Below are 57,671 nucleotides of genomic sequence, written 5' to 3'. Positions count from 1 at the left end.
AATTTGACATAACCGCTTCAGAAGAACAAAAAAGTGAGCGGATTGATAAATTTCTGGCATCGACTGAAAATGGTTGGTCGAGAACCCAGGTGCAGCTATGGGTGAAGGACGGACAAGTTGTCGTGAACGGAAGCCCTGTAAAATCGAATTATAAAATTCAGCCGGGCGATCAGGTGACCGTCACTGTGCCTGAGCCTGAAGCGCTCGACGTGCTGGCAGAACCTATGGATCTGGATATTTACTATGAAGATCAGGATGTGCTGGTCGTCAATAAACCTCGCGGAATGGTTGTGCACCCAGCTCCCGGGCATCTTACGGGTACACTTGTAAACGGCCTTATGGCTCATTGTACGGACCTTTCCGGAATAAATGGCGTGATGCGCCCGGGGATCGTCCACAGAATCGATAAGGACACGTCTGGCTTATTAATGGTGGCGAAGAATGATATGGCGCACGAGTCACTTGTAAACCAATTGGTCAACAAAACGGTTACGCGGAAATATACGGCAGTTGTCCATGGGCTTATTTCTCACGATGACGGTACAATTGATGCGCCGATCGGGCGGGATAAGAAAGATCGGCAAAGCATGACTGTAACACGTGATGGAAAAAACGCCGTCACTCATTTTCATGTTCTTGACCGCTTTCAGGAGTTTACGCTTGTGGAATGCCAGCTTGAAACAGGAAGAACGCACCAAATCCGTGTGCATATGAAGTATATCGGATTTCCGTTAGCGGGAGATCCGAAATACGGGCCGAGAAAAACGATCGATTTTAACGGACAGGCGCTTCATGCCGGAATTTTAGGTTTTCAGCATCCGCGCACTGACGAATATATCGAATTTGAAGCACCGCTTCCTGATGATATGTCTGCTTTAATCGAAAATCTGAGAAAAACCCGTTGACAGGGCATCTCTTTTCTGAAATAATAAACGAAGCTGAATAGATTCTTTAAAACAGTCCAGAGAGGCTGAGAAGGATAACGGATTGACGGGATACGTGTATATGCACGCACCTTGTCCTAAAACCCCTCTCTGCCAATGGCAAGAGGGGTTTTTTCTTCTAAATGAACTGTGAGGTGTCACATAATGAATCAAAAAGCTGTCATTCTCGACGAACAGGCAATCAGACGTGCGCTTACCAGAATTGCTCACGAAATGATTGAACGCAATAAAGGGATGAACAACTGCATCCTTGTCGGTATCAAGACAAGAGGCATTTACTTGGCAAAACGCCTCGCCGAACGGATAGAACAGATTGAAGGGAATCCTGTAACGGTTGGAGAAATTGATATCACCCTTTACAGAGACGATCTATCCAAAAAAACGAGCAATGAAGAACCGCTTGTGAAAGGTGCAGATATACCGGTAGACATCACAGATCAAAAAGTAATTGTCGTAGATGATGTTCTTTACACAGGAAGAACGGTCAGAGCCGCAATGGACGCCCTTGTCGATGTAGGCAGACCTTCCTCAATTCAACTGGCTGTGCTTGTTGACAGAGGACACAGAGAACTGCCGATCCGAGCAGATTACATCGGGAAAAATATCCCGACTTCAAAAGCTGAAAAGGTTATGGTTCAGCTTGATGAGGTTGACAAAAACGATCTCGTCGCCATTTATGAAAATGAATAATGTATCACCTTTTTAAACGCAATCCAGAGAGGTTGCAAAGAGGTGCACAGCGAAGCCCTGAAAGTATGCGGCCGGTCTTTGTATGCCTCTTTGCGTAAAAACAGCAAAGAGGTTTTTTTATACAGTTATTAAGTCATCCTAATATGAAAAGTCATCAATCAGGGGGAAAATCATCATGAGTAAGAAAAAAGTTAATTTAGGAGTCAGGGAAATCCCGAAACCTTTCTCTTGGGTTTCGTTCAGCCTGCAGCATTTATTTGCGATGTTTGGCTCAACGATTTTGGTTCCGAAGCTGGTCGGAATGAGTCCTGCTGTTGCATTGGTGACGAGCGGTATCGGAACACTTGCTTACCTTCTGATCACGAAAGGACAAATACCAGCGTATCTCGGTTCATCCTTTGCCTTTATTTCTCCGATCATCTTGGTAAAAGCGACCGGCGGACCCGGAGCGGCAATGGTTGGTGCGTTTCTGGCAGGGCTTGTGTACGGGCTGATTGCCTTGCTGATCAGACAGCTCGGAACAGGCTGGCTGATGAAGCTTCTCCCGCCTGTCGTCGTAGGTCCGGTTATTATCGTCATTGGACTGGGTCTGGCCGGCACAGCGGTAAATATGGCCATGTATGCTGATCCGAATGCCAGTGAGCTGGTTTACAGCTTAAAACATTTCAGTGTTGCAGGTGTCACTTTAGCGATCACGATCATTTGCGCGATTTTCTTGCGGGGCTTCTTAAGCTTAATCCCGGTCTTGATCGGAATCATCGGCGGATACTTGTTTGCCCTGACTCAAGGAATTGTCAACTTTCAGCCGGTGCTTGACGCGAAATGGTTTGCAGTCCCTGAATTTATCATCCCGTTTAAAGATTATACGCCGTCAGTGACACTTGGCATCGCCGCAGCAATGGTCCCTGTGGCATTTGTTACCATGTCAGAGCATATCGGCCACCAGATGGTGCTGAGCAAAGTTGTTGGACAAGACTTCATTAAAAAACCGGGTCTCCATCGCTCAATAATGGGCGACAGCGCGGCCACAATCCTTGCTTCCTTGATTGGCGGCCCGCCTACAACAACTTATGGAGAAAACATTGGCGTACTGGCCATTACGAGAGTGTTCAGCGTCTTTGTTATCGGAGGCGCGGCAGTGATTGCCCTTTGCTTCGGCTTCATCGGCAAAATATCTGCGCTTATCAGTTCAGTTCCGTCAGCGGTTATGGGAGGCGTTTCCTTCCTGCTGTTCGGCATCATCGCTTCAAGCGGTTTGAGAATGCTGATTGACAACAAAATTGATTATGAAAATAACAGAAACCTCATCATCACATCAGTCATCCTTGTAATCGGCGTAGGCGGCGCATTTATTCAGGTGTCTGAAGGAGGATTCCAAGTGTCAGGCATGGCGCTTGCGGCAATTGTAGGTGTCATCTTAAACCTGATTCTTCCGCAAGCGAAGGAAGAGCAGGCAGACACATCCGAACAACATCATATTTAAACCTTTTAATGAAAGTCCAGAGAGGCTTGGAAGGGTTATAAAGAGAAGAAAGCTTCACGCTGCTCCTCTATTTAACCGTACCCCGAGTCTATCCAAGACCGGGGTTTTTTTCAGCCTTAAACAAGTTGAAATGAGAGGGGAAAGAAAATGAAGCATTTAACGACGATGAGTGAACTCAGCACTGGGGAAATCAAAGATTTGCTTCAAACTGCGCAAGACCTCAAAAACGGAAAAACAGACCATCAGCTGACAGGTAAATTTGCAGCGAATCTGTTTTTTGAACCAAGCACCAGAACACGATTCAGCTTTGAGGTAGCTGAAAAGAAACTGGGCATGAATGTCCTGAATCTCGACGGAACAAGCACTAGCGTACAAAAAGGCGAAACCTTATATGACACAATTCGAACGCTCGAATCAATCGGTGTTGACGCGTGTGTCATCAGACACAGTGAGGATGAGTACTACAAAGAGCTTGTCGGACATGTAAATATCCCGATTCTGAATGCGGGAGACGGGTGCGGCCAGCATCCGACACAATCATTGCTTGATTTAATGACAATCAATGAAGAATTCAGTACGTTCAAAGGCCTTACCGTCTCCATTTACGGCGACATTAAGCACAGCAGAGTCGCGAGGTCTAATGCTGAAGTGTTGACAAGACTCGGTGCCCGCGTTCTGTTTTCCGGTCCGCCGGAATGGCAGGATGAAGAAAATACGTTTGGCGCGTATGTCTCAATGGATGAAGCAGTAGAGACTTCGGATGTTGTCATGCTGCTGCGTATTCAAAATGAAAGACATCAGTCAGCTGTCAGACAGGAAGGCTATTTAAATGAATTCGGCTTGACTGTAGAACGGGCTGAACGTATGAAGCAGCATGCGATTATTATGCACCCCGCGCCTGTGAACAGAGGAGTGGAGATTGATCACAGCTTAGTAGAAAGCGAAAAATCAAGAATCTTCAAACAAATGCAAAATGGCGTATTTATCAGAATGGCAGTGTTACAGCGAGCCTTACAAACCAATGCGAAAAGAGGAGAAGCAGCGTATGTCATATCTCATTAAAAACGGCTGGATACTTAACGAAAATGGTGAAAAAACAGAACAGGATATTCGGGTGACAGGAGAGGTCATCTCAGAAATCGGCAAGCTTGATGCAGCAGATGGAGAAACGGTTATTGACGCGAAAGGATTGCTCGTTTCACCGGGGTTTGTTGACCTCCATGTACACTTTAGAGAGCCTGGCGGAGAGAAAAAAGAAACCATTGAAACCGGCGCAAAAGCAGCGGCGCGCGGCGGTTATACAACAGTAGCAGCCATGCCGAATACACGGCCGGTTCCTGATACGAAGGAGCAGATGGAATGGGTGCAAAACCGCATTAAAGAAACATCATGCGTCAGAGTCCTTCCTTATGCATCTATTACGATCAGACAAATTGGCGATGAGATGACAAACTTTGAAGCATTAAAAGAAGCTGGGGCATTTGCATTTACAGATGACGGCGTCGGTATACAGACAGCAGGAATGATGTATGAAGCAATGAAACGCGCAGCCGCGATTGACAAAGCGATTGTCGCACATTGCGAGGACAACTCCTTAATTTACGGAGGCAGCGTCCATGAGGGGACGTTTTCAAAAGCGAACGGGCTTAACGGCATTCCTTCTGTGTGTGAATCGGTTCATATTGCCCGTGACGTGTTACTGGCTGAGGCGGCAAACTGCCATTACCATGTATGCCATATCAGCACGAAAGAATCTGTGAGAGTCGTGCGTGATGCGAAAAAAGCGGGAATTCGGGTCACAGCAGAAGTTTCACCTCACCATTTACTGCTTTGTGATGAAGACATTCCCGGGCTGGATACAAACTATAAAATGAACCCGCCGCTGCGCGGTGCGGAAGATAGAGAAGCGCTGATTGAAGGACTTTTAGACGGAACGATCGACTTTATAGCAACCGACCACGCGCCGCATACAGAAGAAGAGAAAAACACAGAAATGAAGCTGGCGCCGTTCGGAATTGTCGGTTTGGAAACAGCGTTCCCGCTTCTTTACACACATTTTGTTAAAAACGGCAGCTGGACGCTGAAACAGCTGATTGATTATATGACAATCAAGCCTTGCGAAGCGTTTGGTCTCCCATATGGAACACTGAAAACGGGACAAGCAGCTGACATCACATTAATCGATTTGGAAAGAGAAGCAGTTATAGATAAAGAAACATTCTTATCTAAAGGTAAAAACACACCATTTAACGGCCTTAACTGCAGCGGCTGGCCAGTCGCTACAATTGCAGCAGGAACGCTTGCTTATGAAGAAGGGAGACTTGTGAAATGAAAAGACGATTAGTACTGGAAAACGGAGCGATATTTGAGGGGAAAGCCTTCGGGAGCTTGGAGCACAGCATGGGAGAAGTCGTTTTCAATACCGGTATGACTGGTTATCAGGAAATTTTGTCAGACCCTTCTTATTGCGGGCAGATCGTTACGTTAACATATCCGCTTATCGGAAATTACGGCATTAACCGTGATGACTTTGAATCCATTACGCCTTTTGTTAAAGGATTGATTGTAAAAGAATTATGTGAACTGCCTTCCAATTGGCGTTCAGCTTACACATTGGATGAGTATTTAAAAATGAAAAACATTCCGGGACTGCAAGGAATTGATACAAGAAAGCTGACGAGAATGATCCGCACGGCAGGCGCGCTAAAAGGAACGTTTGCCTCACCTGATGAAGATATCGAAGCAGTACTGAAAAGACTGAACGAAACTGAACTGCCGAGAAATCAAGTATCCCAAGTGTCAGCCAAAACAGCATATCCTAGTCCGGGAAGAGGCAAACGCATTGTCTTGGTGGACTTTGGCATGAAGCACGGCATTTTAAGAGAGCTGAACAAACGGAAATGTGACGTCATCGTTGTGCCTTACAATGTAACAGCAGAAGAAGTCCTTCAGCTGAAGCCAGACGGCATCATGCTTTCTAACGGACCTGGTGACCCGAAAGATGTACCTGAAGCAATTGAAATGATAAAAGGTGTTCTTGGAAAAGTGCCATTATTCGGAATTTGTCTCGGCCACCAGTTATTTGCACTGGCGTGCGGAGCCGATACTGAAAAAATGAAATTCGGTCACAGGGGCTCTAACCATCCGGTAAAAGAGCTTGCAACCGGAAAAGTTGCCTTAACATCCCAAAACCATGGCTATACAGTTTCATCTATCAATGAAACAGAGCTTGAAGTCACACACATCGCGATAAACGACGATACGATTGAAGGGCTGAAACACAAAACACTGCCTGCATTTACGGTTCAATATCATCCGGAAGCATCACCCGGTCCTGAGGACGCTAATCATCTATTTGACAGATTTATCGAAATGATCGAAACAACAGAGAAAGAAGGGGAAGCGGTATGCCAAAACGCGTAGACATTAACAAAATTTTAGTAATTGGGTCAGGACCAATTATCATCGGTCAGGCAGCTGAATTTGATTATGCGGGAACTCAAGCCTGCCTTGCATTAAAAGAAGAAGGCTATGAGGTTATTCTTGTCAACTCAAACCCGGCGACGATCATGACCGATACAGAAATGGCTGACCGGGTTTACATCGAACCGCTGACATCTGAATTTCTGACACGGATCATCAGAAAAGAGCGTCCTGACGCCATTCTTCCTACACTCGGCGGGCAAACAGGCTTGAATCTTGCGGTTGAGCTTTCTGAGCAAGGCGTGCTGGAGGAGTGCGGCGTTGAGGTGCTCGGCACAAAGCTGACTGCAATCCAGCAAGCTGAGGACCGTGACTTGTTCAGAACATTAATGAATGAGCTGAATGAACCCGTCCCTGAAAGTGAGATCATTCACTCGCTAGAAGAAGCCGAGAATTTCGTCAGCCAAATCGGATTTCCTGTCATTGTCCGCCCTGCATATACATTAGGCGGCACAGGCGGAGGGATTTGCTCCACTGAAGCCGAGCTGAAAGAAATTGTTGAAAACGGCTTAAAATTAAGCCCGGTTCACCAATGTTTGCTTGAAAAAAGCATTGCCGGCTACAAAGAAATCGAATACGAAGTCATGAGAGACAGCCAAGATCATGCGATTGTCGTTTGTAATATGGAGAATATTGATCCGGTCGGAATCCATACAGGAGACAGTATTGTCGTCGCACCGAGCCAAACGCTCAGCGACCGGGAATATCAGCTCCTGCGGAATGTATCTTTAAAACTGATCCGTGCGCTTGGAATTGAAGGCGGATGTAACGTACAGCTCGCTTTAGATCCAGACAGCTTCCAATACTACATCATTGAAGTGAACCCGCGTGTCAGCCGTTCATCTGCCCTTGCATCAAAAGCGACAGGCTATCCGATCGCAAAGCTCGCAGCTAAAATCGCCGTCGGCCTTTCATTAGACGAGATGATGAATCCGGTGACAGGTAAGACATACGCAGCGTTTGAACCAGCGCTGGACTATGTCGTATCTAAAATACCGCGCTGGCCATTTGATAAGTTTGAATCAGCAAACAGAAGGCTCGGCACTCAGATGAAAGCGACGGGAGAGGTAATGGCGATTGGCCGCACGCTTGAAGAATCGCTGCTGAAAGCTGTGCGTTCACTGGAAGCTGATGTGTATCATCTTGAATTAAAAGATGCCGCTGATATTTCAGATGAGCTTCTCGAGAAGCGGATTAAAAAAGCCGGAGACGAGCGGTTATTCTACCTGGCTGAAGCGTACAGAAGGGGCTACACAGTTGAGCAGCTTCATGAATTCTCTGCCATCGACCTCTTTTTCCTGCATAAGCTGTTCGGAATCGTTCAGTTTGAAAAAGAGCTGAAAGCAAATGCGGGCGATGCAGATGTGCTGAGACAGGCAAAAGAACTCGGATTTTCTGATAAGTACATCAGCCGCGAGTGGAAAATGAAAGAATCTGAGCTTTACAGCATGAGAAAACAAGCGGGAATCGCACCGGTATTTAAAATGGTGGATACGTGCGCGGCGGAATTCGAATCAGAAACGCCATACTTCTACAGCACATATGAAGAAGAAAATGAATCTGTTGTTACAGATAAGAAAAGCGTGATCGTACTTGGCTCCGGCCCGATTCGAATCGGCCAGGGGGTTGAATTTGACTACGCTACAGTTCACTCCGTATGGGCAATTAAACAAGCAGGCTATGAGGCAATTATCGTCAATAATAACCCGGAAACCGTGTCTACCGATTTCAGTATCTCAGACAAGCTGTACTTTGAACCGCTTACGATCGAAGATGTCATGCATATCATTGACCTCGAACAGCCGATGGGCGTTGTCGTGCAATTTGGCGGACAAACTGCAATCAACCTTGCTGACGAACTTTCTGCACGCGGAGTCAAAATCCTTGGAACGTCACTAGAAGATTTAGACCGTGCGGAAGACCGGGATAAGTTTGAACAGGCGCTGGAAGAACTTCAAGTGCCGCAGCCGCTTGGCAAAACTGCGACATCGGTTGATCAGGCGGTAAACATCGCAAGCAACATCGGCTATCCGGTACTGGTGCGCCCTTCATATGTGCTTGGCGGACGGGCGATGGAAATTGTCTATCATGAGGAAGAGCTGCTCCATTACATGAAAAACGCAGTCAAAATCAATCCGCAGCATCCAGTCTTAATTGACAGATATCTGACTGGGAAAGAAATCGAAGTGGATGCGGTGTCTGACGGCCAAACCGTTGTCATTCCGGGAATCATGGAGCACATTGAGCGTGCGGGCGTGCACTCCGGAGACTCCATCGCGGTCTATCCGCCGCAGTCTCTGACGGAAGACATTAAGAAAAAAATTGAACAATATACGATCGCACTTGCGAAAGGGCTGAACATTGTCGGCTTGCTAAACATTCAATTCGTCCTGTCAAAAGGTGAAGTATACGTGCTTGAAGTCAATCCGAGATCAAGCAGAACGGTGCCGTTCTTAAGCAAGATCACGGGCATCCCGATGGCGAACCTCGCGACAAAAGTCATTCTGGGGCAAAAGCTGGCTGAGTTTGGCTACAATGAAGGCCTGCAGCCTGAACAGCAGGGCGTATTTGTAAAAGCGCCGGTCTTCTCCTTCGCGAAGCTGAGAAGAGTGGACATTACGTTAGGGCCTGAAATGAAATCAACAGGAGAGGTCATGGGCAAAGATTCCACTCTTGAAAAGGCCCTCTATAAAGCGCTGATAGCTTCAGGCATTCAAATTCCTAACTACGGTTCCGTGCTTTTAACAGTGGCTGATAAGGACAAAGAAGAAGGGCTTGCCATCGCTAAACGATTCCATGCAATCGGGTATAACATTTTAGCGACCGAAGGAACGGCGGGGTATCTCAAGGAAGCGTCAATTCCAGCGAAGGTCGTCGGAAAAATCGGCCAGGACGGCCCGAACTTGCTTGATGTGATCAGAAACGGAGAAGCCCAGTTTGTCATCAATACGCTGACAAAAGGAAAGCAGCCGGCAAGAGACGGATTTAGAATCAGACGTGAATCAGTAGAAAACGGTGTTGCCTGCTTAACATCTTTAGATACGGCAGAAGCCATTTTGCGGGTGCTGGAAAGCATGACGTTTCGTGCCGATCAAATGCCGGCAATCAACACAAATCAGGAGGCGGCAATCACTATATGAAAAAAGCGTATTTGACGGTGTGTGCTAACCAGCAAATTGCAGACCGGGTGTATCAAATGGTTCTAAAAGGGGAGCTTGTCCAAGGGTTTGCTGTCCCGGGACAGTTCCTTCACCTGAAAGTGAGCGAAGCGGTTACGCCTCTTTTGCGAAGACCAATCAGCATTGCTGATGTTAACTTTGAAAAAAATGAAGTCACCATGATTTATCGAGTAGATGGGGAAGGAACAAGACTCTTGTCGCTGAAGCAGAAGGGAGATCTCGTGGATGTCCTCGGGCCTTTGGGCAATGGCTTTCCAGTAGATGAAGTCCAACCCGGAAAGACGGCTTTGCTGGTGGGAGGCGGTGTAGGAGTGCCGCCTCTCCAAGAACTGTCGAAACGTTTAAAGGAAAAAGGCGTAAAGGTCATACACGTATTAGGATTCCAATCGGCAAAGGATGTTTTCTACGAAAAAGAATGCCGACAGTACGGCGACACATATGTAGCAACAGCTGACGGAAGCTACGGGGAAACCGGGTTTGTCACAGATGTCATCAAACAGAAAAATCTTGAATTTGACATTCTCCTCAGCTGCGGGCCGACACCGATGCTAAAGGCGCTCAAACAAGAATACGCCCACAAAGAGGTTTACATTTCCATGGAAGAACGAATGGGCTGCGGTATTGGTGCATGCTTCGCCTGTGTGTGCCATACAAACGAAAGTGAGACATCCTATGTAAAGGTATGTCTTGACGGACCTGTATTTAAAGCTCAGGAGGTGGCGCTGTAATGCTAGAGGTGAAATTGCCGGGTCTGGATTTGAAAAATCCGATCATTCCCGCATCAGGCTGCTTCGGTTTTGGAAAAGAGTTTGCGCGTTTTTATGATTTGTCTTGTCTCGGAGCAATCATGATCAAAGCTACGACAAAGGAGCCCCGCTTCGGGAATCCGACGCCTAGGGTAGCTGAGACTGGCGCTGGAATGCTCAATGCGATCGGTCTGCAAAATCCAGGGCTGGAAAGCGTCTTAGAAAATGAGCTGCCATGGCTTGAGCAATTTGATACGCCTATTATTGCCAATGTCGCCGGCTCACAAGTCGAGGATTATGTTGAAGTCGCAAAACTTATCAGCAAAGCGCCTAATGTCCATGCGCTTGAATTGAACATTTCCTGTCCGAACGTCAAAACAGGCGGAATTGCTTTTGGAACAAATCCTGCCATGGCTGCTGATTTGACGAAGGCTGTTAAAAAAGTGTCAGATGTGCCTGTATATGTGAAGCTTTCTCCGAATGTGGCAAACATCACAGAAATTGCGGTAGCGATCGAAGAGGCGGGTGCGGATGGTCTAACGATGATCAACACATTAATCGGCATGAGGCTCGATTTAAAATCAGGCAAGCCAATATTAGCCAATAAAACTGGAGGGCTTTCGGGTCCTGCTGTAAAGCCTGTTGCCATCCGCATGGTGTATGAGGTCAGCCAGGCTGTCAGCATCCCGGTTATCGGGATGGGAGGCGTTCAGACGGCCGAAGACGCATTGGAATTTCTTCTGGCTGGAGCAAGTGCGGTCGCTGTCGGAACAGCAAACTTCGTGAATCCTTTCGCATGCCCTGACATCATTGAGCAGCTCCCAGCTGTTTTACGCCAATACGGCTATGAATCTGTTGAAGAATGCATCGGAAGGAGCTGGAATCATGAAAAACAACCTGCCCATCATCGCGCTTGATTTTGCATCAGCTGAAGAAACACTGTCATTTTTAGCGCCTTTTCACAAGGAACCGTTATTTGTGAAGGTTGGAATGGAGCTTTTTTATCAAGAAGGCCCGGCTATCATTGCACAATTAAAAGAAAGAAACTGTGAGATCTTTTTAGATTTAAAGCTCCATGACATTCCGACCACGGTGAATAAAGCAATGAAGCGTCTTGCCTGCCTTGGAGTCGATCTCGTCAATGTTCACGCAGCCGGAGGCAAAAAAATGATGGAAGCAGCCCTGGAAGGCTTAGAGGAAGGCACGCCGGCAGGAAAACAACGTCCGTCACTTATTGCGGTAACCCAGCTGACAAGCACTTCTGAACAAATGGTGAAGGATGAGCTGCTGATCAGAAAGCCTCTCATCGACACGGTTGTGCACTACAGCAAACTGGCGGAGAATAGCGGACTTGATGGAGTGGTGTGCTCTGTTCATGAAGCAAAAGCCATTTACGAAGCAGTGTCGTCGTCGTTTTTGACGGTGACCCCGGGTATCCGTATGTCTGCAGACACTGCGAATGATCAAGTCCGCGTCGCAACGCCTTCTATAGCAAGAGAAAAAGGGTCATCAGCAATTGTTGTGGGACGATCTATTACAAAAGCTGCAAATCCGCTAAAAGCCTATGAAGCTGTCAAACTCGAATGGGAGGGAATCAAACAATGAAACAAATCATCGCAAAACATCTATTAGACATTCAAGCTGTATTTTTACGCCCGAATGAGCCGTTTACATGGGCGAGCGGCATCTTATCCCCAATTTACTGTGACAATCGCCTTACCCTTTCTTTCCCAGAGGTAAGAAATGATGTTGCTGCAGGCATCAGCAAGCTTATCCAAGAGCATTTCCCGAAAGCTGAAATGATCGCAGGAACAGCGACAGCAGGTATCCCTCATTCGGCATTGGCGGCTGACCGTTTGAACCTGCCGATGTGTTATGTGAGAAGCAAACCGAAAGCACATGGAAAAGGCAATCAAATTGAGGGTGCAGTTCAAAAAGGCCAAAAAACAGTGGTCATAGAAGATTTAATTTCCACAGGGGGCAGCGTACTCGAAGCTGCAGCAGCTCTGAATGCCGCTGGCTGTGAAGTGCTTGGTGTGGTATCAATCTTTACGTATGGACTTCCTAAAGCACAAGAAGCGTTTGCTGAGGCTGATCTTCCATACTACTCGTTAACTGATTATGACACACTGACAGAGGTTGCACTTGAGAATGGAAATATTCATTCAGATGACCTGAAAAAGCTGCAAACATGGAAAACTAATCCCGAGTCAAAAGATTGGTTTAAAAATTAAAAAATAAATTTCAGTATTGTGAAGGGCTTTAATGCCTTGCCACGATTGAAAACAGGCCCTTGGGTCTGTTTTTTTATTAATCCTATAAAAAAACTCGGGTTGACTTATGTTAGAATTGTGCTAAAATTTACTACAAATCTGAAAAACTTATCAAGAGCGGCTGAGGGACTGGTCCTATGAAGCCCGGCAACCTGCACAATGTGTAAGGTGCTACTTCCAGCAAAATGTATTCCATTTTGAAAGATAAGGGCTACATGCAGTTCCTGTCTTTCTTTCCGCCGGATTGAAAGTTTTTTATTTTAAGAGGGGCTGTTTACGGAGATAACAGCAGCCGCATCACATTACAATTGGGAAAGACAACCGGCAGAAAGCTACTGTTTGTTTGTCTCCGAAAGGAGGAAAGAAGAAATGTTAACGTACGATAATTGGGAAGAACCAACGATTACATTTCCGGAGGACGATCCTTATAAAGGGGCGCTGTCAGTTTTAAAATGGGCTTACGGCCATTACGGCAATCAGCTTGTTTATGCCTGCAGTTTCGGAATTGAAGGAATCGTTCTGATTGACTTAATCTATAAAGTGAAAAAAGACGCAGAGATTGTATTTCTCGATACAGGGCTTCATTTTAAAGAAACCTATGAAACGATAGAACGTGTGAAAGAGCGCTATCCCGGCCTTAATATCATCCTGAAGAAACCGAACCTTACTCTTGAGGAACAGGCGGAAGAACATGGTGATAAACTGTGGGAAAGAGAGCCGAACCAATGCTGCTATCTCAGAAAGATCGTTCCTTTAAGAGAGGCGCTTTCCGGCCACCCGGCATGGCTTTCCGGCCTGCGCCGCGATCAAGGGCCAAGCCGTGCCAATACGAATTTCTTAAACAAAGATGAGAAATTCAAATCAGTAAAAGTTTGCCCGCTTATCCATTGGACTTGGAAAGACATCTGGAGATACACCTCTCGGAATGAGCTGGACTACAATCCGCTCCACGATCAAGGGTATCCAAGTATCGGCTGCGCGCCTTGTACGTCACCTGCATTTACCGCAGAGGACCTGCGCTCAGGCAGATGGAACGGTATGGCGAAAACAGAATGTGGACTGCATGAATAAGGAGCTGCAAAATGGAATTAGCCGCTATTTTATTTAGCTTGTTTTTCGCAGTGAATATTGGCGCAAGCGGCGCTGCAGCTTCAATGGGAGTTGCTTACGGCTCTGGGGCTATCAAAAAGAAAACCTACGCTTTGATCATATGTGCTGTTGGTGTTCTGGCCGGGGCTGTCATTGGCGGGGGCGAAGTTGTGAAAACCATCAGCTCTGGGATTATCCCGGAACAGACGATCACGCTGACGATTGTTTGCATCATTATCGGGGCTGCTGCACTGTCGCTTTTTACAGCTAATCTGCTCGGCATTCCTTTATCGACAAGTGAAGTCACGGTCGGGGCGGTTGTAGGTGTGGGCGTTGCGTACAAAGTATTGTTTGTAAACAATCTTCTGATTATTGTTTCATTTTGGATTTTCGTTCCGCTGTTCGCTTTTGGTTTTACATTTTTTGTAGCAAAGCTGTTTCGTTATTTTAAAATCGAAATTACGTCTTCCCGTAAACAAAACATCCTTGGCATCCTTTTGCTATGCGCTGGTTTTTTTGAAGCATTCTCTGCGGGCATGAACAATGTAGCGAATGCTGTTGGCCCGTTAGTGGCTGCCGGCGTACTAAATGTAGCGAAAGGAACCCTGTATGGGGGAGTTTTTGTAGCCCTGGGCGCACTGATCTTAGGCCGCAGGGTGTTAGAAACAAACGGGAAGAAAATCACGCGGTTTTCAAAAGGGGAAGGCATTCTCCTATCCGGAACAGGAGCAGGGCTGGTGATCATCAGTTCTATATTTGGAATGCCGGTGCCCTTGGCCCAAGTAACGTCATCGTCTATTATCGGAATAGGCATGGCGAAAAACGGCCCAAACGTATTTCATAAACAGGTCGTTCAAACGATGCTGAAAGTATGGATCGTGTCGCCGTTTTTATCTTTATCCATCTCCTATCTGCTTGTATCTATGTTTTTAAAGGCGGATTATTATTCAATCTTTATCATGGTAAGTGTGCTTTTAGCGGCAGGCGGTGCCGTCAGCCTGACAAAAGCCATTCGTAAAGAGAGACGCTCTGTCCACGATCAAGGCGGGGGAATTTAACTATTAATCTGAGTTATTTTATCTGTTAACTAGGAGGAAATGAATATTATGAGCTTAGCACCACATGGAGGAAAACTGGTAAACCGAGTAAATGAGTCATATGAGGTAAGCGGCATTCAGAAAGAAATTGAACTTGATTTGATTTCTTTTGCCGACCTGGAATTGATCGGAATCGGCGGATACAGCCCGATCGAAGGCTTCTTAAATGAGAAAGATTACGTATCTGTTGTTGAAAACATGCGTCTTGCTTCCGGTGTTGTATGGTCTATTCCGATCACGCTGCCGGTAGATGCACAAAAAGCAGCCGAACTGTCAGTCGGCGAAACAGTAAAATTAACGTATGACGGAGAAACATACGGCGTTATCCAAATCGAAGACTTATACGTGCCTGACAAACAAAAAGAAGCTGTTAACGTGTATAAAACGGATGATCAGGCTCATCCGGGTGTAAAAAAACTGTTCAGCCGCGGTGATACATATGTCGGCGGTCCGATCACACTGATTAAAAAAGCTTCCAAACAATTCCCTGAGTTTACATTTGAACCGACGGAAACAAGACGCCAGTTTGCAGAAAAAGGCTGGGAAACAATTGTCGGTTTCCAAACGAGAAATCCTGTTCACAGAGCGCATGAATATATTCAAAAAACGGCTCTTGAGACAGTGGACGGTTTGTTTTTAAACCCGCTTGTCGGCGAAACAAAATCTGATGACATCCCCGCTGATGTCCGGATGGAAAGCTATCAAGTGCTTCTTGACAACTATTACCCGAAAGACCGTGTCTTCCTTGGCGTTTTCTTGGCTGCAATGCGTTATGCCGGTCCGAGAGAAGCGATTTTCCATGCGCTTGTCAGAAAAAACTACGGCTGCACGCATTTCATTGTCGGCCGCGATCACGCCGGTGTCGGTGATTATTACGGCACGTACGAAGCCCAGGAGCTGTTTGACACATTTAAACCTGAAGAACTCGGCATTACACCGCTGAAATTCGAGCACAGCTTCTTCTGCGAAAAATGCGGAAATATGGGAACGGCAAAAACATGCCCGCACGGCCGAGAGCACCACGTGATTTTATCAGGCACCAAGGTGAGAGGGATGCTGAGAGACGGTGTACTGCCGCCTGCAGAATTCAGCCGCGCAGAAGTTGTAGAGGTGTTAATCAAAGGCATGAAGAAAAAAGAAGAAGCAGGCGTTTCTTAAGGGGGACTGGCAGTGACAAATCGCGATATCGTATGGCATGAAGCCTCTATTACAAAAGAAGAGTATCAGCAAAAAAACAAGCATAAAAGCTCCATTCTCTGGCTGACGGGCCTAAGCGGCTCAGGCAAATCAACCATTGCCAATGCGGCTGCGAGAGAACTTTTTGAGCAAGGCTTCCAAGTTATTGTGCTGGATGGTGACAACATTCGCCACGGTTTAAATAAAGATCTCGGCTTTTCTGATGAAGACCGAAAAGAAAACATCCGCCGAATCGGAGAGGTAGCGAAACTTTTTGTGCAGCAGGGCACCATTGTCATGACTGCTTTTATCTCTCCTTTCCGTGAGGACAGAGACCAGGTCCGCCAGCTTGTGGAAGCAGGCGAATTTAACGAAGTTTATATTAAATGCGACCTCGATATTTGTGAACAAAGAGATCCAAAAGGGCTCTACAAAAAAGCAAGAAACGGGGAAATTCCGTTCTTCACAGGCATTGATTCTCCTTATGAAGAGCCGGAAGCTCCTGAGCTCGTCCTTGACTCAGGACAATATGATCGTGAAGAGTGCAAAAATCAGCTGATCGAGTTTGTAAAGCAGCAAATGAGCTAAACGCCGCTCAGCTGTATTCTTCTCAGATGCCGAAAATGCAAACAAGAACAACATCACAGCGAACGTTCTGGAAGAACTCGAATAGATCGGGGGAAAGACGATGGGGAAAGTATATATTGTAGGAGCGGGTCCCGGAGATCCTGATCTGCTGACAATTAAAGCGCTGAAAGCCATTGAAAAAGCTGATGTAATCCTATATGACAGATTAGTAAATAAAGAGATTTTGCAATATGCCAAGGAGCAGGCGGACCTGATCTACTGCGGGAAGCTTCCAGATTTTCATACAATGAAGCAGGAAACCATCAATCGGTTTCTTGTGAAGTATGCGCAAAAAGGGAAAACCGTTGTCAGATTGAAAGGCGGAGACCCATTTGTGTTCGGCAGAGGAGGGGAAGAAGCGGAATGCCTTTCTGAAAATGGCATTCCGTTTGAAATTGTCCCCGGTATCACATCGGGAATCGCGGCGGCTGCTTATGCCGGGATTCCTGTCACTCATCGGGACGCGGGCTCTAACGTGGCTTTTGTAACAGGGCATTATAAAAAAGAAGAGGATTTTGAGGAAAAGTGGAAAGCGCTGGCCACAGGGATTGATACACTTGTCATTTATATGGGCATTAAAAATGTACAGCAGATCGAAAAAAAACTCCTGGAAAACGGCCGGGACGGTTCTACGCCGGCAGCGTTTATTCATTGGGGAACAACGGACAAGCAAAAATCTGTTTTTTGTACAGTTGACACCCTTTCAGAAACGGTGAAAAAAGAAGACATTAAAAATCCGAGTTTAATTGTTGTTGGAAATGTTGTAAATTATCACTATAAGCTGGAATGGTTTGAATCTGAGCTGAAAAAACAAGATTTAAGCGAGGCGTTGTAAATGAAACAAGCGATTTTATATGTCGGCCACGGCAGCCGGGTAAAAAAGGCGCAGCAAGAGGCCGCTGCATTTTTGGAAGGATGCAAAGCGCACATCTCTGCGCCTGTTCAGGAAATCAGTTTTTTAGAGCTGCAGGAGCCGGCAATTGAGACAGGGTTTGAAGCATGTGTGAAGCAAGGCGCCACTCATATCGCAGTGGTGCCTCTGCTTCTTTTAACGGCTGCGCATGCAAAACATGATATTCCGGAAGAAATTGCCCGTGCCGCGTCCCGGTATCCTTCAATCCATATCTCATACGGAAGTCCGATTGGGATTGACGAAGAAGTTGTCAAAGCTGTCTATCATCGTGTTAAAGACATAGGCGTTCCGTACGAAAACGCCAGGGTTGTGCTCATCGGCAGGGGAAGCTCAGACCCAGATGTAAAAAGAGACGTTACCGGCATTGCTGGATTGCTCCAAAACATCATGCCCGTCAAGGAAGTGACTCCATGTTTTATGACAGCATGCGGTCCCAATTACAAAGAGGTTTTTTCTGAGCTTAAAAAAGATGACGGCGTGACGACCTTTATTGTTCCGTATTTGCTGTTTACCGGGATGCTGATGAATGAGATTGAACGTGAGGTCCAGAAACTGAAGGCCAAAAATCCAAATGTCTACCTCTCTTCCTATATCGGTTTCCACCCGCATGTGAAAAAGGCATTTTTAAATCGTGTGAAAGAAACTGCTGACAACCATGAGGGGCAATTTGATTTTGACGGAGGCTCATATGCTCCCGCTTCACATTAGTTTGCAGAAGAAAAAGGTTGTGATCGCAGGGGGCGGCAGTATTGCGCTCAGAAGGTTAAAAACGGTGCTTTCTGAGGGAGCGGATATTACGCTTGTCAGTCCGGTTGCGGAACCGGAAATCAGGCAGATGGCAGACAATCGCCAAATCAAGTGGCTGAGCCGGAAGATTGAGAAAGAGGATTATCTCGACGCTTTTTTGATTATTGCCGCGACGGATGACGCCGCTGTGAATAAAGAGATCGCTCAAAATGCATCGCCTTCCCAGCTTGTCAACTGTGCCAGTGACGCTGAGCTGGGCAATGTGTACATGCCGAAAATCGTAAAAAGAGGGCATGTTACGGTTTCTGTTTCGACAAACGGAGCCAGTCCAAAGCATACGAAGGAACTTGCTGAAAAAGTAGACGTGCTCATTGACGGCGACTTTGTCAGCGAAGTAGACCGGTTTTATCAGATCAGAAGAGATAAATAAGCCAGAGCAGTTGCTGCTCTGGCTTTTCTTTATAGGAATCAGCTTTTTTTCAGCCTGATGACAGTATCCGCATCAGGCGTGACAAAGACGGTATGCTGGCTGTCATAAGTCACGAATCCGGGCTTTGCGCCGTTCGGCTTTTTGACGTGCCTGATTTTTGTATAATCAACAGGCACAGAACTTGAATCTTTTGCTTTTGAAAAATAAGCTGCAATTGTGGCGGCTTCAATAATTGTTTGTTCATCCGGCTCGCTGCTTCTGATGACAACATGGGAGCCCGGGATATCCTTCGTGTGAAGCCATATGTCGTCTCTGGCAGCTGCTTTGGTCGTTAAATACTCGTTTTGACGGTTGTTTTTGCCGACTAAAATAGTGTGACCGGAAGAGGATTCGTATGTTTCTAAAACAGGGTTGTTCTGTTTTTGTTTTTTCTGCCCTTTTTGCTGCTTAGGACGTAAATATTTCCCCTCCACAAGTTCTTCTCTGATTTCACTGATATCACGCGGAGAAGCGGAAGACAGCTGCTGGATCAACTGGTCGAAGTATTCAATTTCTTGCTGAGCCAGCCTGATTTGTTCTTCGACAACGGCAACTGAGTTTTTCGCCTTCTGATATTTAGTGAAATAGGCCTGTGCATTCTCTGAAGGCGTCTTGTTCGGATTCAGCGGGATGGCGATTGTCGGATTTTCCTCATCATAGTAGTTGATGACTTCAGCCTGCTTGTCGCCTTTTTTCATCATATATAAATTTGCGGTCAGCAGCTCCCCGTAAAGCTGGAATTCCTTAGCGTTTTCCGAATACTCCAGTGTTTTTTCCAATTTTTTGATTTTGTTGGCGTTCTTTTTCCGCTCATTCACAACAAACCGCTCAAGATCCTGAGCCTGCTGTTTAACCCGGTCCCGCTCAGCTTTTCCGAAATAAAAACGGTCCAGCAGCTCACTTAATGAATCGAAGCGGCGTGCTTCTCCTTTAAGGTGAGTCAGCTCCAGCAGATAAAAATATTCCTTCCCGTTAACGGTCGTAATGTTAGGGTTGAAACGGTGCTCCCTTACCTCTGCAAAGAGCTCCAGCAACGCTTTTGGCAGTGTCACTTTGTTGGCAAGGCCCGCTCTGTGGACAGCTTCTTTTGCGAAGAGCGGAGAAACACCGGAAAAATGGTCAACAATTTGTTTATCTAGCCGTCCTTCTTGAAAACTGAGATGACGCAACATGTCATCTTCAGTCGCTTCTAGCGGTGAGATTTTGTCCTGGGCCGGCGGAAGTTTATAATCGTAGCCCGGCAGTACGGTGCGATAGCTGTTCATTGACGGCGATAAATGCTTTAGCCCGTCGATGATCGCATTTTCCTCTCCGTCCGTCAGAATGATATTGCTGTGGCGGCCCATAATTTCGACATAAAGCTTTCGATGCGTTTCATCGCCGATTTCATTACGGCTTTTAATATGAAAAATCATAATGCGGTCAAGGCCCGCCTGTTCAATTTTTTCAATAAATCCGCCTTCAATATGCTTTCTTAGCAGCATGCAAAACATCGGCGGTTCACTCGGGTTTTCATACGTTTGTGCCGTGATATGCACCCGTGAATAGCTTGGGTGTGCCGATAATAAAAGCTTTTGGTTTTTTCCATTGGCGCGGATGTGAAAAATCACATCGTGCTTATAAGGCTGATGGACTTTCGTGATCCGTCCGCCCATTATTCGCTCGTTCAGTTCGTGTGTCATTCCGTATGTAAACATGCCATCAAACGACATATATAATACACCCTCTCATTCTTCCTGCATTCGATAATTATAGCATGAAATGGGACGAGTCAGAATAAGCATGCTTATAGAGTGATATCTCTATAAGAGAGCAGGGGAGTGGACGAGCGGAATGAAGTTTCATGAAATGGGACAAACAGATTTATTAGAGGCAACAAATACGTCCATGAAACAAGGATTAACTGAAAAAGAGGTGAAAAAACGCCTCGACAAGCATGGGCCAAACGAGCTTCAAGAAGGGAAAAAAACATCAGCGCTTATCTTGTTTTTGGCGCAGTTTAAAGATTTCATGGTGCTTGTGCTGCTTGCGGCAACATTAATTTCAGGGTTTCTTGGTGAATATGTGGACGCGGTTGCGATTATTGCGATTGTGTTTGTGAATGGCATACTTGGGTTCTTTCAAGAACGGCGTGCAGAGCAATCTCTTCAGGCATTAAAAGAGCTGTCAACTCCTCATGTGATGGCGCTCAGGGAAGGAAGCTGGACAAAGATTCCTTCTAAAGAACTGGTGCCGGGCGACATTGTGAAGTTTACAAGCGGCGACCGGATTGGAGCAGATGTCCGAATTGTCGAAGCGAAAAGCCTGGAAATTGAAGAATCAGCGTTAACCGGAGAGTCGATCCCGGTTGTGAAACATGCGGATAAATTAAAAAAACCCGATGTGTCGCTGGGGGATATTACGAATATGGCCTTTATGGGAACCATCGTCACCCGCGGCAGCGGTGTCGGTGTTGTCGTCGGTACAGGGATGAACACGGCTATGGGGAAAATCGCTGACATGCTTGAATCGGCGGGAACTCTGTCAACCCCGCTGCAAAGAAGGCTCGAGCAGCTCGGAAAAATTTTAATTGTTGTCGCTTTGCTGCTCACTGTACTTGTTGTCGCTGTCGGCGTGGTCCAGGGACACGATCTGTACAGTATGTTTTTAGCCGGTGTTTCGCTAGCGGTAGCCGCCATTCCAGAAGGGCTGCCAGCCATTGTGACAGTAGCGCTGTCATTGGGTGTACAGCGTATGATCAAGCAAAAATCAATCGTGAGAAAGCTTCCGGCGGTTGAGACGCTTGGGTGTGCCTCTATTATTTGTTCAGACAAAACAGGAACAATGACGCAAAACAAAATGACGGTCACACATGTATGGTCCGGAGGGAAAACGTGGAGAGTGTCGGGCACGGGCTACGATCCGAAAGGAGGCTTCACACTGAACGATAAAGAGGTCAGTGTGAATGAGCATAAGCCGCTGGAGCAAATGCTGTTATTCGGAGCGCTTTGTAACAACTCGAATATTGAGAATAGAAACGGTGACTATGTGCTTGACGGAGATCCGACAGAGGGAGCGCTGCTCACTGCGGCAAGAAAAGGCGGCTTTTCAAAGGAGTTTGTGGAATCCCATTACCGGGTGGTTGAGGAGTTTCCGTTTGATTCTGCACGAAAAATGATGACTGTCATTGTAGAGGATCAGGACAGAAAGCGCTATATCATTACGAAAGGCGCGCCGGATGTACTGATGCAGCGGTCCGCCCGTATTTATTATGACGGCTCTGCCGCCCCTTTCTCAAATGAGAGAATAGCAGAAACAGAGGCAGTATTACGGCAATTGGCTTCCCAGGCGCTCCGAACGATTGCGGTTGCCTATAGACCGGTAAAAGCAGGGGAAACACCGTCAATGGAGCAGGCGGAAAAAGATCTGACAATGCTTGGCCTTTCAGGCATCATAGATCCGCCGCGCCCTGAAGTCAGACAGGCGATTAAAGAATGCCGTGAAGCGGGAATTAAGACTGTCATGATTACAGGGGATCATGTTGAGACAGCGAAAGCTATAGCGAAAGATTTGCGCCTCCTCCCGAAAAGCGGAAAAATCATGGACGGCCAGATGCTGAATGAGCTTTCGCAAGAAGAGCTTTCTGACGTAGTGGAGGATGTGTATGTGTTTGCCCGCGTTTCCCCTGAGCATAAATTGAAAATTGTTAAAGCGTATCAGGAAAACGGACATATCGTTGCAATGACAGGAGACGGCGTCAATGACGCGCCGGCTATCAAACAGGCTGACATCGGTGTTGCAATGGGTATTACAGGAACGGATGTGGCGAAGGAAGCATCATCCCTCATTCTCGTAGATGATAATTTTGCAACCATTAAATCAGCGATTAAAGAAGGCAGAAACATCTATGAAAATATTAGAAAATTTATCCGATACCTGCTGGCTTCTAACGTAGGAGAAATTCTGGTCATGCTTTTCGCCATGCTGCTTGCCCTTCCTTTGCCGCTCGTGCCGATTCAGATTTTGTGGGTCAACTTGGTGACAGATGGATTGCCGGCGATGGCGCTCGGCATGGATCAGCCGGAAGGAGACGTTATGAAGCGGAAACCGCGTCACCCGAAAGAAGGGGTGTTTGCCCGCAAGCTTGGATGGAAGGTGGTCTCCAGAGGGTTTTTAATCGGTGCTGCCACGATTTTGGCTTTTATCATCGTGTATCACCGCAATCCTGAGAATTTGTCTTATGCGCAGACAATTGCGTTTGCAACGTTGGTGCTGGCTCAGCTCATTCACGTATTTGACTGCCGGAGCGAAACGTCCGTTTTTTCCAGAAATCCGTTTGAAAACTTGTATCTGATCGGCGCTGTATTGTCATCGATTTTACTGATGCTGGTGGTCATTTACTATCCGCCGCTTCAGCCGATTTTCCATACGGTTGCCATCACGCCGGGAGACTGGATGCTGGTCATCGGCATGTCGGCCATCCCTACTTTTTTGCTGGCGGGGTCACTTTTGACAAGAAAAAAATAAATTCATATGATATAATCTTAGGGGTAATAGCATGTCTATTGCCCTTTTATTTTGAGAACAGGGAAGAAATTGGGTGTTTTATTTATGATACGAAGTATGACAGGCTTCGGCAGTGCAAGCAAAACACAAGATGATCTCTCTGTAAGCGTTGAACTTAAATCTGTGAATTACAGGTTTAAAGAAGTGAACGCTCGTTTGCCAAGGCCTTTGCTATATTTAGAAGATAAGCTGAAACAGACGATTCTGCAGTACATACAGCGCGGAAGAATTGAGCTTTTCGTCTCCGTTGACAGTGATATGCTTGTAGAGAGAAGGCTTGACATTGATTGGCCGCTTCTCGATGAGTTTGTCGCAGCTGCAGAGAATATGAAAAAGCGATATCAATTGTCCGCAGAGCCTGATGTCATGGACTTCTTCAAGCTTGATCATGTCGTCCAGATTCATGAGGAACAGACTCAAAATGAAAAGCTTGAGGAGTTAATAACAGCTGCTGCAGAGGAAGCCGTAATAGGACTCTGTGAGATGCGCGAAAAAGAGGGGCTGCTTTTAGCCAAAGACTGTCTGATGCATATTGATCAGCTTGAAGAGCTGGCCGAAAAGACCGAATCTTTGGCAGCCGATGCGGTATCTCGTTACAGGGAACGGCTTTATGCCAGAATAAAGGAATGGACCGAAGACGTGTTGGATGAGAGCCGGCTTGTTACAGAATGCGCTATTTTTGCAGATCGCTCTGATATTACAGAAGAGATTACAAGACTGAAGAGCCACTTCGCTCAGTTTCGTGATATATTAGCTGAAGGCGGAGCTGTCGGGCGCAAACTCGACTTTCTTGTCCAGGAGCTGAATCGGGAAGCAAATACAATCGGCTCAAAAGCAAATGATCACCAGATCACAAAGCTTGTCGTCGAAATGAAAAGTTCTATTGAAAAAATAAAAGAACAAGTGCAAAATATAGAATAGTGACTGTGCGTATTGTTTACAGACGGACTTGCTAGGCTAAACTAGAGACGTCTATTTTACAGGGGGAACGTAGAAGATGACGATTAAACTGATTAATATCGGATTTGGCAATATTATCTCCGCCAATCGGATGATTTCGATTGTCAGCCCGGAGTCTGCGCCAATCAAACGGATGATCCAGGATGCAAGAGACCGCGGAATGCTAATTGACGCTACATACGGACGAAGAACCCGTGCAGTTGTCGTCATGGATAGTGATCACATTATCTTATCTGCCGTCCAGCCTGAGACAGTTGCACACAGACTTTCTGTTAAAGAAGAAATTATGGATGAAGGGCAGGGATAATTGCCGCATGAAAGAAAGAGGGTTATTAATCGTTCTCTCAGGTCCCTCAGGAGTTGGTAAAGGAACGGTTCGGCAAGCGATTTTTTCGCAAGAAGATACAAAATTCGAGTATTCGATTTCAGTAACAACGAGAAACCCGCGAGAGGGCGAAGTGAACGGAGTCGATTATTTTTTCAAAACGAGAGAAGAATTTGAGCAAATGATTGCAAACAATAAACTGCTTGAATGGGCAGAATATGTCGGCAATTATTACGGCACTCCTGTCGATTATGTTGAACAGACGCTCCAAGAAGGAAAAGACGTCTTTTTAGAAATCGAAGTTCAAGGCGCTCTTCAAGTGAGAAATGCTTTCCCGGAAGGTCTGTTTATTTTCCTTGCGCCTCCGAGTCTTTCTGAACTGAAGAACAGAATTGTGACAAGAGGAACGGAAACAGATGCTCTGATTGAAAATCGCATGAAAGCCGCAAAAGCTGAGATCGAAATGATGGACGCATATGATTACGTCGTAGAAAATGATAATGTCGAAACGGCTTGCGACAAAATCAAAGCAATCGTTCTCGCTGAACATTTGAAGCGTGAGCGCGTTGCACCAAGATATAAGAAAATGCTGGAGGTTGAATAACTGATGTTAGATCCGTCAATTGACTCATTAATGAATAAATTGGATTCGAAATACACGCTCGTAACTGTTTCTGCTAGACGCGCGCGTGAAATGCAAATCAAAAAAGACCAGATGATTGAACATACGATTTCACACAAATATGTAGGCAAAGCTTTAGAAGAAATTGATGCAGGCCTGCTTTCGTTTGAAAAGGAAGACCGCGAATAGTAGCACAAGTAGCAACCTATATCATGTAGGTTGTTATTTTTTTCCGTGCTGTTTTAAATTGCAGAGGGGGAGAAGTCATTGCTGAACAATCGAAATGTGTTGCTTTGCGTGAGCGGAGGCATCGCTGTTTATAAAGCCTGTGCGCTGACAAGCAAGCTGGTGCAGGCAGGGGCAAATGTTAAAGTCATTATGACTGAATCTGCGTGCCAGTTCGTTTCACCATTGACATTTCAGGCATTGAGCCGCCATGAAGTATATACAGATACATTTAAAGAACAAAATCCAAGCGTCATCTCTCATATAGACGCAGCTGACTGGGCCGACCTATTTATTGTTGCGCCGGCTACGGCCAATGTGATTGGAAAACTGGCCAACGGCATTGCTGATGATATGCTGACAACAACCTTATTAGCGGCAACAGCGCCGATATGGATTGCACCCGCCATGAATGTGCATATGTATGACCATCCGGCTGTCAAACGCAATATTTCTGTCCTTTATCAGGATGGTTTTCGTTTTATTGAACCGAGCGAGGGCTATTTAGCATGCGGTTACGTTGGAAAAGGAAGATTGGAAGAACCCGAAAACATCGTGAAGCTTGCGGAAAAGCATTTTGCAGAAGAAAAAGACGCGCCTTTAGAAGGCAAACAAGTGGTGATCACAGCAGGCCCGACACGGGAGGCAGTTGATCCTGTGCGCTTTTTCACGAATAAATCGACGGGTAAAATGGGATATGCATTAGCTGAGGCTGCGGTGCGGTTTGGTGCAAACGTGACCTTGATCTCAGGGCCGGTTTCGCTTGATGTTCCTAAAGGGCTTTCTCAGTTTATCCCTGTCCAATCGGCTGCGGACATGCGCGATGCGGTGCTCTCTGTGTATGAGAGAAGCGACGTCGTCATAAAAACAGCTGCTGTTGCCGATTTTACGCCAAAAACAGTATTTGACCAAAAAATGAAAAAACAAGACGGCGGAATGACCCTTGAATTAAAAAGAACAGTCGACATCTTAAAAGAATTGGGCGAGAAAAAACAGCATCAGCTGTTAGTCGGTTTTGCTGCTGAGACACAAGATGTGGAACATTACGCCCGCAAAAAGCTTTCTGCCAAAAATCTTGACATGGTTGTGGCGAATGATGTGAAAGCGGCAGGGGCCGGTTTTGGTGCTGATACGAATATTGTGACGCTCTTTTTCAAAGACGGGCGCAAACGCGAGCTGCCGAAGATGTCTAAGCTCGATGTTTCGTTTGACATTCTTGGAGAAGTCGCAGCCCTCTTAAAACAAACCGGAGAGCACTCATGAATTTTGCCGAAGTCATCGTTGATGTCAGCACCAAAAATATAGACAGGCCGTTTGATTACAAAATCCCAGACCATCTTAAAGGTATGATCAAAACGGGAATGAGGGTCATTGTTCCGTTTGGCCCCCGTAAAATTCAAGGGTTTGTGACAGCTGTCAAAGATACGTCTGATCTCTCAGGTAAATCTGTCAAAGAAGTGGAGGACTTATTAGATCTTACGCCTGTTTTAACAGAAGAGCTGATGAATTTGTCTTCATGGCTGTCAGACAAAACGCTGTCTTTTAAGATTACGGCGCTTCAAGCGATGCTGCCTGCCGCATTAAAGGCAAAATATGAAAAAGAGCTGAAGATTGCGGAAGGTGCGGATATCCCGCCGCAGGTAGAACGGCTGTTTTCTGAAACAAAGAGCTTGCTGTATTCCGATATACCTGATCACGATACGCTGAAAATCATCCAGAAGCAGGTTCAAAAAGGCCATATCGATGTAACTTATAAGGTGGCGCAAAAAGCGAACAAAAAAATGGTCAGGTATATTCAGGTCAATGCCGGTAAAGAAGAGCTCTCCAAGCAGGCTGAGGGTTTATCCCGACAAGCGGCCAAACAGCAGGCGATCCTGCACTTTTTCATGACGGAACCGGAAGGCACGAAATTACCTGCAGCGGACCTGTGCAAAAAAACAGACGCAAGCTCGGCCACCATCAAGACCCTGCTCCAAAAGGGGCTTCTGAAAGAAACCTATGAAGAGGTTTACAGAGATCCCTATCAGGACAAAATGTTCAAAAAAACAGAGCCGCTGCCGCTGACAGACGAGCAGAGCGCGGCCTTTCAGCCGATACGCCGGACGTTAGACAACAATGAACATCAAGTGTTTCTCCTGCACGGGGTGACAGGAAGCGGCAAAACGGAAATTTATCTCCAGTCGATTGAAAAAGTGCTTGCGAAAGGAAAAGAAGCCATCGTACTTGTACCGGAAATATCGTTAACGCCGCAAATGGTTCATCGATTTAAAGGGCGCTTCGGCTCTCAGGTAGCCGTGATGCACAGCGGGTTATCCACTGGTGAAAAGTATGACGAGTGGCGCAAAATCCACCGCAAGGAAGTACGGCTTGTCGTAGGCGCGAGGTCCGCTATTTTTGCCCCGTTTGAAAATCTCGGGATGATTATCATCGATGAGGAGCATGAATCGTCCTATAAACAAGAGGAAATGCCGCGCTACCATGCGAAAGAGGTAGCGATCAAGAGGGCGGAGCACCACCGCTGTCCGGTTGTGTTAGGCAGTGCTACACCGACGTTAGAGTCATATGCACGGGCGCAAAAAGGAGTGTACGAGCTGCTTTCGCTGAAACACCGCGTCAATCACCAAGTGATGCCTGAGGTTTCGCTTGTGGATATGAGAGAGGAGCTCAGAAACGGCAATCGCTCTATGTTTTCAATAGAATTGATGGAAAAGCTTGAAGAAACCATTGCCAAGGGTGAACAGGCTGTGCTGTTTTTAAATAAAAGGGGCTATTCCTCCTTTGTAATGTGCAGGGACTGCGGATATGTCCCGCAATGTCCTCACTGCGACATTTCCATGACGTATCACCGTTCCGGCCAGAGGATGAAATGCCATTATTGCGGACATGAAGAGCCTGTTCCGCATACTTGTCCTGAATGCGGTAGCGATCATATCCGTTTTTTCGGAACGGGAACACAAAGAGTGGAAGAAGAATTAACAAAGGTGCTGCCACATGCAAGAGTCATACGGATGGATGTTGATACGACCTCTCGGAAAGGTGCCCATGAAAAATTATTGTCTGCTTTCGGAGAAGGCAAAGCAGATATTCTTCTTGGAACGCAAATGATTGCGAAAGGGCTTGATTTTCCGAATGTGACACTTGTCGGAGTCTTAAGCGCTGACACAACACTGCACATTCCTGATTTCAGATCCGCTGAAAAAACGTTTCAGCTGCTAACACAAGTCAGCGGCCGCGCGGGAAGACATGAAAAACCCGGCAATGTCATCATTCAAACGTATACACCGTCCCATTACAGCATCCAGCTGACGAAAACGCATGATTATGAAACGTTTTATCAGCATGAAATGGCGCACAGGAGGGAGCAATCCTACCCGCCGTATTACTATTTGGCTCTTGTGACGGTTTCTCACGAGGAAGTGGCAAAAGCGGCTGTAACCGCTGAGAAAATCGCACACTTTCTGAAAGCAAACTGCGGGGCAGATACGAAAATACTCGGTCCAAGCGCATCGCCGATCGCCAGGATCAAAGATAGATATCGCTATCAATGCGTGATAAAATATAAACAGGAAACCCAGATATCAGCTTTATTGAAGAAGATACTGGAACATTATAAACGGGAAATTGAACAAAAACATGTAATGATTTCAATTGATATGAATCCTTATATGATGATGTAAGATCTCACGTCTTGGAGGGTAATGAATTGGCAGTAAAAAAGGTCGTCACACATCCCGCGGAGGTTTTGGAAACGCCCGCGGAAACCGTGACTGTTTTTGATAAAAAGCTAAAAAAACTGCTTGATGATATGTACGATACCATGCTCGAAATGGATGGAGTCGGACTGGCAGCGCCGCAGATCGGTATTTTAAAAAGAGCGGCTGTTGTTGATATCGGAGAAGAAAGCGGCAGAATTGACCTTGTGAATCCGGAAATTCTTGAACAAAGCGGCGAGCAAACCGGAGTTGAAGGATGCTTGAGTTTCCCCGGCGTCTACGGAGATGTCACACGTGCCGATTATGTGAAAGTGCGGGCGTATAACCGTCAAGGAAAACCGTTTATTCTTGAAGCAAGAGGCTTTTTCGCGAGAGCCGTGCAGCATGAAATGGACCACTTGGACGGCGTGCTGTTTACATCAAAAATAAGCAAATATTATACAGAAGATGAACTAGCGGATATGGAAGGATGATTTGATGACGAGAATCGTGTTTATGGGAACACCCGATTTTTCAGTTCCTGTGTTAAAAACCCTGATAGATGACGGATATGAAGTAGTGGGGGTCGTCACGCAGCCGGACCGTCCGAAGGGCAGAAAAAAAGTGCTCACGCCTCCGCCGGTGAAGGAAGAAGCTTTGCGTCACGGTATCCCGGTTCTTCAGCCTGAAAAAGTCAGACTGAAAGAAGAAATTGAAAAGGTGCTGGCATTAAAACCGGATCTTATTGTGACGGCAGCGTTTGGGCAAATTCTGCCTAAAGAGCTTCTCGACAGCCCTAAGTATGGATGCATTAATGTCCATGCGTCTCTTTTGCCTGAACTGAGAGGCGGGGCTCCTATCCATTATTCCATTCTCCAAGGAAAGAAAAAAACCGGAGTTACCATTATGTACATGGTGGAAAAATTAGATGCAGGCGATATGATTTCTAAAGTGGAAGTAGACATTGAAGAAACCGATAATGTCGGAACCCTGCACGATAAATTAAGCGTTGCTGGCGCGAAGCTTCTGTCTGAAACAGTTCCTCAAGTTATAGCCGGCGACATATCACCTGAAAAGCAGGATGACGAGAAAGCGACGTATGCGCCAAACATTAAAAGAGAACAAGAGCTGATTGACTGGTCCAGAGCGGGGGAAGAGCTTTATAATCAAGTTCGAGGTTTAAACCCATGGCCTGTTGCCTATACGACTTTAAATGGACAAAACCTGAAAGTGTGGGCGGCCAAGAAAACAGCGGCGCCGGCGAAAGCCGAGCCCGGCACAGTCATTGCTATTGAAAAAGAAGGAATTATCGTCGCCACAGGAAACGATACGGCACTGTTATTAACAGAGCTGCAGCCTGCCGGCAAAAAACGCATGCGAGGCGAAGACTTCGTCCGTGGCGCCCATGTTGAGACAGGTGATATGTTAGGAGTACACAATGAAAACAAATAGCGTTCGCGATATTGCGCTGGAGGCGCTGGTCAAATTAGAACAAAATCAGGCATACAGTAACCTGCTTCTGAAATCGGTTATTAAATCCAATAAACTGAGCGATCAGGACCGGGGGCTTTTGACTGAACTCGTGTACGGTACATTGCAAAACAAAATCGCGCTGGATTATATGCTCAAGCCGTTTATCAACAAGCCGCAAAAGGTGAAGCCGTGGGTTATCCAGCTTCTCCGCCTGTCCCTATATCAAATGGAATATTTAGAAAAAATCCCGGATCGGGCAGTCATCCATGAAGCGGTAGAGATTGCTAAAAACCGAGGGCATAAAGGCATTGCCTCATTTGTGAACGGCGTGCTTCGCTCTATTCAGCGTGAAGGAGTCCCTTCCTTTGACGCTATCGAAGATCCTGTTCTCAGGCTTGCGACAGAAACCAGCCATCCTGAATGGCTCGTGAAAGAGTGGGCAGACGCATACGGATTTGATGCGGCTGAAAAGATTTGCCGCATTCATCTCATTCCGCCTAAGCAAACGCTGCGTATCAATCAAATGAAAACAGACAGAGCGGAGATACTTGATCAAATGGCAGCTGAAGGAATCGAAGCAGAAAAAGGTGATCTCGCCGAGGATGCTGTGAAGCTTGTAAAGGGAACAATCGCCGGAACTCACTTCTTCCAGACCGGTGAAGTGTCCATCCAGGATGAAAGTTCCATGCTGGTTGCCCGGGCCCTTGACCCTAAGCCAGGTGAAACGGTGCTTGATGCGTGCGCGGCGCCGGGCGGAAAGTCAGCCCATATCGCTGAATTAATGGAGAACAAGGGAAGTGTGACATCGCTTGACCTTCACAAACATAAGGTGAAGCTGATCAAAGAAGCGTCAGAACGGCTTGGCCTTTCCATTATTGATGCGAAAACAATGGACGCGAGAAAAGCGGGAGAAACGTTTAAAAGTGAACAGTTTGACCGTATTTTGATTGACGCTCCATGCTCAGGCTTTGGCGTGATCAGAAGAAAGCCGGATATGAAATACACCAAAACCCCGAATGACAGCTCCCGGCTTGCTGAAATCCAGCTGTCTATTTTAAGGGAAATTGCGCCATTAGTAAAAAAAGGTGGCACTCTTGTCTACAGTACGTGTACAATGGATCGGACAGAAAATGAAGAAGTTATCCATGCGTTTATACAAGAACATCCTGATTTTGAACCCGATTTGTCTCTTGAAAAGCGGCTGCCCGAAAAGGCGAGACCCTTTGTTCGGGATGGGAGGCTTCAAATCCTTCCGCATTATTTCGGAACAGATGGTTTCTTTATTTGCAGCATGAGAAAGAAGGGATAAGCAATGACAGAACTTAAAAAAACAAAGATCAGAAAAGAATTGCGGACAGAGCGTCCTTCAATTTATTCTTTTGAATTAGACGAAATCAAACAATGGCTGACAGACAACGGAGAGAAACCGTTCCGCGCGGCACAGATTTTTGAATGGCTTTACGAAAAACGAGTATCTTCTTTTGACGAAATGACAAACCTGTCAAAGGATCTGCGTGAGAAATTAAACACTCATTTCGTATTAACGACGCTGAAAACAGCAGTTAAACAAACTTCTCAAGATGGTACGATGAAGTTTTTATTCGAGCTTCACGACGGTTATACAATCGAAACTGTTTTAATGAGACACGAGTATGGTAATTCTGTATGTGTAACGACACAAGTCGGCTGCCGCATTGGCTGCACATTCTGCGCATCAACGCTCGGCGGCTTAAAACGAAATCTTGAAGCGGGCGAAATTGTCGCTCAAGTGGTGAAAGTTCAAAAAGCGCTGGATGAAACGGATGAACGCGTCAGCTCTGTCGTCATCATGGGAATTGGCGAACCATTTGATAACTTTAACGAAATGCTTGCCTTCTTAAAAATCATTAACCATGATAAGGGACTGAATATCGGTGCCCGCCATATTACTGTTTCTACAAGCGGAATCATCCCGAAAATTTACGAATTCGCTGATCAGCAAATGCAGATTAACTTTGCGATTTCTCTGCACGCGCCAAATACAGAAATCAGAAGCCGTTTGATGCCGATTAACAGAGCGTACAAGCTGCCTGATTTAATGGAAGCCGTTAAATATTACATTAATAAAACAGGACGCCGGATCAGCTTTGAATACGGTCTGTTCGGCGGCGTAAATGACCAGGTCGAGCACGCTGAAGAGCTTGCAGACTTGCTGGAAGGCGTAAAATGCCACGTGAACTTGATTCCGGTAAACTATGTGCCTGAACGGGATTACGTCCGCACACCGCGCGAGCAGATTTTTGCTTTTGAGAAAACGCTGAAATCCCGCGGAGTAAATGTCACGATCCGAAGAGAACAAGGCCATGACATTGACGCAGCCTGCGGTCAGCTTCGCGCGAAGGAGCGTCAAGACGAGACGAGGTGATGAGGGTTGTTAACAACAGCCTTAAAAACAGATACAGGGAAAATCCGCCAGCATAATGAAGATGATGCGGGTATTTTTAAGGGGAAAGACGATTTTGTATTAGCGGTTGTCGCTGATGGCATGGGCGGCCATCTTGCTGGAGATGTTGCAAGCAAGATGGCTGTGAAAGCCATGGGAGAGAAATGGAATGAGGCAGATACGATTCCTGCGGCGCCGTCAGAATGTGAAGAGTGGCTCATTGAACAGATTCTCGCGGTAAACAGCAAGATTTACGATCATGCCCAAGCGCACGAAGAATGCCAAGGCATGGGAACAACCATTGTATGCGCTCTTTTCACAGGCAAAACGGTTTCCGTTGCTCATATAGGCGACAGCAGATGCTATTTGCTGCAGGACGATCTTTTCGTTCAGGTGACAGAGGATCATTCTCTTGTGAATGAACTGGTTCGCACCGGTGAAATCTCCAGAGAAGATGCTGAGCATCATCCGCGCAAAAATGTGCTGACGAAGGCGCTCGGAACAGATCAATCTGTCAGTATTGACGCACGTTCTTTCGAAATTGAACCCGGAGACAAACTCCTTTTATGTTCTGATGGACTGACGAATAAAGTGGAAGTCACTGAATTAAAAGACATCCTGCAAAGCGATTCAGCTCCTCAGGAAAAAGTAAACCTGCTTGTGGACAAAGCCAATGAGAATGGCGGGGAAGACAATATTACAGCAGTGTTGCTTGAGCTTGCTTTACATGTTGAAGAGGGTGAAGATCAGTGCTAATCGGCAAGCGAATCAGCGGGCGTTACCAGATTCTCCGTGCCATAGGCGGCGGGGGAATGGCCAACGTTTATTTAGCTGAGGACATTATTCTTGATCGTGAAGTCGCAATCAAAATCCTGCGGTTTGACTACGTGAATGACAATGAGTTTATCAGGCGTTTCCGAAGAGAAGCCCAATCGGCATCAAGCCTTGATCACCCGAATATTGTCAGCATTTATGATTTGGGCGAGGAGGATGATATTTACTATATTGTCATGGAGTACGTAGAGGGCATGACGCTAAAAGAATACATAACAGCAAATGGGCCGCTTCACCCCAAAGAAGCGCTCAGCATCATGGAGCAAATTGTCTCAGCCATTGCCCATGCCCACCAAAATCATATTGTCCACAGGGATATTAAACCGCATAACATTTTGATCGACCATATGGGCAATATCAAAGTAACGGATTTTGGAATTGCGACTGCACTGACTTCGACAACAATCACCCACACCAATTCTGTGCTGGGCTCAGTCCATTATTTATCCCCAGAACAGGCGCGGGGCGGTCTGGCCACAAAAAAATCAGATATTTATGCGCTTGGGATTGTCTTATTTGAGCTGTTAACCGGCCGAATCCCGTTTGATGGAGAATCGGCTGTCAGCATCGCCTTAAAGCATCTTCAGGCTGAAACCCCTTCAGCGAAAAGGTGGAATCCCTCAGTACCCCAAAGCGTTGAAAACATCATATTAAAGGCAACCGCCAAAGATCCTTTTCATCGCTATGAAACTGCTGAAGATATGGAAGAAGATATTCGAACAGCTTTTGACGCGGACAGGCTCAACGAAAAGAAATTTACGATTCAAGATGATGAAGAAATGACGAAAGCGATTCCGATTATTAAGGATGAAGAGCTTGCGAAAGCTTCTAATGAAACCGAAGCTGACATGACATTTCCTCAAGAAAACCAAACGAAGAAAAAAGCTAAGAGAAAAAAATGGCCGTGGATTTTGCTCACCATATGTCTGATTTTTATCACGGCAGGAGTTCTCGCCGTCACTGTTTTTCCTTCTCTTTTTATGCCAAAGGATGTCAAAATACCCGATGTAGCAGGGATGGAATATGAGAAAGCGGCAGATCTTCTAGAAAAAGAAGGCTTGCAGGTAGATTCAGACGTTTTGGAAATCTCAGATGAGAAGATCGAAGAAGGCCTGATGGTCAAAACCGATCCTAAAGCCGAGTCCACTGTTAAAGAAGGAGCAACGGTTACGCTTTATAAGAGTACAGGTAAAGCAAAAAAGCAGATCGGTGATGTGACGGACCAATCAGTCGACAAGGCAAAAAAAGTGTTAAAGGAACAGGGCTTTAAAAATGTAACGGTGGATGAAGTAAATAATGATGAGAAAGACGCCGGCACTGTCATAGACCAGAATCCGTCAGCAGGGACCGAACTTGTGCCGGACGAAGATCAAGTTAAGCTCACAGTCAGCATCGGGCCGGAAGATATTACGCTCAGAGATTTAAAAACATACAGTAAAGAAGCAGCCTCAGGATATCTGGAAGATAACGGGCTCAAGCTGGTGGAAAAAGAAGCGTACTCAGATGACGTTCCGGAAGGACAGGTTGTCAAACAAAAACCGGCAGCGGGAACGGCGCTAAAGCCGGGAAATGAGGTCGAAGTGACATTTTCTCTCGGACCTGAGAAGAAACCGGCGAAAACAGTGAAAGAAAAAGTCAAGATCCCATATGAGCCTGAAAACGAAGGGGACGAGCTTGAGGTGCAAATCGCAATTGACGACGCAGACCACAGCATTTCTGACACTTACGAACATTTTAAGATTAAAGAGCCCGTAGAACGGACGATCGAACTGAAGATTGAACCTGGCCAAAAAGGGTACTATCAAGTGATGGTAAATAATAAAGTCGTCAGCTACAAAACAATTGAGTATCCGAAAGATGAATAACAAGGAGGGAAAATATGCCTGAGGGCAAAATTATTAAAGCGCTTAGCGGCTTTTATTACGTACTGGATGAATCAGAGGATTCAAATAGCGGAAAAGTTATACAATGCAGAGGAAGAGGCATTTTCAGAAAAAATAAAATCACCCCTTTGGTCGGTGATTATGTTGTTTATCAAGCTGAAAATAATAAAGAAGGATATCTTCTGGAGATTAAAGAAAGAACCAATGAACTTATCAGGCCGCCGATCTGCAACGTTGATCAAGCGGTGCTTGTTTTCTCGGCGATGCAGCCATCTTTCAGCACAGCATTGCTCGACCGTTTCTTGGTTCTCGTAGAAGCGAATGACATCCAGCCGATTATTTGTATTTCAAAAATGGATTTAATTGAAGATCAACATACACAAAAGCTCATTCAAGCGTATGCTGAAGACTACCGTAACATTGGCTATGACGTATATCTTACCTCTTCTAAGGACCAAGACAGTTTAACGGAGATCATCCCGCATTTCCGCGGCAAAACAACGGTCTTTGCCGGCCAGTCGGGGGTTGGAAAATCCTCGCTTCTCAACGCGATCAGTCCCGAGCTGGGTTTGAGAACAAACGAGATTTCCGAGCATTTAGGCCGCGGGAAGCACACAACCCGCCATGTGGAGCTCATTCACACGTCCGGAGGTCTGGTTGCGGATACGCCGGGTTTCAGCTCTCTTGAGTTTACAGACATAGAAGAAGGAGAGCTGGGCTACACCTTCCCTGATATCAGAGAAAAAAGCGCATCATGCAAATTCAGAGGGTGTTTGCATTTGAAAGAGCCGAAATGTGCAGTCAAACAAGCTGTTGAAGAAGGGGAATTAAAGCAGTACCGCTACGACCATTATGTTGAATTTATCACAGAGATCAAAGACAGAAAGCCGAGGTATTAGATCATGGTAAAGATTGCACCTTCTATTCTTTCCGCTGATTTTGCCGCTTTAGGCAAAGAGATTCAAGATGTAGAAAAAGGCGGAGCCGATTACATTCATGTTGATGTCATGGACGGCCATTTTGTCCCGAATATTACGATTGGGCCGCTGATTGTAGAAGCCATTCGTCCGGTGACGAAACTGCCCCTCGATGTACATTTAATGATTGAAGAGCCGGATCGTTATATCCCGGCTTTCGCAAAAGCTGGAGCAGATATCCTGTCTGTACATGCTGAAGCCTGTCCGCACCTTCACCGGACAATCCAGCTTATGAAAGAGCAGGGTGTAAAAGCTGGCGTTGTCCTGAATCCGCATACACCTGTTCAAGTAATTGAGCATATTTTTGAAGAACTTGATCTCGTTCTCTTAATGACGGTGAACCCTGGATTTGGCGGACAGAAATTTATTCATTCTGTTCTTCCGAAAATAAAAGAAGTGAAACGAATGGCAGAGGAAAAAGGGAAACATGATCTGCTAATTGAAGTAGACGGCGGCGTCAACAAAGAAACAGCCCCGCTAGTCATCGAAGCGGGCGCAAATTTACTTGTTGCCGGTTCTGCTGTTTATGGCCAAACTGACCGCGAAAAAGCTATTTCTGAGATAAGAGGAAGCAAATAAGCAGCAGGAGAAAGAGCCGGGCGCATTTAGCCCGAGCTCTTTTTCCTGTACCCAGAAGCAGAAAGGAAAAAGAGATGAGAAAAATCAATATCGTTGCGGGAGGCCCAAAAGATTTGATCCCCGACCTGACTGGTTATACGGCTGATCACACGATCTGGGTCGGGGTTGACAAGGGCACAGTCACGCTTTTAGATGCCGGCATCATTCCTGATGAAGCTTTCGGAGATTTTGACAGCATTACGGAGCAGGAACGCCGGCAAATCGAAAAAGCCGCGCCCGCTCTCCATGTGTACCAGGCAGAAAAAGATCAAACTGATTTAGACCTCGCTCTTGATTGGGCCCTCGAAAAGCAGCCGGATGTCATTCAGATCTTCGGTATTACGGGAGGCAGAGCAGATCACTTTTTAGGAAATATTCAGCTGCTGTACAGGGGAGTAAAAACAAATTCGAAAATGAAGCTTATAGACAAACAGAATGATATTCAGATGTTCTCTCCAGGCGAATATTCTCTTCTTATCGATCAAAACAAACGGTATATCTCCTTCATCCCATTTACAGAAGAAGTGGATGAGCTGACTCTCATCGGTTTTAAATATCCGCTAAATAAGTGTCATATTACGCTTGGTTCAACACTATGTATTAGTAACGAACTCATTCATTCACGAGGTACTTTTTCGTTTGCGAAAGGCATATTAATAATGATAAGAAGCACGGATTAGCTTCTGCTTCACTCATTTGTTGAAATTAATGAACCTTAAAGCGATGAACAGGCGGTTACGGGACTTATAGGAGGGGACAAAAATGAAATTTTACACCATTAAATTGCCGAAGTTTTTAGGAGGAATTGTCCGGGCGATGCTGGGCTCATTTAGAAAAGATTAAAGCCCAGGGGTTCAAGCCCCCTTTCACCACATAAAAACGCCTGCCACATATCAGGGCAGGCGTTCATTTTGTTATACACGCTCAACTTTACCGGATTTCAAAGCTCGAGCAGATACATATACTTTTTTAGGTTTTCCGTTCACAAGGATACGAACCTTTTGAAGATTCGCGCCCCAAGTGCGCTTAGAAGCGTTCATTGCGTGAGAACGGTTATTCCCAGCTGTTGTTTTTTTACCTGTGATAACGCATTTACGTGCCATTTGTTTCCCTCCTCACTTGCACAAAACATCTACTTTTTCACTTTCATATGTTCTTAGATGCTTTCGATATGGATACTTTAAATAATTTACCACAGCTAAAAAACGTTTGCAACTATTGTTTCATCATCTTTCAAGAAAATTCACTTGACATCTTGCACAAACAGCGGCGCTATAGTATATGTAAAGAGACGTGCAGCGTTTGTCGCGTCTTTTCTTTTCATAATGGAATTCATATAGTAGAATAGCTGTAACTCTATGCATTCGAAGGGGGAACTAGTGTGTCCATTGAATTAAGAACGAAATACGGGCAGATTGATATATCGAATGAAGTCATTGCAATGGTTGCCGGCGGCGCTGCGATTGACTGTTACGGCATTGTTGGAATGGCCTCTAAAAACCAAATTAAAGACGGACTGACTGAAATCCTTCGGAAAGAGAATTTCAGCAGAGGTGTTCAAGTTCGCCAAGAAGCAGAACAGATACATATTGACATGTATATCATTGTCAGCTACGGCACAAAAATTTCTGAAGTGGCACATAACGTCCAAACAAAAGTAAAGTACACAGTAAATCAAACAGTCGGACTTGCAGTGGACTCTGTCAATATTTATGTCCAAGGCGTACGAGTGACGAACCCGTAGTTAGGAGGAGTAGGATTGTCTATCAGAACATTAGACGGCAGAACCTTTGCCGAGATGATTCTTGCAGGTGCACAGAATCTGTCGCAAAACGCGAGTGCGGTTGACGCGCTCAACGTGTTTCCGGTGCCGGACGGTGATACGGGAACAAACATGAACCTGTCAATGACTTCCGGGGCAAGAGAAGTGGAGCATTTGGAGACAAGTGATATCGGTAAAGTGGGCTCCGCGTTATCTAAAGGATTGCTCATGGGGGCAAGAGGGAATTCAGGAGTCATCCTGTCCCAATTGTTCCGAGGATTCAGTAAAAGCATTGAAACAAAAAAAGAAATTAATGCAAAAGAGTTTGCCGTCGCGCTGCAAGCCGGTGTCGATATGGCTTACAAAGCAGTCATGAAGCCTGTGGAGGGCACCATCTTAACAGTTGCAAAAGATGCTGCGAAACAAGCGGTGGCCCTGGCGGAAAAAGAAACCGATATCATTGCGCTGATGACATCGGTGACAAAGGAAGCTGAGGCATCCTTAAACCGGACACCAGAATTGCTGCCTGTCCTGAAGGAAGTAGGAGTCGTTGACAGCGGAGGCAAAGGCCTGCTTTGTGTGTATGAAGGTTTCCTCGCTTCATTAAAAGGTGAGACCGTTCCTGAGAAAACCGTTCTTCCGTCACTTGATGACATGGTCAGCGCAGAGCATCATAAGAGCGCGCAAAGTATGATGAATACAGATGATATTGAATTCGGTTTCTGTACAGAAGTGATGGTAAGGCTCGATCAGAATAAAAGAGAATTTGATGAAGGCACATTCAGAAATGACCTCAGCCAATTTGGTGATTCTCTTTTGGTTATTGCAGACGAGTCTCTGGCGAAGGTTCATATTCATGCTGAAGAGCCGGGAAATGTGTTAAACTACGCTCAAAATTACGGTGAATTAATAAAAATCAAAATTGAAAACATGAGAGAGCAGCACACTTCCATCATCAGCCAGGACAGCGAGCCTGCTCACAGCGAGAAAGCGGCAAAGCAGCCGTACGGCATTGTGACTGTTGCGATGGGAGAAGGTATTTCTGATTTATTCAAAAGCATTGGCGCTTCCGTTGTGATTGAAGGCGGCCAGACGATGAATCCGAGCACTGAGGATATCGTCGATGCTGTAAGATCTGTAAATGCAGACACTGTGTTTATCTTACCGAATAACTCCAACATTATCATGGCTGCCAATCAAGCCGCAAGTGTGATAGGCGATAAGGTTTTTGTCATTCCTGCCAAAACGGTTCCGCAAGGGATGTCAGCGCTGCTGGCATTTAATCCGGATCAAGAGCCTGAAGCAAATGAAGACAATATGCTAAGTGCCATTCAGCAAGTAAAAAGCGGACAGGTGACATACTCAGTCAGGGATACTCATATTGACGGACAAGACATAAAAAAAGGCGACTTTATGGGAATTCTGAATGGAACGATTATCGGCAGTGCTGAAGATCAGCTGGGTGCTGCAAAAATGCTCTTGTCAGAAATGATCGGAGAAGAGGACGAAATTGTCACCATTCTTTATGGAGAAGATGCGTCTCAAGAAGAAGCTGAAGAGCTTGAAGCGTTTCTCAACGACAAGTACGAAGAGATTGAGGTTGAAATCCACAACGGAAAACAGCCGCTGTATTCGTATATAGTTTCTGCAGAATAGAAGGGCAAATTGCCCTTCTATTCTTATGTCTGCTTTTAAGTGCGGCAGCGCTGTAACGCGCCCGCTTGCCATTTTATATCCGATCAATTAGTCTAGAAGCAAAGCCGCTTATAAGCTCTGTTTCATAAGGAGGAATAGCATGAAATACAGAAGCGTTTTTGATATTATCGGCCCGGTTATGATCGGTCCGTCCAGTTCGCATACAGCAGGCGCGGCGAGAATCGGGAGAGTGGCCAGAAGTTTATTTGGCAGAGAGCCTGAGCGCATCGTTGTGTCCTTTTACGGCTCTTTTGGTGAAACATATAAGGGTCACGGCACAGATGTGGCAATTATCGGCGGTCTGCTTGATTTTGATACATTTGACGAACGGATTAAAACCGCTATACAAATTGCAGAAGATAAAGGAATTGATATAGAGTTTCGAGTCGAAGACGCTGTTCCGGTTCACCCGAATACAGCTCGAATCAGTATTTCTGATGAAAAGGGAGAACTTGAACTGACGGGAATTTCGATAGGCGGAGGAAAAATTGAAATCACAGAATTAAACGGCTTTGAGCTCCGTCTGTCTGGAAACCACCCTGCCATTCTAGTTGTTCATAATGACAAGTTTGGCACCATTGCAGGAGTTGCCAATGTCCTTGCGAAATTCTCAATCAACGTCGGCCATATGGAAGTCGCCCGCAAGGATATTGGTCAGCTTGCGCTGATGACAATAGAAGTGGATCAAAATATTGACGATGATGTTCTCGATGAGCTGTCGAAGCTGCCGAACATTATTCAAGTGACAAAGATTGCTGACTAGCGAAGGGTCAGGAGGAGCCAGTTATGTTTCGTAATGTAAAAGAATTAATTGAGATAACGAAAGAAAAGCAAATGTCCATCTCTGACATCATGATCGCTCAAGAGATGGAAGTAACAGAAAAAACAAAAGAAGAAATTTTTCAGCAGATGGATCACAATCTGACTGTTATGGAAGCGGCGGTTCAGAAAGGGCTTGAAGGGGTTACGAGTCAAACGGGCTTAACAGGCGGGGATGCCGTTAAATTACAGGCCTACATTCGATCTGGAAAAAGCCTGTCGGGAGCGCTGATTTTAGACGCAGTATCGAAAGCTGTGGCAACAAATGAAGTGAATGCCGCCATGGGAACAATCTGTGCGACACCGACAGCCGGATCTGCAGGTGTAGTGCCGGGTACGTTATTTGCCGTGAAAGAAAAACTGAACCCGACAAGAGAACAAATGATCCGCTTTTTATTTACGGCCGGAGCTTTCGGATTTGTCGTAGCAAATAATGCAAGTATTTCCGGTGCTGCCGGCGGGTGTCAGGCAGAGGTAGGATCTGCCTCGGGCATGGCAGCTGCGGCAATTGTTGAAATGGCAGGCGGAACACCTGAGCAAAGTGCGGAGGCCATGGCCATTACATTAAAAAATATGCTCGGCCTTGTGTGTGATCCTGTTGCGGGCCTTGTTGAAGTGCCTTGTGTGAAGCGGAATGCAATGGGCGCATCAAACGCGATGATTGCTGCTGATATGGCATTAGCAGGCATTACAAGCCGGATTCCATGTGACGAGGTCATCGATGCGATGTATAAAATTGGCCAAACGATGCCCACTGCCCTTAGAGAAACAGGCCAGGGCGGTTTAGCGGTCACACCGACGGGAAGAGAATTAGAGAAAAAAATATTCGGAGGAGCGCTGGGTTCAAGTGAAACAACATCAGCAAACTAGTATAGCCAACATTAAGGGCATTGGGCCGGAAACAGAAAAAACATTAAATGAACTCGGTATTTATGACATTTCTGATCTTCTGAATTATTTCCCTTATCGCTATGATGACTACGAGCTGAGGGATTTAGAAGAAGTACAGCATGATGAAAGAGTCACAGTTGAAGGGAAGGTTCATTCAGAGCCTTCTCTTACCTATTACGGAAAAAAACGAAACAGGCTGACATTTCGCCTTCTTGTCGGCCATTATTTAATCACTGCCATTTGTTTTAACCGTCCTTATTTAAAGAAAAAGCTTTCGCTGGGCTCTGTTGTGACGATTTCCGGTAAATGGGACAAGCACCATCAGACCATTTCTGTGCAGGAGTTAAAAAATGGGCCGCATCAAGAGGATAAAAGCATTGAACCAGTCTATTCCGTGAAAGAAAATGTCACCGTCAAAATGATGAGACGTTTTATTCAGCACGGGCTGACCCAATATGCGGACTCAATACCTGATCCTCTCCCGGAAAATCTTAAAGTTCGCTATAAGCTGCCGGATTATCATCAAGCGTTAAAAGCGATGCACCAGCCAGAAACAAGAGAAGCATTAAAGCTGGCCAGACGCCGATTCGTATACGAAGAATTTTTATTATTTCAGTTGAAAATGCAGGCGTTCCGAAAGGCGGAAAGAGAGCAGTCACAAGGGATACGGCAGCGTTTTTCAAACGAAGAACTCATGACATTTGTCAAAAGCCTCCCGTTTCCTCTCACCAACGCCCAGTCCCGCGTGCTTCGCGAAATAACAGCAGACATGTCTTCCCCATATAGAATGAACCGTCTTCTTCAAGGAGACGTCGGATCAGGAAAAACGGCAGTCGCTGCCATCGCGCTTTATGCGGCCATTTTATCCGGATATCAGGGAGCGCTTATGGTTCCGACAGAAATTCTTGCTGAACAGCATGCTGATTCCCTTGTTTCACTGTTTGAAAAGTGGGATGTCAATGTCGCCCTTCTGACAAGCTCTGTAAAAGGGAAGCGCCGAAGGGAATTGCTTGAGCGGCTTGCTGCGGGAGAGATTGATATTCTTGTAGGAACCCATGCTTTAATCCAGGATGAGGTCGAGTTTAAAGCGCTAAGTCTTGTCATCACGGATGAGCAGCACCGATTTGGAGTTGAACAGCGGAAGAAGCTTCGGAACAAAGGGCAGGATCCCGATGTGCTCTTTATGACAGCCACTCCGATTCCGAGAACCCTGGCGATTACTGTTTTCGGTGAAATGGATGTCTCCGTCATCGATGAGATGCCGGCGGGGCGGAAACAAATCGAGACCTATTGGGTGAAACATGACATGCTGGACCGTATTCTGGCATTCGTCGAAAAAGAATTAAAGCAGGGCAGACAGGCGTATATTATCTGTCCGCTGATCGAAGAATCAGACAAGCTTGATGTGCAAAACGCTATAGATGTATACAATATGCTTTCTGAGGTTTTCCGTGGAAAATGGAACGTCGGCCTTATGCACGGAAAACTGCATTCCGATGAAAAAGATCAGGTGATGAGGGAATTCAGCGCGAATACGTGTCAAATTCTCGTATCAACCACTGTTGTTGAAGTCGGAGTGAATGTTCCGAATGCAACGATTATGGTCATTTACGACGCCGATCGCTTTGGTTTGTCCCAACTTCACCAGCTGCGCGGCCGTGTCGGCCGCGGCGAGCACCAATCCTACTGCATTCTTATGGCTGATCCGAAATCAGAAACAGGAAAAGAACGGATGAGAATCATGTCGGAAACCAATGACGGCTTTGAACTGTCTGAAAAGGATTTGGAACTGAGAGGCCCGGGAGATTTCTTTGGAAAAAAACAAAGCGGAATGCCTGATTTTAAGGTGGCGGACATGGTTCATGATTACAGAGCGCTTGAAACGGCAAGGCAGGACGCTGCAAATCTGGTGGCTTCGGAAGCGTTCTGGAACGACCCTGAATATGGGGCGCTAAGAGAGCATTTGCTGAAAAGCGGAGTCATGGACGGGGAAAAATTGAGCTGAGATAAGAAGTTTTTGGTGTTTAGCCAGAAACAATCATTGCATTCCAATCTATGAAATTATATACTACTATTAGTACCTAGTCTTAATTTGCCGGATGGTGTTTAGATATGAGAAGAAATAAGAAAGAACGCCAGGAATTACTTCAGCAGACGATCAAAGCAACCCCATTTATTACAGATGAAGAATTAGCGGGAAAATTCGGAGTAAGCATTCAGACGATTCGTTTGGACCGCTTGGAGCTTTCCATACCGGAGCTGAGAGAAAGAATTAAGAACGTGGCAGAGAAAACGCTTGAAGATGAAGTGAAGTCCCTGTCACTAGACGAAGTCATCGGAGAAATTATTGACCTTGAGCTGGATGATCAGGCGATTTCTATTTTAGAAATAAAACAGGAGCATGTATTCAGCCGGAATCAAATTGCGAGAGGACACCATTTATTTGCTCAGGCGAATTCTTTGGCCGTTGCAATTATAGATGACGAATTGGCGCTGACTGCAAGTGCAGACATCCGCTTTACCAGGCAGGTAAAGCAGGGTGAGCGCGTCGTTGCGAAAGCGAAAGTGACGGCGGTTGAGAAAGATAAAGGAAGAACGGTTGTCGAAGTGAACAGCTATGTTGCAGAGGAAATTGTTTTTTCTGGACATTTTGACATGTACCGTTCAAAACATTCATAAAGGTGGAGCATGCATGAGAATAGCTGTAGATGCAATGGGAGGAGACCACGCTCCCAAAGCTGTTATTGACGGAGTTATGAAGGGTATAGAGTCATTTGATGATCTTCATATTACACTTGTCGGTGACAAGACAACAATAGAATCGTATTTAACAACATCATCAGACCGCATCACGGTGCTGCACGCAGATGAAGTGATTGAGCCTACGGACGAACCGGTCCGCGCCGTGCGGAGAAAAAAGAACTCTTCTATGGTTCTGATGGCGCAGGAAGTTGCGGAAGGCAGAGCTGACGCCTGCATTTCAGCAGGAAATACCGGCGCGTTAATGACAGCCGGCCTGTTTATTGTGGGAAGAATTAAAGGAATTGACCGCCCTGCGCTTGCACCGACACTGCCGACTGTATCAGGCGGCGGATTTCTGCTCCTTGATGTCGGCGCCAATGTAGATGCCAAGCCTGAGCATCTCGTTCAATACGCCATTATGGGTTCTGTTTATTCCCAGCAAGTCCGAGGCGTGACTTCACCGAGAGTCGGACTTTTGAATGTCGGAACAGAAGATAAAAAAGGAAACGAATTGACGAAGCAGACGTTCCAATTATTAAAAGAGACAAACATCAACTTTATCGGAAACGTGGAAGCACGGGACCTTTTAGACGATGTAGCAGATGTCGTAGTAACGGACGGATTTACCGGGAATGTTACACTCAAAACGCTTGAAGGCTCTGCGATGTCCATTTTTAAAATGATGAAAGAAGCGCTCACGTCAAACTTTACATCTAAGCTTGCGGCCGCTGTGCTGAAGCCGAAGATGAAGGAAATGAAAATGAAAATGGATTATTCCGAATACGGCGGAGCAAGTCTTTTCGGTTTGAAAGCGCCGGTAATCAAGGCACACGGCTCTTCTGATGCCCGTGCGGTTTACCATGCGATCCGCCAAGCCAGAGAGATGGTCAGCCAAAACATGGCTGCGCTCATTCAGGAAGAAGTAAAAGAAGAAAAAACAGATGAATAGTCTGGAGGTTTTTACATCATGAGTAAGATTGCATTTTTATTCCCTGGTCAGGGATCTCAATTTATCGGCATGGGGAAAGAGCTTTATGAGCAGGTTCCAGCTGCGAAACGTCTGTTCGATGAAGCGGACGAAACATTGGAAACAAAGCTCAGCTCACTGATTTTTGAAGGTGATGCCAAAGAATTAACCCTTACATACAATGCGCAGCCTGCTTTGCTGACGACTAGCATTGCTGTGCTTGAAAAATTTAAAGAATCAGGCATTACACCTGATTTCACAGCCGGACACAGCCTTGGAGAATATTCTGCACTGGTGGCGGCTGGCGCAATGAGCTTTAAAGACGCTGTTTATACTGTCAGAAAACGCGGTGAGTTCATGAACGAAGCGGTGCCGGCCGGAGAAGGAGCGATGGCTGCCATTCTCGGCATGGATGCCGACGCATTGAAACAAGTAACCGATAAAGTCACTGAGGACGGCCACCTTGTGCAGCTTGCCAACCTCAACTGTCCCGGACAAATCGTAATTTCCGGAACGGCAAAAGGAGTAGAGCTTGCATCTGAACAGGCAAAAGAGAACGGCGCTAAACGTGCGATTCCGCTTGACGTAAGCGGTCCGTTCCATTCTGAACTGATGAAGCCTGCCGCTGATAAGCTGAAGGAAGTCTTGGACTCGTGTGAACTGAAAGACGCAGACGTGCCGGTGATCTCAAATGTTTCTGCAGATGTGATGACAGATAAGGCAGACATTAAAGAGAAACTCATTGAGCAGCTGTACTCTCCGGTTCGTTTTGAGGAAACTGTTAACAAGCTGATTGCAGAGGGTGTTACGACGTTTATTGAAATCGGTCCCGGCAAAGTGCTTTCAGGCCTTGTGAAAAAAGTAAACAGACGCTTAAAAACCATTGCCGTATCAGACCCGGAAACGATTGAACTGGCAATTCAAACGCTTAAGGAGGAGAATGAGAATGCTTAATGAAAAAACAGCTGTTGTCACTGGCGCATCCCGCGGAATCGGCCGTTCAATCGCCCTTGACTTGGCCAAAAACGGTGCAAACGTTGTCGTTAACTACTCAGGCAGCGAAGCGAAAGCAAACGAAGTCGTAGATGAAATCAAATCAATGGGCAGAAAAGCAATTGCTGTCAAAGCCGATGTATCAAATCCTGAAGATGTACAAAACATGATAAAAGAAGCGATTTCTGTTTTCTCTACGATTGACATTCTAGTGAACAACGCCGGAATTACAAAAGACAATCTCATCATGAGAATGAAAGAAGATGAGTGGGATGATGTCATTAACATTAACCTGAAGGGTGTTTTCAACTGTACGAAAGCTGTGACAAGACAAATGATGAAGCAGCGTTCAGGCCGGATTATTAATGTATCGTCTATCGTCGGCGTCAGCGGAAATCCTGGACAAGCCAACTACGTGGCTGCAAAAGCAGGTGTGATCGGCTTAACAAAGTCTTCAGCTAAAGAACTCGCAAGCCGCAACATCACAGTCAATGCGATTGCGCCTGGATTTATCTCAACTGATATGACAGATAAGCTTGCTAAAGACGTTCAAGATGAAATGCTGAAACAAATTCCGCTCGCTCGCTTTGGCGATCCCGGCGATGTCAGCAGCGTCGTCACGTTTCTTGCTTCAGAGGGAGCGCGTTACATGACAGGCCAGACGCTTCATATTGACGGCGGAATGGTAATGTAAGTTTTTTCTCGAAAATTTCATCATAGTTACTCTAGTTTTTTAAAAACGAATCCACTATAATACTTGAGGGGAGGTGAATTGCTATGGCAGATACATTAGAGCGTGTAACGAAAATCATCGTAGATCGCCTTGGCGTTGATGAAGCAGACGTCAAACTTGAAGCTTCTTTCAAGGAAGACTTAGGTGCTGATTCCCTGGATGTAGTTGAGCTTGTTATGGAACTTGAAGACGAGTTTGATATGGAAATTTCTGACGAAGATGCTGAAAAGATTGCAACAGTCGGCGACGCTGTGAACTACATACAAAACCAGCAATAAGCTGATGCTAAAAGTCCCGCCGAAACGCGGGGCTTTAGCCCTTTATTCGTGCAGTTATTACAGCATGCCGCTTTTACGCGCGCTGTATCCGGTTTAGTCAGAGAAGCGCGGTGAACCTGATGTGCCTATGGAGGTTACTATGTCAAAACACTCACATTATAAAGATAAGAAAAAGTTCTATAAAAAAATAGAACAATTTAAAGAGTTTCAAGAACGGATCTCGGTTCACTTTCAAAATGAAAAGCTTTTGTATCAAGCATTTACACATTCATCTTATGTGAATGAGCATCGGAAAAAGCCGTATGAAGATAATGAAAGGCTTGAATTTTTAGGTGACGCTGTTTTGGAACTGACGATCTCCAGATTCTTATTTGCCAAGTATCCGGCTATGAGTGAAGGAGATTTGACGAAATTGAGAGCCGCGATTGTATGCGAACCGTCTCTCGTTTCATTGGCTCACGAACTGTCATTCGGCGATCTTGTCCTATTAGGGAAAGGCGAGGAAATGACGGGCGGCAGAAAACGTCCTGCACTTTTGGCGGATGTCTTCGAAGCATTTATCGGAGCCTTGTATCTTGACCAGGGATTAGAGCCGGTCGAAAGTTTCTTAAAAGTCTATGTGTTCCCTAAAATAAACGATGGTGCTTTTTCTCATGTGATGGATTTTAAAAGCCAGCTGCAGGAATACGTGCAGCGGGACGGCAAGGGTTCGCTGGAGTATAAAATATCCAACGAAAAAGGACCTGCCCATAACCGTGAATTCGAAGCCATCGTATCTCTAAAAGGTGAACCACTCGGAGTCGGAAACGGCCGTTCAAAGAAAGAAGCCGAACAGCACGCTGCTCAGGAAGCTCTAGCTAAATTGCAAAAACACCATACGAAACAATAAAATCCCCCTAAGTTATAAGGGGGATTTCAGTATGTTTGCCGTCTTATTTCATCCATGTTTATGATAAAATTGAAATACTTATTACATAAGGAGGATCGCTATGTTCCTCAAACGTTTAGACGTTATAGGATTTAAATCATTTGCAGAACGGATTTCCGTTGATTTTGTAAAAGGCGTCACTGCGGTTGTCGGCCCGAACGGAAGCGGAAAAAGCAATATCACAGACGCTATTCGCTGGGTTCTTGGAGAACAATCAGCACGTTCCCTTCGCGGCGGGAAAATGGAAGATATTATTTTTGCCGGCAGTGATTCGAGAAAACAGTTAAATCTTGCCGAAGTTACACTTACGCTTGATAATGACGATCATTTTTTGCCGATTGACTTCCATGAGGTCAGTGTCACAAGACGTGTGTACAGATCTGGCGAGAGTGAATTTTTAATTAACAATCAGCCGTGCCGTTTAAAAGATATTATTGATTTATTTATGGACTCAGGACTTGGAAAAGAAGCATTTTCGATTATCAGCCAAGGGAAAGTGGAAGAAATCCTGAGCAGCAAAGCGGAGGATCGCCGCAGTATCTTTGAAGAAGCAGCAGGGGTGCTCAAATACAAAACGAGAAAGAAAAAAGCAGAAAACAAGCTGTTTGAAACCCAGGATAATTTAAACCGGGTAGAAGATATATTACATGAGCTGGAAGGCCAGGTTGAGCCTCTTAAAATACAGGCCTCAATCGCGAAAGACTATCTGGAGAAAAAGAAAGAGCTTGAGCACGTTGAAATTGCGCTGACCGCTTACGATATTGAAGAGCTGCACGCCAAATGGTCAAGCCTTCAGGAGAAAGTGCAAGCCGCTAAAGAAGAAGAGCTCGCTGAATCGTCTGCTATCTCAGCAAAAGAAGCGAAAATTGAAGATGCGCGTGACAAAATTCAAGCGCTCGATGAATCAGTGGACGAGCTCCAGCAAGTCTTGCTTGTGACAAGTGAGGAGCTTGAAAAGCTGGAAGGGCGCAAAGAAGTACTGAAAGAACGCAAAAAAAACGCTGTGCAAAACCGAGAGCAGCTTGAAGAAGCCATCGTACAGTTTCAGCAAAAAGAAGCTGTGCTGAAAGAAGATCTTGCGAAGCAGGAAGCTGTTTTCGAAACGCTTCAGACAGAAGTGAAAGATTTAAAAGCACAGGTGAAGGAAAAGCATCAGGCTCTCAGTCTTCATAATGAAAATGTCGAAGAGAAAATTGAACAGCTGAAAAGCGATTACTTTGAGCTGTTAAACAGCCAGGCGTCGATTCGCAATGAGCTCCAGCTGCTTGATGACCAGATGTCCCAATCAGCCGTTACCCAGCAGAGGCTAGCTGATAATAATGAAAAGCATCTGCAGGAACGGCGCGATATTTCCGCCCAAAAAGCTGCATGTGAAACCGAGTTTGCCCGCATAGAGCAGGAGATTCACAGCCAAGTCGGCGCGTATCGTGAAATGCAGGTCAAATACGAGCAGAAAAAGCGTCAATATGAGAAAAATGAATCTGCTCTTTACCAAGCATACCAATACGTCCAGCAGGCGAGATCGAAAAAAGACATGCTTGAGACGATGCAGGGAGATTTCTCCGGCTTTTATCAAGGTGTTAAAGAGGTGCTGAAAGCGAAAGGGCGGCTTGGCGGTATTCGCGGGGCAGTTCTTGAACTGATTTCAACAGAACAAAAGTATGAAACGGCCATTGAAATAGCACTCGGAGCTTCAGCACAGCATGTCGTGACCGATGATGAACAGTCCGCCCGTAAAGCAATTCAATATTTAAAACAGAATTCGTTCGGCCGGGCGACATTTCTGCCGCTTTCTGTTATCAAAGACCGTCAGCTTCAAAGCAGGGACGCGGCAACTGCGGAGCAGCACCCGTCATTTCTCGGGGTTGCCAGTGATCTTGTCACATTTGATCCGGCGTATCGCCGTATCATTCAAAACCTGCTTGGCACCGTTCTGATTACAGAGCATTTAAAAGGCGCAAATGAGCTTGCGAAGCTGCTTGGACACCGCTACCGTATTGTTACTCTCGAGGGCGATGTCGTGAATCCTGGAGGTTCAATGACGGGGGGCGCCGTTAAAAAGAAAAACAACTCCCTGCTAGGAAGAAGCCGGGAACTAGAGGATGTCACCCAGCGGCTCGCTGAGATGGAAGAAAAAACAGCGCAGCTTGAACAAGAGGTCAAAACCCTTAAGCAATCCATTCAGGAGATGGAGAAAAAACTGGCTGAATTAAGAGAGGCCGGGGAAGGCTTAAGAGTAAAGCAGCAGGATGTGAAAGGCCAGCTGTATGAGCTTCAAGTCGCTGAGAAGAATATCAATACTCACTTAGAGCTCTATGATCAAGAGAAATCAGCTCTGTCAGAAAGCGATCAAGAGAAGAAAGCGCGCAAACGCGAGCTGGAAGAAAAGCTTTCTTCCGTATCCGAAAAGATGAAACACCTTGAAGAGGATATTGATAGACTGACAAAACAAAAACAGACACAGTCCTCTACAAAAGAGTCTCTCTCCAATGAGCTGACTGAGCTGAAAATCGCAGCAGCGAAAAAAGAGCAAGCATGTAAGAGCGAAGAGGACAACCTCGCTAGATTAAAGAAAGAGCTCCAAGAAACAGAGCTTGCTTTAAAAGAGACGAAAGAGGACCTGAGCTTCTTAACGTCAGAAATGTCATCAAGCACAAGCGGCGAAGAAAAACTGGAAGAGGCCGCGAAACATAAATTGAATGACAAAACAAAAACAATTGAATTGATTGCGTTAAGGCGTGATCAGAGGATCAAACTTCAGCAGGGGCTTGATACGTATGAGCGCGAGCTGAAAGAAATGAAGCGCCTGTATAAACAAAAAACAACGCTCTTAAAAGACGAAGAAGTAAAACTAGGCCGAATGGAAGTCGAGCTTGATAATTTGCTGCAATATTTGCGGGAAGAATACAGCTTGTCCTTTGAGGGAGCCAAAGAGAAATACCAGCTTGAAACAGATCCCGAGGAAGCACGAAAGCGCGTGAAGCTGATTAAACTCGCAATAGAAGAGCTTGGAACGGTAAACCTCGGAAGCATAGATGAGTTTGAGAGGGTTAACGAACGCTATCAATTCTTGTCAGAGCAAAAAGAAGATTTAACAGAAGCAAAAAATACCCTGTTCCAAGTGATTGAGGAAATGGACGAAGAGATGACGAAACGCTTTAATGACACTTTCGTCCAAATCCGCTCTCACTTTGATCAAGTCTTCCGCTCCTTATTCGGAGGAGGACGAGCGGAATTAAGGCTTACCGATCCGAATGATCTGCTGCATTCCGGAGTGGAAATTATCGCGCAGCCGCCGGGGAAAAAACTGCAAAACTTAAACCTTTTGTCTGGCGGAGAGCGTGCGCTTACTGCCATTGCGCTCTTATTCTCAATTTTAAAGGTGCGCCCTGTGCCGTTTTGTGTCCTTGACGAGGTAGAAGCCGCGCTTGACGAAGCAAATGTGTTCCGGTTTGCGCAGTATTTGAAAAAATACAGTGCCGATACCCAGTTTATTGTGATTACTCACAGAAAAGGCACAATGGAGGAAGCTGATGTGCTTTACGGAGTGACAATGCAGGAATCCGGTGTTTCTAAGGTCATCTCAGTGAAGCTGGAAGAGACAAAAGAATTCGTTCAGTAACGAGGAAAGAGGTTATAAGATGAGCTTTTTTAAAAAATTAAAAGAGAAAATCACAAAACAGACAGATTCCGTATCTGAAAAGTTTAAGGACGGCCTTGAAAAAACGAGAAACTCCTTTCAAAACAAAGTGAATGATCTCGTGTCCCGTTACCGTAAAATTGATGAGGACTTCTTCGAAGAGCTTGAAGAGGTTCTGATCAGTGCTGATGTCGGTTTTACAACGGTTATGGAGCTGATAGACGAGCTCAAAAAAGAAGTGAAACGCAGAAATATTCAAGATCCGCAGGAAGTGCAGTCTGTAATTTCTGAGAAGCTCGTGGAGATTTATAACAGCGGAGACGAACAAATTTCTGAGCTGAACATTCAGGAAGGGCGTTTAAATGTCATTCTCCTAGTCGGCGTAAATGGAGTCGGCAAAACGACAACGATCGGAAAGCTTGCTCATAAACTAAAGCAAGAAGGAAAGTCTGTTGTACTCGCTGCCGGAGACACTTTCAGAGCAGGAGCGATTGAACAGCTTGAAGTATGGGGAGAGCGTACGGATGTGCCTGTCATTAAGCAGGCGGCCGGCAGCGATCCTGCGGCTGTCATCTATGATGCTGTTCACGCTGCCAAAGCGAGAGAAGCCGATGTATTAATTTGTGATACGGCAGGGCGTCTTCAAAATAAGGTAAACCTGATGAAGGAGCTCGAAAAGGTGAAGCGCGTTATCGAAAGAGAAGTGCCCGAAGCGCCTCATGAGGTGCTGCTCGCCCTTGATGCCACTACTGGACAAAACGCAATGGCACAGGCGAAGGAGTTCTCTAAAGCAACAAACGTTACAGGAATTGCTTTAACAAAGCTTGACGGCACTGCAAAAGGCGGCATTGTCCTTGCAATTCGCAACGAGCTTCATATTCCGGTTAAATTAGTCGGCTTAGGAGAAAAAGTTGATGATCTTCAGGAGTTTGATGCTGAATCTTACGTATACGGGCTCTTTTCAGATTTAGTGGAAAAAGCGGAGGATTAAAAAGACAAACAGCCCCCAAAAGCATTGGGGGCTGTTTTGTTATCGTCTCACTTGATAGGCGAAATGATAAAGGCTGTTATCAGTGGATAGCAATCTCGCATCACCTGAATAAACCCTGAATGGAATAATGTCATAGTAATGAACGGAAACAGATGTGTAATACGTGTAGTATCCAGCAGCAGGTCCTAAATACATCGGAACGTTAAACTTTCCATTTTCATCAGTTGTTCCCGCAGCTGTCTGTGTTGTATTCCCGACTTTTGTATCTGCTTCGAAGCTGACTGGTGTGTTTGGCACTGGCGCTCCATTTTCGTCGAGCAATGTACCGCTTATCGTAATATTGTACTTGACTCGCCAAAATTGGCCCTGTCCGTAATTGATTTTGCCGTACACGCCTCCGTCCGTGCTAATATTTGAGATGGAGGCCTTATAAGGGGCTCCGGCCGCAGCTGCTTGCTGGGCGGGAAAAATAAATGGTAACACGGCAGCCAAGCTTAACATAACCAATAAACCGATTTTTTTCATGAGAATCCGCCTTTAAAATAGGGTTCATATACAATATCGGAATAAATTAGAAGATGTTTAGTTAATATTGGAAGAAGTGAACATTGCTTTGACAAGATAAAAACTTGACACTCACATTAAAACCATGTAAACTAAGTTATCGTAAAGGGATTTGACTTAACAAAGGGGAGAGCTCATATGTCGCTCGAAAAGACAACGAGAATGAATTATCTGTTTGATTTTTATCAGTCGTTGTTGACGTCTAAACAGAAGAGCTATATGTCTCTTTATTATTTGGACGATTTCTCCCTTGGCGAAATAGCCGAAGAGTATGAGGTTTCAAGACAAGCTGTTTATGATAACATCAAACGAACAGAAGCGATGCTTGAACAATATGAAGAAAAGCTGCTCCTTTTGAAAAAGTTTCAGGAGCGTAAAGAGATGTTTAATAAGCTGAAGGAGCTTGCTTCCGGTACTAAAGAAGAGGAAGAAATTACAGCTCTGATTGAAGCGCTTGAGAAATTAGATTAGGAGGCGGCAAACTATGGCATTTGAAGGATTAGCCGACCGACTGCAGCAGACGATTTCTAAAATCCGCGGAAAAGGGAAAGTCAGCGAACAAGATGTAAAAGAAATGATGCGTGAGGTTCGTCTTGCGCTGCTTGAGGCTGACGTTAACTTTAAAGTAGTAAAGGATTTTGTGAAAAAAGTAAGTGAACGGGCTGTAGGCCAAGACGTCATGAAAAGCCTGACGCCCGGCCAGCAGGTCATTAAAGTCGTTAAAGAGGAACTGACAGAGCTGATGGGCGGCGAAGAAAGCAAAATTGCCGTCGCGAAGCGGCCGCCGACTGTTATTATGATGGTTGGTCTCCAAGGTGCCGGTAAAACGACAACGAGCGGTAAGCTTGCAAATCTGCTGCGCAAAAAGCATAATCGCAAACCGATGCTGGTTGCTGCCGATATTTACCGTCCTGCTGCAATCAAGCAGCTGGAAACGCTCGGCAAGCAGCTCGACATGCCTGTTTTTTCCCTTGGTGATCAGGTCAGCCCTGTAGAAATAGCCAAGCAGGCTATCGAAAAAGCCAAGGAAGAACACTATGATTATGTCATTTTGGATACAGCAGGCCGTTTGCATATCGACCATGAGCTCATGGATGAACTCACCCAAGTGAAAGAAATCGCGAATCCGGAAGAAATCTTTCTGGTTGTCGATTCAATGACCGGGCAGGATGCCGTGAATGTAGCCAAAAGCTTTAACGAACAGCTCGGTTTAACCGGTGTTGTGTTAACGAAGCTTGATGGAGACACGCGCGGGGGTGCTGCACTTTCCATCCGTGCGGTGACAAACACGCCGATTAAATTCGCCGGTTTAGGCGAAAAACTTGATGCATTAGAAGCATTCCATCCTGAACGCATGGCATCAAGGATTCTCGGTATGGGTGACGTGTTAACATTGATTGAAAAAGCTCAGGCAACCGTCGATGAAGACAAGGCCAAAGAGCTGGAACAAAAAATGAGAACAATGAGCTTCACATTGGATGATTTTCTGGAGCAGCTCGGACAGGTCAGAAACATGGGGCCTCTGGATGAGCTTCTGCAAATGATGCCGGGTGCAGGCAAGATGAAGGGCTTGAAAAATATTCAAGTTGATGAAAAGCAGCTGAATCATGTGGAAGCGATCATTAAATCGATGACTGTTCTTGAAAAAGAACAGCCGGACATCATTAATGCCAGCCGGCGCAAGCGGATTGCGAAAGGAAGCGGGACGTCCGTACAGGAAGTCAACCGTCTGCTTAAGCAGTTTGACGAAATGAAAAAAATGATGAAGCAGATGACAAACATGTCAAAAGGAAAGAAAAAAGGATTTAAGTTACCTTTTATGTAATCGGTTATACATGATAAAACCGTTGTTAAGAAAAAACACTTTACAAACACTTTTATCATTGTTAATATACTATCTTGTTGAAATATTTTCGGAGGTGCTAGTAAAATGGCAGTAAAAATTCGTTTAAAACGTATGGGAGCAAAAAAATCTCCTTTCTATCGTATTGTTGTAGCAGATTCTCGTTCACCGCGTGACGGCCGTTTCATCGAAACAGTCGGCACTTACAACCCGGTTGCAAAACCAGCGGAAGTAAAAATCGATGAAGAGCTTGCTCTTAAATGGCTTCAAACTGGAGCGAAACCATCTGATACAGTTCGCAACTTGTTCTCTAGCCAAGGAATCATGGAAAAATTCCACAACGCTAAACAAGGCAAGTAATGACTGATCAACACTTGGAAGATTTGATTGTCACGATTGTGACGCCGCTTGTTGATCATCCAGATGACATTCGGGTCATAAGAGAAGAAACCGATCAAAAGATTGCGCTGCGCTTATCTGTTCATAAGTCAGATACCGGTAAAGTTATCGGGAAGCAAGGCCGGACTGCAAAAGCGATTCGAACAGCTGTATTTGCAGCTGGCGCACAGTCTTCTAAGAAAGTTCAATTTGAAATATTTGACTAAAAGGGAGAGGGCCGGCACCTCCCCTTTTTTTACACGCAAAAAACGGGTAAACTGATAGAAGATAAGACAAGATAGAAAAGTCTGGTCTTGAAAAAGTTTTAAAAGCAGGGAGCTTGGTGCGATGCAAATTATTCACCGTGTAGCCGTTATGCAAGTCTTAACCGAGCGCAGCAAAGAAAAGCTTTTATCTACTTTCACAGAAAAGAAGCAAATGCTTGAACGAGAATGCAGCCAGCTCTATTTTCAGCTTAGAAAACATGAAAAAGAACAGCAGAACCCAGATGTAATTGAACAATTTAAAAAGGCAATAGAAAAACGAAAAGATAATATGAAAATGATCGATTTTCAAATTACCCAAGTACATACATTACCGCTTGGCAGTGAAATGAAAGAAAAGGAAATCGATGCGCTGCTGACCATTGAAGTCGGGGATGACTGGCATGAGAAAACAGCAGCAAACACCATCGTCATAAAAGACGGAACAGTAATTGAAATTCGCCAGAGGTGATCATATGACAAAGCGATGGTTTAATGTCGGTAAAATTGTAAATACCCACGGAATTAAAGGCGAGGTGCGGGTCATTTCAAAAACGGATTTTGCCGAAGAACGGTACAAGCCGGGCAACACGCTGTATTTGTTTATGGACGGACGCCAAGAACCGATAGAGGTAACGGTAAACACGTACAGGCTGCATAAGCAATTTCATCTGCTGCAGTTTAAAGAAAGA

Annotated in this window: 57 protein-coding genes and 1 riboswitch (2 of these 58 only partly in view); of the genes, 54 read left to right on the top strand and 3 right to left on the bottom strand. The window is 45.6% G+C overall.

Translation table 11 applies throughout. The features are described 5' to 3' along the window. From UJ203_RS06955 to sirC, 18 genes are all read left to right on the top strand, one after another. Nucleotides 1-905, top strand: the 3' portion of a protein-coding gene (locus UJ203_RS06955) for an RluA family pseudouridine synthase (RefSeq protein WP_024121337.1). 7 nt of this gene lie to the left of the window's left edge; 905 of the gene's 912 nt are visible here — the last part of the coding sequence; its start codon lies off the left edge, out of view; it ends in the stop codon at nt 903-905. Nucleotides 906-1,088: 183 nt separating this feature from the next. Next, complete coding sequence (gene pyrR, locus UJ203_RS06950) at nt 1,089-1,634, top strand: bifunctional pyrimidine operon transcriptional regulator/uracil phosphoribosyltransferase (protein ID WP_024121338.1); 546 nt, start codon at nt 1,089-1,091, stop codon at nt 1,632-1,634. 175 nt (nt 1,635-1,809) lie between these two features. Continuing rightward, on the top strand, nt 1,810-3,117 hold the full coding sequence (gene pyrP, locus UJ203_RS06945) for a uracil permease PyrP (RefSeq protein ID WP_024121339.1): 1,308 nt from the start codon (nt 1,810-1,812) through the stop codon (nt 3,115-3,117). A 147-nt stretch (nt 3,118-3,264) separates the two neighbouring features. Beyond that, complete coding sequence (locus UJ203_RS06940; protein WP_322009363.1) at nt 3,265-4,179, top strand: aspartate carbamoyltransferase catalytic subunit; 915 nt, start codon at nt 3,265-3,267, stop codon at nt 4,177-4,179. Then, nucleotides 4,163-5,449 (top strand): dihydroorotase, encoded by a 1,287-nt coding sequence (locus tag UJ203_RS06935; protein ID WP_101861193.1) that lies wholly within the window; start codon nt 4,163-4,165, stop codon nt 5,447-5,449. The genes UJ203_RS06940 and UJ203_RS06935 overlap by 17 nt, the downstream gene beginning before the upstream one ends. Continuing rightward, nucleotides 5,446-6,540, top strand: a complete 1,095-nt coding sequence (locus UJ203_RS06930; protein WP_322009361.1) for a carbamoyl phosphate synthase small subunit — start codon at nt 5,446-5,448, stop codon at nt 6,538-6,540. Before UJ203_RS06935 ends, UJ203_RS06930 begins: the two co-directional genes overlap by 4 nt. Then, entirely contained in the window at nt 6,525-9,740 is a 3,216-nt protein-coding gene (carB, locus tag UJ203_RS06925; protein ID WP_322009359.1) for a carbamoyl-phosphate synthase (glutamine-hydrolyzing) large subunit, read from the top strand. The genes UJ203_RS06930 and carB overlap by 16 nt, the downstream gene beginning before the upstream one ends. Continuing rightward, nucleotides 9,737-10,507 (top strand): dihydroorotate oxidase B electron transfer subunit, encoded by a 771-nt coding sequence (gene pyrK, locus UJ203_RS06920; RefSeq protein WP_322009357.1) that lies wholly within the window; start codon nt 9,737-9,739, stop codon nt 10,505-10,507. The genes carB and pyrK overlap by 4 nt, the downstream gene beginning before the upstream one ends. Next, nucleotides 10,507-11,442: a dihydroorotate dehydrogenase gene (locus UJ203_RS06915; RefSeq protein WP_105954204.1), complete on the top strand. Its 936-nt coding sequence runs from the start codon at nt 10,507-10,509 to the stop codon at nt 11,440-11,442. Before pyrK ends, UJ203_RS06915 begins: the two co-directional genes overlap by 1 nt. Beyond that, nucleotides 11,411-12,130, top strand: coding sequence for an orotidine-5'-phosphate decarboxylase (pyrF, locus tag UJ203_RS06910; protein WP_322009354.1), 720 nt, complete (start codon nt 11,411-11,413; stop codon nt 12,128-12,130). Before UJ203_RS06915 ends, pyrF begins: the two co-directional genes overlap by 32 nt. Next, nucleotides 12,127-12,759 (top strand): orotate phosphoribosyltransferase, encoded by a 633-nt coding sequence (gene pyrE, locus UJ203_RS06905; protein ID WP_322009352.1) that lies wholly within the window; start codon nt 12,127-12,129, stop codon nt 12,757-12,759. Before pyrF ends, pyrE begins: the two co-directional genes overlap by 4 nt. Before the next feature lie 144 nt (nt 12,760-12,903). After that, nucleotides 12,904-13,009: riboswitch (SAM riboswitch) on the top strand. A 158-nt stretch (nt 13,010-13,167) separates the two neighbouring features. Next, nucleotides 13,168-13,869 (top strand): phosphoadenylyl-sulfate reductase, encoded by a 702-nt coding sequence (locus UJ203_RS06900; protein WP_024121347.1) that lies wholly within the window; start codon nt 13,168-13,170, stop codon nt 13,867-13,869. An 11-nt stretch (nt 13,870-13,880) separates the two neighbouring features. After that, on the top strand, nt 13,881-14,945 hold the full coding sequence (gene cysP, locus UJ203_RS06895) for a sulfate permease (protein ID WP_322009349.1): 1,065 nt from the start codon (nt 13,881-13,883) through the stop codon (nt 14,943-14,945). Between the two features lie 48 nt (nt 14,946-14,993). Beyond that, complete coding sequence (gene sat / locus UJ203_RS06890; protein ID WP_024121349.1) at nt 14,994-16,142, top strand: sulfate adenylyltransferase; 1,149 nt, start codon at nt 14,994-14,996, stop codon at nt 16,140-16,142. A 12-nt stretch (nt 16,143-16,154) separates the two neighbouring features. Then, nucleotides 16,155-16,748 carry an adenylyl-sulfate kinase gene (cysC, locus tag UJ203_RS06885; protein ID WP_105991222.1) on the top strand — a complete coding sequence of 198 codons (594 nt, stop codon included), beginning with the start codon at nt 16,155-16,157 and terminating at the stop codon, nt 16,746-16,748. Nucleotides 16,749-16,848: 100 nt separating this feature from the next. After that, nucleotides 16,849-17,622, top strand: a complete 774-nt coding sequence (gene cobA, locus UJ203_RS06880) for a uroporphyrinogen-III C-methyltransferase (RefSeq protein WP_044155945.1) — start codon at nt 16,849-16,851, stop codon at nt 17,620-17,622. Next, on the top strand, nt 17,623-18,408 hold the full coding sequence (gene sirB, locus UJ203_RS06875) for a sirohydrochlorin chelatase (RefSeq protein ID WP_322009346.1): 786 nt from the start codon (nt 17,623-17,625) through the stop codon (nt 18,406-18,408). Continuing rightward, the gene (sirC, locus tag UJ203_RS06870; RefSeq protein WP_322009491.1) at nt 18,389-18,877 is read left to right on the top strand and encodes a precorrin-2 dehydrogenase; all 489 of its coding nucleotides are present in this window, start codon (nt 18,389-18,391) and stop codon (nt 18,875-18,877) included. Before sirB ends, sirC begins: the two co-directional genes overlap by 20 nt. A 38-nt stretch (nt 18,878-18,915) precedes the next feature. Here the strand turns inward: sirC and rqcH are convergent, their stop codons facing one another. Continuing rightward, nucleotides 18,916-20,628, bottom strand: a complete 1,713-nt coding sequence (gene rqcH / locus UJ203_RS06865; RefSeq protein WP_044155941.1) for a tRNA modification protein RqcH — start codon at nt 20,626-20,628, stop codon at nt 18,916-18,918. 121 nt (nt 20,629-20,749) lie between these two features. Between rqcH and UJ203_RS06860 the strand changes: the two genes are divergently transcribed. The 17 genes from UJ203_RS06860 to spoVM all read left to right on the top strand — a co-directional run bounded on the left by UJ203_RS06860 (nt 20,750) and on the right by spoVM (nt 38,335). Continuing rightward, nucleotides 20,750-23,422 (top strand): calcium-translocating P-type ATPase, SERCA-type, encoded by a 2,673-nt coding sequence (locus UJ203_RS06860; RefSeq protein ID WP_322009343.1) that lies wholly within the window; start codon nt 20,750-20,752, stop codon nt 23,420-23,422. A gap of 84 nt (nt 23,423-23,506) precedes the next feature. Beyond that, a complete protein-coding gene (locus UJ203_RS06855) occupies nt 23,507-24,382 on the top strand; it encodes a YicC/YloC family endoribonuclease (RefSeq protein WP_322009341.1) in 876 nt (291 codons plus the stop codon). A gap of 76 nt (nt 24,383-24,458) precedes the next feature. Next, on the top strand, nt 24,459-24,728 hold the full coding sequence (remA, locus tag UJ203_RS06850; RefSeq protein WP_003154355.1) for an extracellular matrix/biofilm regulator RemA: 270 nt from the start codon (nt 24,459-24,461) through the stop codon (nt 24,726-24,728). Nucleotides 24,729-24,735: 7 nt separating this feature from the next. Further along, on the top strand, nt 24,736-25,350 hold the full coding sequence (gmk, locus tag UJ203_RS06845) for a guanylate kinase (RefSeq protein WP_024121355.1): 615 nt from the start codon (nt 24,736-24,738) through the stop codon (nt 25,348-25,350). 3 nt (nt 25,351-25,353) lie between these two features. Beyond that, nucleotides 25,354-25,557: a DNA-directed RNA polymerase subunit omega gene (rpoZ, locus tag UJ203_RS06840; protein ID WP_003221520.1), complete on the top strand. Its 204-nt coding sequence runs from the start codon at nt 25,354-25,356 to the stop codon at nt 25,555-25,557. Nucleotides 25,558-25,635: 78 nt separating this feature from the next. Beyond that, nucleotides 25,636-26,856, top strand: a complete 1,221-nt coding sequence (gene coaBC, locus UJ203_RS06835) for a bifunctional phosphopantothenoylcysteine decarboxylase/phosphopantothenate--cysteine ligase CoaBC (RefSeq protein ID WP_322009336.1) — start codon at nt 25,636-25,638, stop codon at nt 26,854-26,856. Beyond that, nucleotides 26,853-29,270 carry a primosomal protein N' gene (gene priA / locus UJ203_RS06830; RefSeq protein ID WP_322009334.1) on the top strand — a complete coding sequence of 806 codons (2,418 nt, stop codon included), beginning with the start codon at nt 26,853-26,855 and terminating at the stop codon, nt 29,268-29,270. The genes coaBC and priA overlap by 4 nt, the downstream gene beginning before the upstream one ends. A 26-nt stretch (nt 29,271-29,296) precedes the next feature. Next, nucleotides 29,297-29,779, top strand: coding sequence for a peptide deformylase (gene def / locus UJ203_RS06825; RefSeq protein WP_024121358.1), 483 nt, complete (start codon nt 29,297-29,299; stop codon nt 29,777-29,779). Nucleotides 29,780-29,783: 4 nt separating this feature from the next. Then, nucleotides 29,784-30,737, top strand: a complete 954-nt coding sequence (gene fmt, locus UJ203_RS06820) for a methionyl-tRNA formyltransferase (RefSeq protein ID WP_059292801.1) — start codon at nt 29,784-29,786, stop codon at nt 30,735-30,737. Beyond that, nucleotides 30,724-32,067, top strand: coding sequence for a 16S rRNA (cytosine(967)-C(5))-methyltransferase RsmB (gene rsmB / locus UJ203_RS06815; RefSeq protein ID WP_322009330.1), 1,344 nt, complete (start codon nt 30,724-30,726; stop codon nt 32,065-32,067). The genes fmt and rsmB overlap by 14 nt, the downstream gene beginning before the upstream one ends. Before the next feature lie 3 nt (nt 32,068-32,070). After that, entirely contained in the window at nt 32,071-33,162 is a 1,092-nt protein-coding gene (rlmN, locus tag UJ203_RS06810; RefSeq protein ID WP_024121361.1) for a 23S rRNA (adenine(2503)-C(2))-methyltransferase RlmN, read from the top strand. Between the two features lie 6 nt (nt 33,163-33,168). After that, on the top strand, nt 33,169-33,936 hold the full coding sequence (gene prpC / locus UJ203_RS06805; RefSeq protein ID WP_322009327.1) for a protein-serine/threonine phosphatase PrpC: 768 nt from the start codon (nt 33,169-33,171) through the stop codon (nt 33,934-33,936). Beyond that, a complete protein-coding gene (gene pknB / locus UJ203_RS06800; protein WP_322009325.1) occupies nt 33,930-35,879 on the top strand; it encodes a Stk1 family PASTA domain-containing Ser/Thr kinase in 1,950 nt (649 codons plus the stop codon). Before prpC ends, pknB begins: the two co-directional genes overlap by 7 nt. Before the next feature lie 14 nt (nt 35,880-35,893). Further along, the gene (gene rsgA, locus UJ203_RS06795; protein ID WP_322009323.1) at nt 35,894-36,796 is read left to right on the top strand and encodes a ribosome small subunit-dependent GTPase A; all 903 of its coding nucleotides are present in this window, start codon (nt 35,894-35,896) and stop codon (nt 36,794-36,796) included. A gap of 3 nt (nt 36,797-36,799) precedes the next feature. Further along, the gene (rpe, locus tag UJ203_RS06790; protein WP_101861202.1) at nt 36,800-37,453 is read left to right on the top strand and encodes a ribulose-phosphate 3-epimerase; all 654 of its coding nucleotides are present in this window, start codon (nt 36,800-36,802) and stop codon (nt 37,451-37,453) included. A 74-nt stretch (nt 37,454-37,527) separates the two neighbouring features. Continuing rightward, the gene (locus tag UJ203_RS06785) at nt 37,528-38,172 is read left to right on the top strand and encodes a thiamine diphosphokinase (protein WP_101861203.1); all 645 of its coding nucleotides are present in this window, start codon (nt 37,528-37,530) and stop codon (nt 38,170-38,172) included. A gap of 82 nt (nt 38,173-38,254) precedes the next feature. Further along, nucleotides 38,255-38,335: a stage V sporulation protein SpoVM gene (gene spoVM / locus UJ203_RS06780; protein WP_003221545.1), complete on the top strand. Its 81-nt coding sequence runs from the start codon at nt 38,255-38,257 to the stop codon at nt 38,333-38,335. Nucleotides 38,336-38,406: 71 nt separating this feature from the next. Here the strand turns inward: spoVM and rpmB are convergent, their stop codons facing one another. After that, entirely contained in the window at nt 38,407-38,595 is a 189-nt protein-coding gene (rpmB, locus tag UJ203_RS06775; RefSeq protein WP_003221548.1) for a 50S ribosomal protein L28, read from the bottom strand. A 278-nt stretch (nt 38,596-38,873) separates the two neighbouring features. Here rpmB and UJ203_RS06770 point away from each other — a divergent pair, with 278 nt between their 5' ends. The 13 genes from UJ203_RS06770 (at nt 38,874) to ftsY (ending at nt 53,931) form a co-directional block, all read left to right on the top strand. Continuing rightward, nucleotides 38,874-39,236: an Asp23/Gls24 family envelope stress response protein gene (locus UJ203_RS06770; protein ID WP_024121367.1), complete on the top strand. Its 363-nt coding sequence runs from the start codon at nt 38,874-38,876 to the stop codon at nt 39,234-39,236. A 15-nt stretch (nt 39,237-39,251) separates the two neighbouring features. Further along, nucleotides 39,252-40,910, top strand: coding sequence for a DAK2 domain-containing protein (locus tag UJ203_RS06765; RefSeq protein ID WP_322009318.1), 1,659 nt, complete (start codon nt 39,252-39,254; stop codon nt 40,908-40,910). 139 nt (nt 40,911-41,049) lie between these two features. After that, nucleotides 41,050-41,712, top strand: coding sequence for an L-serine ammonia-lyase, iron-sulfur-dependent subunit beta (sdaAB, locus tag UJ203_RS06760; RefSeq protein WP_105991212.1), 663 nt, complete (start codon nt 41,050-41,052; stop codon nt 41,710-41,712). Between the two features lie 23 nt (nt 41,713-41,735). Beyond that, nucleotides 41,736-42,638, top strand: coding sequence for an L-serine ammonia-lyase, iron-sulfur-dependent, subunit alpha (gene sdaAA, locus UJ203_RS06755; RefSeq protein WP_322009316.1), 903 nt, complete (start codon nt 41,736-41,738; stop codon nt 42,636-42,638). After that, nucleotides 42,616-44,664, top strand: coding sequence for an ATP-dependent DNA helicase RecG (recG, locus tag UJ203_RS06750; protein WP_322009314.1), 2,049 nt, complete (start codon nt 42,616-42,618; stop codon nt 44,662-44,664). The genes sdaAA and recG overlap by 23 nt, the downstream gene beginning before the upstream one ends. A gap of 107 nt (nt 44,665-44,771) precedes the next feature. Further along, a complete protein-coding gene (gene fapR / locus UJ203_RS06745) occupies nt 44,772-45,338 on the top strand; it encodes a transcription factor FapR (RefSeq protein WP_095713823.1) in 567 nt (188 codons plus the stop codon). 13 nt (nt 45,339-45,351) lie between these two features. Further along, complete coding sequence (gene plsX / locus UJ203_RS06740) at nt 45,352-46,350, top strand: phosphate acyltransferase PlsX (protein ID WP_322009311.1); 999 nt, start codon at nt 45,352-45,354, stop codon at nt 46,348-46,350. Between the two features lie 18 nt (nt 46,351-46,368). Next, nucleotides 46,369-47,322: an ACP S-malonyltransferase gene (gene fabD / locus UJ203_RS06735; protein ID WP_322009307.1), complete on the top strand. Its 954-nt coding sequence runs from the start codon at nt 46,369-46,371 to the stop codon at nt 47,320-47,322. Further along, nucleotides 47,315-48,055 carry a 3-oxoacyl-[acyl-carrier-protein] reductase gene (gene fabG, locus UJ203_RS06730; protein ID WP_024121375.1) on the top strand — a complete coding sequence of 247 codons (741 nt, stop codon included), beginning with the start codon at nt 47,315-47,317 and terminating at the stop codon, nt 48,053-48,055. Before fabD ends, fabG begins: the two co-directional genes overlap by 8 nt. Nucleotides 48,056-48,138: 83 nt before the next feature. Continuing rightward, complete coding sequence (gene acpP / locus UJ203_RS06725; protein WP_003154310.1) at nt 48,139-48,372, top strand: acyl carrier protein; 234 nt, start codon at nt 48,139-48,141, stop codon at nt 48,370-48,372. 139 nt (nt 48,373-48,511) lie between these two features. Then, nucleotides 48,512-49,261, top strand: coding sequence for a ribonuclease III (rncS, locus tag UJ203_RS06720; RefSeq protein WP_010334220.1), 750 nt, complete (start codon nt 48,512-48,514; stop codon nt 49,259-49,261). Nucleotides 49,262-49,361: 100 nt separating this feature from the next. Beyond that, the gene (gene smc, locus UJ203_RS06715; RefSeq protein WP_322009301.1) at nt 49,362-52,922 is read left to right on the top strand and encodes a chromosome segregation protein SMC; all 3,561 of its coding nucleotides are present in this window, start codon (nt 49,362-49,364) and stop codon (nt 52,920-52,922) included. Nucleotides 52,923-52,941: 19 nt separating this feature from the next. Further along, nucleotides 52,942-53,931 carry a signal recognition particle-docking protein FtsY gene (gene ftsY / locus UJ203_RS06710; RefSeq protein WP_322009299.1) on the top strand — a complete coding sequence of 330 codons (990 nt, stop codon included), beginning with the start codon at nt 52,942-52,944 and terminating at the stop codon, nt 53,929-53,931. A gap of 39 nt (nt 53,932-53,970) precedes the next feature. Here ftsY and UJ203_RS06705 read toward each other — a convergent pair whose 3' ends face one another. Then, nucleotides 53,971-54,456: an Ig-like domain-containing protein gene (locus tag UJ203_RS06705; RefSeq protein WP_322009297.1), complete on the bottom strand. Its 486-nt coding sequence runs from the start codon at nt 54,454-54,456 to the stop codon at nt 53,971-53,973. A gap of 177 nt (nt 54,457-54,633) precedes the next feature. Here UJ203_RS06705 and UJ203_RS06700 point away from each other — a divergent pair, with 177 nt between their 5' ends. The 6 genes from UJ203_RS06700 to rimM all read left to right on the top strand — a co-directional run. Beyond that, entirely contained in the window at nt 54,634-54,966 is a 333-nt protein-coding gene (locus UJ203_RS06700) for a putative DNA-binding protein (RefSeq protein ID WP_024121379.1), read from the top strand. A 13-nt stretch (nt 54,967-54,979) separates the two neighbouring features. Next, nucleotides 54,980-56,320 carry a signal recognition particle protein gene (gene ffh / locus UJ203_RS06695; RefSeq protein WP_024121380.1) on the top strand — a complete coding sequence of 447 codons (1,341 nt, stop codon included), beginning with the start codon at nt 54,980-54,982 and terminating at the stop codon, nt 56,318-56,320. Nucleotides 56,321-56,425: 105 nt separating this feature from the next. Beyond that, nucleotides 56,426-56,698, top strand: a complete 273-nt coding sequence (gene rpsP, locus UJ203_RS06690; protein ID WP_003220815.1) for a 30S ribosomal protein S16 — start codon at nt 56,426-56,428, stop codon at nt 56,696-56,698. Then, complete coding sequence (locus tag UJ203_RS06685) at nt 56,698-56,943, top strand: KH domain-containing protein (protein ID WP_024121381.1); 246 nt, start codon at nt 56,698-56,700, stop codon at nt 56,941-56,943. Before rpsP ends, UJ203_RS06685 begins: the two co-directional genes overlap by 1 nt. A gap of 121 nt (nt 56,944-57,064) precedes the next feature. Further along, a complete protein-coding gene (locus tag UJ203_RS06680) occupies nt 57,065-57,451 on the top strand; it encodes a YlqD family protein (protein WP_024121382.1) in 387 nt (128 codons plus the stop codon). Nucleotides 57,452-57,455: 4 nt separating this feature from the next. Continuing rightward, nucleotides 57,456-57,671, top strand: the beginning of a protein-coding gene (gene rimM / locus UJ203_RS06675) for a ribosome maturation factor RimM (protein ID WP_044155911.1). The gene runs 309 nt beyond the window's last position; the window shows 216 of its 525 coding nt (coding positions 1-216); it begins with the start codon at nt 57,456-57,458; the stop codon falls past the right edge of the window.

The organism is Bacillus sp. V26 (assembly GCF_034296245.1).
GTDB classification, from domain to species: Bacteria; Bacillota; Bacilli; order Bacillales; family Bacillaceae; genus Bacillus; species Bacillus halotolerans.
Note: the sequence above shows the minus strand (reverse complement) of the source record. Positions and strands in the feature narration are given on the sequence as shown.

Coding starts and splice junctions, on each gene's coding strand:
- sat (WP_024121349.1), top strand. CDS start 14,994: ATGAGCTTAGCACCACATGGAGGAAAACTGGTAAACCGAGTAAATGAG.
- UJ203_RS06700 (WP_024121379.1), top strand. CDS start 54,634: ATGTCGCTCGAAAAGACAACGAGAATGAATTATCTGTTTGATTTTTAT.
- sdaAB (WP_105991212.1), top strand. CDS start 41,050: ATGAAATACAGAAGCGTTTTTGATATTATCGGCCCGGTTATGATCGGT.
- rncS (WP_010334220.1), top strand. CDS start 48,512: ATGTCAAAACACTCACATTATAAAGATAAGAAAAAGTTCTATAAAAAA.
- UJ203_RS06785 (WP_101861203.1), top strand. CDS start 37,528: ATGAGAAAAATCAATATCGTTGCGGGAGGCCCAAAAGATTTGATCCCC.
- fapR (WP_095713823.1), top strand. CDS start 44,772: ATGAGAAGAAATAAGAAAGAACGCCAGGAATTACTTCAGCAGACGATC.
- rqcH (WP_044155941.1), bottom strand. CDS start 20,628: ATGTCGTTTGATGGCATGTTTACATACGGAATGACACACGAACTGAAC.
- rsgA (WP_322009323.1), top strand. CDS start 35,894: ATGCCTGAGGGCAAAATTATTAAAGCGCTTAGCGGCTTTTATTACGTA.
- smc (WP_322009301.1), top strand. CDS start 49,362: ATGTTCCTCAAACGTTTAGACGTTATAGGATTTAAATCATTTGCAGAA.
- gmk (WP_024121355.1), top strand. CDS start 24,736: ATGAAAGAAAGAGGGTTATTAATCGTTCTCTCAGGTCCCTCAGGAGTT.
- UJ203_RS06685 (WP_024121381.1), top strand. CDS start 56,698: ATGACTGATCAACACTTGGAAGATTTGATTGTCACGATTGTGACGCCG.
- rpmB (WP_003221548.1), bottom strand. CDS start 38,595: ATGGCACGTAAATGCGTTATCACAGGTAAAAAAACAACAGCTGGGAAT.
- sirB (WP_322009346.1), top strand. CDS start 17,623: ATGAAACAAGCGATTTTATATGTCGGCCACGGCAGCCGGGTAAAAAAG.
- ffh (WP_024121380.1), top strand. CDS start 54,980: ATGGCATTTGAAGGATTAGCCGACCGACTGCAGCAGACGATTTCTAAA.
- UJ203_RS06705 (WP_322009297.1), bottom strand. CDS start 54,456: ATGAAAAAAATCGGTTTATTGGTTATGTTAAGCTTGGCTGCCGTGTTA.
- plsX (WP_322009311.1), top strand. CDS start 45,352: ATGAGAATAGCTGTAGATGCAATGGGAGGAGACCACGCTCCCAAAGCT.
- remA (WP_003154355.1), top strand. CDS start 24,459: ATGACGATTAAACTGATTAATATCGGATTTGGCAATATTATCTCCGCC.
- UJ203_RS06860 (WP_322009343.1), top strand. CDS start 20,750: ATGAAGTTTCATGAAATGGGACAAACAGATTTATTAGAGGCAACAAAT.
- rpoZ (WP_003221520.1), top strand. CDS start 25,354: ATGTTAGATCCGTCAATTGACTCATTAATGAATAAATTGGATTCGAAA.
- acpP (WP_003154310.1), top strand. CDS start 48,139: ATGGCAGATACATTAGAGCGTGTAACGAAAATCATCGTAGATCGCCTT.
- rsmB (WP_322009330.1), top strand. CDS start 30,724: ATGAAAACAAATAGCGTTCGCGATATTGCGCTGGAGGCGCTGGTCAAA.
- pyrK (WP_322009357.1), top strand. CDS start 9,737: ATGAAAAAAGCGTATTTGACGGTGTGTGCTAACCAGCAAATTGCAGAC.
- UJ203_RS06680 (WP_024121382.1), top strand. CDS start 57,065: ATGCAAATTATTCACCGTGTAGCCGTTATGCAAGTCTTAACCGAGCGC.
- cysP (WP_322009349.1), top strand. CDS start 13,881: ATGGAATTAGCCGCTATTTTATTTAGCTTGTTTTTCGCAGTGAATATT.
- UJ203_RS06915 (WP_105954204.1), top strand. CDS start 10,507: ATGCTAGAGGTGAAATTGCCGGGTCTGGATTTGAAAAATCCGATCATT.
- UJ203_RS06930 (WP_322009361.1), top strand. CDS start 5,446: ATGAAAAGACGATTAGTACTGGAAAACGGAGCGATATTTGAGGGGAAA.
- rpe (WP_101861202.1), top strand. CDS start 36,800: ATGGTAAAGATTGCACCTTCTATTCTTTCCGCTGATTTTGCCGCTTTA.
- UJ203_RS06935 (WP_101861193.1), top strand. CDS start 4,163: ATGTCATATCTCATTAAAAACGGCTGGATACTTAACGAAAATGGTGAA.
- pyrP (WP_024121339.1), top strand. CDS start 1,810: ATGAGTAAGAAAAAAGTTAATTTAGGAGTCAGGGAAATCCCGAAACCT.
- priA (WP_322009334.1), top strand. CDS start 26,853: ATGAATTTTGCCGAAGTCATCGTTGATGTCAGCACCAAAAATATAGAC.
- UJ203_RS06855 (WP_322009341.1), top strand. CDS start 23,507: ATGATACGAAGTATGACAGGCTTCGGCAGTGCAAGCAAAACACAAGAT.
- fabG (WP_024121375.1), top strand. CDS start 47,315: ATGCTTAATGAAAAAACAGCTGTTGTCACTGGCGCATCCCGCGGAATC.
- sdaAA (WP_322009316.1), top strand. CDS start 41,736: ATGTTTCGTAATGTAAAAGAATTAATTGAGATAACGAAAGAAAAGCAA.
- fmt (WP_059292801.1), top strand. CDS start 29,784: ATGACGAGAATCGTGTTTATGGGAACACCCGATTTTTCAGTTCCTGTG.
- pyrF (WP_322009354.1), top strand. CDS start 11,411: ATGAAAAACAACCTGCCCATCATCGCGCTTGATTTTGCATCAGCTGAA.
- ftsY (WP_322009299.1), top strand. CDS start 52,942: ATGAGCTTTTTTAAAAAATTAAAAGAGAAAATCACAAAACAGACAGAT.
- rpsP (WP_003220815.1), top strand. CDS start 56,426: ATGGCAGTAAAAATTCGTTTAAAACGTATGGGAGCAAAAAAATCTCCT.
- pyrE (WP_322009352.1), top strand. CDS start 12,127: ATGAAACAAATCATCGCAAAACATCTATTAGACATTCAAGCTGTATTT.
- UJ203_RS06940 (WP_322009363.1), top strand. CDS start 3,265: ATGAAGCATTTAACGACGATGAGTGAACTCAGCACTGGGGAAATCAAA.
- rlmN (WP_024121361.1), top strand. CDS start 32,071: ATGACAGAACTTAAAAAAACAAAGATCAGAAAAGAATTGCGGACAGAG.
- sirC (WP_322009491.1), top strand. CDS start 18,389: ATGCTCCCGCTTCACATTAGTTTGCAGAAGAAAAAGGTTGTGATCGCA.
- pyrR (WP_024121338.1), top strand. CDS start 1,089: ATGAATCAAAAAGCTGTCATTCTCGACGAACAGGCAATCAGACGTGCG.
- cobA (WP_044155945.1), top strand. CDS start 16,849: ATGGGGAAAGTATATATTGTAGGAGCGGGTCCCGGAGATCCTGATCTG.
- spoVM (WP_003221545.1), top strand. CDS start 38,255: ATGAAATTTTACACCATTAAATTGCCGAAGTTTTTAGGAGGAATTGTC.
- fabD (WP_322009307.1), top strand. CDS start 46,369: ATGAGTAAGATTGCATTTTTATTCCCTGGTCAGGGATCTCAATTTATC.
- carB (WP_322009359.1), top strand. CDS start 6,525: ATGCCAAAACGCGTAGACATTAACAAAATTTTAGTAATTGGGTCAGGA.
- UJ203_RS06900 (WP_024121347.1), top strand. CDS start 13,168: ATGTTAACGTACGATAATTGGGAAGAACCAACGATTACATTTCCGGAG.